The sequence below is a fragment of the Brackiella oedipodis DSM 13743 genome (genome assembly GCF_000621025.1).
In the GTDB taxonomy this organism is placed as follows: Bacteria; Pseudomonadota; Gammaproteobacteria; order Burkholderiales; family Burkholderiaceae_B; genus Oligella; species Oligella oedipodis.
Genome location: NZ_KK211206.1, coordinates 327,498 through 385,168, shown reverse-complemented (window position 1 = coordinate 385,168; position 57,671 = coordinate 327,498). Strand labels below are relative to the sequence as shown.

The 57,671-nt window shown below is 46.9% G+C and carries 48 protein-coding genes (1 of these 48 only partly in view); 38 read left to right on the top strand and 10 right to left on the bottom strand.

The window, feature by feature from the left end:
* From Q335_RS0108245 to Q335_RS0108220, 6 genes are all read left to right on the top strand, one after another.
* Positions 1-2,895 carry the 3' portion of a type I restriction endonuclease subunit R gene (locus Q335_RS0108245; protein ID WP_038369684.1) on the top strand. Its footprint begins 261 nt before the window's first position, so 2,895 of the gene's 3,156 nt are visible here — the last part of the coding sequence; its start codon lies off the left edge, out of view; its stop codon occupies positions 2,893-2,895.
* 178 nt (positions 2,896-3,073) lie between these two features.
* Positions 3,074-4,114, top strand: coding sequence for an NADP-dependent oxidoreductase (locus Q335_RS0108240; RefSeq protein WP_028358211.1), 1,041 nt, complete (start codon positions 3,074-3,076; stop codon positions 4,112-4,114).
* Positions 4,115-4,378: 264 nt separating this feature from the next.
* Entirely contained in the window at positions 4,379-4,861 is a 483-nt protein-coding gene (gene tadA, locus Q335_RS0108235; protein WP_028358210.1) for a tRNA adenosine(34) deaminase TadA, read from the top strand.
* A 65-nt stretch (positions 4,862-4,926) separates the two neighbouring features.
* A complete protein-coding gene (locus tag Q335_RS09845; RefSeq protein WP_245588299.1) occupies positions 4,927-5,922 on the top strand; it encodes a S66 peptidase family protein in 996 nt (331 codons plus the stop codon).
* A gap of 12 nt (positions 5,923-5,934) precedes the next feature.
* Complete coding sequence (locus Q335_RS0108225; protein ID WP_028358209.1) at positions 5,935-7,542, top strand: ABC-F family ATPase; 1,608 nt, start codon at positions 5,935-5,937, stop codon at positions 7,540-7,542.
* A complete protein-coding gene (locus tag Q335_RS0108220; protein WP_028358208.1) occupies positions 7,539-8,138 on the top strand; it encodes an IMPACT family protein in 600 nt (199 codons plus the stop codon). Before Q335_RS0108225 ends, Q335_RS0108220 begins: the two co-directional genes overlap by 4 nt.
* A 198-nt stretch (positions 8,139-8,336) precedes the next feature.
* Here Q335_RS0108220 and trxA read toward each other — a convergent pair whose 3' ends face one another.
* Together trxA and Q335_RS0108210 are read right to left on the bottom strand one after the other, a co-directional pair.
* Complete coding sequence (gene trxA, locus Q335_RS0108215; protein WP_028358207.1) at positions 8,337-8,732, bottom strand: thioredoxin; 396 nt, start codon at positions 8,730-8,732, stop codon at positions 8,337-8,339.
* A gap of 155 nt (positions 8,733-8,887) precedes the next feature.
* The gene (locus Q335_RS0108210; RefSeq protein WP_028358206.1) at positions 8,888-10,177 is read right to left on the bottom strand and encodes an NCS2 family permease; all 1,290 of its coding nucleotides are present in this window, start codon (positions 10,175-10,177) and stop codon (positions 8,888-8,890) included.
* Between the two features lie 197 nt (positions 10,178-10,374).
* On the opposite strand from Q335_RS0108210, the gene tsaD reads away from it, so the two are divergent.
* Positions 10,375-11,412 carry a tRNA (adenosine(37)-N6)-threonylcarbamoyltransferase complex transferase subunit TsaD gene (gene tsaD, locus Q335_RS0108205; RefSeq protein WP_028358205.1) on the top strand — a complete coding sequence of 346 codons (1,038 nt, stop codon included), beginning with the start codon at positions 10,375-10,377 and terminating at the stop codon, positions 11,410-11,412.
* Here the strand turns inward: tsaD and plsY are convergent.
* The gene (gene plsY / locus Q335_RS09840) at positions 11,375-12,040 is read right to left on the bottom strand and encodes a glycerol-3-phosphate 1-O-acyltransferase PlsY (protein ID WP_051532412.1); all 666 of its coding nucleotides are present in this window, start codon (positions 12,038-12,040) and stop codon (positions 11,375-11,377) included. The genes tsaD and plsY overlap by 38 nt on opposite strands.
* A gap of 127 nt (positions 12,041-12,167) precedes the next feature.
* Here plsY and surE point away from each other — a divergent pair, with 127 nt between their 5' ends.
* The 5 genes from surE (at position 12,168) to rlmD (ending at position 16,821) form a co-directional block, all read left to right on the top strand.
* Positions 12,168-12,920, top strand: a complete 753-nt coding sequence (surE, locus tag Q335_RS0108195; protein ID WP_028358204.1) for a 5'/3'-nucleotidase SurE — start codon at positions 12,168-12,170, stop codon at positions 12,918-12,920.
* Positions 12,917-13,768: a protein-L-isoaspartate(D-aspartate) O-methyltransferase gene (locus tag Q335_RS0108190; RefSeq protein WP_028358203.1), complete on the top strand. Its 852-nt coding sequence runs from the start codon at positions 12,917-12,919 to the stop codon at positions 13,766-13,768. The genes surE and Q335_RS0108190 overlap by 4 nt, the downstream gene beginning before the upstream one ends.
* 70 nt (positions 13,769-13,838) lie before the next feature.
* Entirely contained in the window at positions 13,839-14,570 is a 732-nt protein-coding gene (locus tag Q335_RS0108185) for a M23 family metallopeptidase (protein ID WP_028358202.1), read from the top strand.
* 17 nt (positions 14,571-14,587) lie between these two features.
* Positions 14,588-15,382 carry a 3'-5' exonuclease gene (locus Q335_RS0108180; RefSeq protein ID WP_028358201.1) on the top strand — a complete coding sequence of 265 codons (795 nt, stop codon included), beginning with the start codon at positions 14,588-14,590 and terminating at the stop codon, positions 15,380-15,382.
* Between the two features lie 128 nt (positions 15,383-15,510).
* On the top strand, positions 15,511-16,821 hold the full coding sequence (rlmD, locus tag Q335_RS09835) for a 23S rRNA (uracil(1939)-C(5))-methyltransferase RlmD (RefSeq protein ID WP_038369772.1): 1,311 nt from the start codon (positions 15,511-15,513) through the stop codon (positions 16,819-16,821).
* A 221-nt stretch (positions 16,822-17,042) separates the two neighbouring features.
* Here rlmD and cfa read toward each other — a convergent pair whose 3' ends face one another.
* Together cfa and Q335_RS0108165 are read right to left on the bottom strand one after the other, a co-directional pair.
* Positions 17,043-18,194, bottom strand: a complete 1,152-nt coding sequence (cfa, locus tag Q335_RS0108170; protein ID WP_245588298.1) for a cyclopropane fatty acyl phospholipid synthase — start codon at positions 18,192-18,194, stop codon at positions 17,043-17,045.
* A gap of 121 nt (positions 18,195-18,315) precedes the next feature.
* Entirely contained in the window at positions 18,316-19,239 is a 924-nt protein-coding gene (locus Q335_RS0108165) for a LysR family transcriptional regulator (RefSeq protein WP_028358199.1), read from the bottom strand.
* Positions 19,240-19,399: 160 nt separating this feature from the next.
* On the opposite strand from Q335_RS0108165, the gene metE reads away from it, so the two are divergent.
* The 20 genes from metE (at position 19,400) to bioD (ending at position 42,712) form a co-directional block, all read left to right on the top strand.
* Positions 19,400-21,697: a 5-methyltetrahydropteroyltriglutamate--homocysteine S-methyltransferase gene (metE, locus tag Q335_RS0108160; RefSeq protein WP_028358198.1), complete on the top strand. Its 2,298-nt coding sequence runs from the start codon at positions 19,400-19,402 to the stop codon at positions 21,695-21,697.
* Between the two features lie 286 nt (positions 21,698-21,983).
* On the top strand, positions 21,984-23,147 hold the full coding sequence (gene sucC / locus Q335_RS0108155; protein ID WP_028358197.1) for an ADP-forming succinate--CoA ligase subunit beta: 1,164 nt from the start codon (positions 21,984-21,986) through the stop codon (positions 23,145-23,147).
* Between the two features lie 12 nt (positions 23,148-23,159).
* Positions 23,160-24,041 (top strand): succinate--CoA ligase subunit alpha, encoded by an 882-nt coding sequence (gene sucD / locus Q335_RS0108150; RefSeq protein WP_028358196.1) that lies wholly within the window; start codon positions 23,160-23,162, stop codon positions 24,039-24,041.
* Between the two features lie 160 nt (positions 24,042-24,201).
* Positions 24,202-24,909, top strand: a complete 708-nt coding sequence (locus Q335_RS0108145) for a TerC family protein (protein WP_028358195.1) — start codon at positions 24,202-24,204, stop codon at positions 24,907-24,909.
* A gap of 213 nt (positions 24,910-25,122) precedes the next feature.
* Complete coding sequence (gene hemC, locus Q335_RS0108140; protein WP_028358194.1) at positions 25,123-26,076, top strand: hydroxymethylbilane synthase; 954 nt, start codon at positions 25,123-25,125, stop codon at positions 26,074-26,076.
* Positions 26,077-26,095: 19 nt separating this feature from the next.
* Positions 26,096-27,037, top strand: coding sequence for a uroporphyrinogen-III synthase (locus tag Q335_RS0108135; RefSeq protein WP_028358193.1), 942 nt, complete (start codon positions 26,096-26,098; stop codon positions 27,035-27,037).
* 167 nt (positions 27,038-27,204) lie between these two features.
* On the top strand, positions 27,205-28,020 hold the full coding sequence (locus Q335_RS10350; protein ID WP_028358192.1) for a hypothetical protein: 816 nt from the start codon (positions 27,205-27,207) through the stop codon (positions 28,018-28,020).
* A gap of 121 nt (positions 28,021-28,141) precedes the next feature.
* Complete coding sequence (locus tag Q335_RS10440; protein WP_084493593.1) at positions 28,142-28,561, top strand: accessory factor UbiK family protein; 420 nt, start codon at positions 28,142-28,144, stop codon at positions 28,559-28,561.
* A gap of 109 nt (positions 28,562-28,670) precedes the next feature.
* Positions 28,671-29,660 carry a TAXI family TRAP transporter solute-binding subunit gene (locus tag Q335_RS0108120; RefSeq protein ID WP_038369682.1) on the top strand — a complete coding sequence of 330 codons (990 nt, stop codon included), beginning with the start codon at positions 28,671-28,673 and terminating at the stop codon, positions 29,658-29,660.
* An 84-nt stretch (positions 29,661-29,744) separates the two neighbouring features.
* Positions 29,745-32,375 (top strand): TRAP transporter permease, encoded by a 2,631-nt coding sequence (locus tag Q335_RS0108115; RefSeq protein WP_028358190.1) that lies wholly within the window; start codon positions 29,745-29,747, stop codon positions 32,373-32,375.
* 77 nt (positions 32,376-32,452) lie between these two features.
* On the top strand, positions 32,453-33,985 hold the full coding sequence (locus Q335_RS0108110; RefSeq protein WP_028358189.1) for a YifB family Mg chelatase-like AAA ATPase: 1,533 nt from the start codon (positions 32,453-32,455) through the stop codon (positions 33,983-33,985).
* Positions 33,986-34,404: 419 nt separating this feature from the next.
* On the top strand, positions 34,405-34,602 hold the full coding sequence (rpmI, locus tag Q335_RS0108105; RefSeq protein WP_028358188.1) for a 50S ribosomal protein L35: 198 nt from the start codon (positions 34,405-34,407) through the stop codon (positions 34,600-34,602).
* Positions 34,603-34,626: 24 nt separating this feature from the next.
* Positions 34,627-34,986, top strand: a complete 360-nt coding sequence (rplT, locus tag Q335_RS0108100) for a 50S ribosomal protein L20 (RefSeq protein WP_028358187.1) — start codon at positions 34,627-34,629, stop codon at positions 34,984-34,986.
* 85 nt (positions 34,987-35,071) lie between these two features.
* Entirely contained in the window at positions 35,072-36,094 is a 1,023-nt protein-coding gene (pheS, locus tag Q335_RS0108095; RefSeq protein WP_028358186.1) for a phenylalanine--tRNA ligase subunit alpha, read from the top strand.
* An 83-nt stretch (positions 36,095-36,177) separates the two neighbouring features.
* Positions 36,178-38,577, top strand: coding sequence for a phenylalanine--tRNA ligase subunit beta (gene pheT / locus Q335_RS0108090; RefSeq protein WP_028358185.1), 2,400 nt, complete (start codon positions 36,178-36,180; stop codon positions 38,575-38,577).
* Positions 38,578-38,621: 44 nt separating this feature from the next.
* Positions 38,622-38,924 (top strand): integration host factor subunit alpha, encoded by a 303-nt coding sequence (locus Q335_RS0108085; RefSeq protein ID WP_028358184.1) that lies wholly within the window; start codon positions 38,622-38,624, stop codon positions 38,922-38,924.
* Between the two features lie 45 nt (positions 38,925-38,969).
* Complete coding sequence (locus tag Q335_RS0108080) at positions 38,970-39,368, top strand: MerR family transcriptional regulator (protein WP_028358183.1); 399 nt, start codon at positions 38,970-38,972, stop codon at positions 39,366-39,368.
* A 245-nt stretch (positions 39,369-39,613) separates the two neighbouring features.
* Complete coding sequence (gene bioA, locus Q335_RS0108075) at positions 39,614-40,912, top strand: adenosylmethionine--8-amino-7-oxononanoate transaminase (RefSeq protein ID WP_028358182.1); 1,299 nt, start codon at positions 39,614-39,616, stop codon at positions 40,910-40,912.
* On the top strand, positions 40,896-42,056 hold the full coding sequence (locus tag Q335_RS0108070) for an aminotransferase class I/II-fold pyridoxal phosphate-dependent enzyme (protein WP_028358181.1): 1,161 nt from the start codon (positions 40,896-40,898) through the stop codon (positions 42,054-42,056). Before bioA ends, Q335_RS0108070 begins: the two co-directional genes overlap by 17 nt.
* Positions 42,057-42,061: 5 nt before the next feature.
* Positions 42,062-42,712 (top strand): dethiobiotin synthase, encoded by a 651-nt coding sequence (bioD, locus tag Q335_RS0108065; RefSeq protein ID WP_028358180.1) that lies wholly within the window; start codon positions 42,062-42,064, stop codon positions 42,710-42,712.
* Between the two features lie 100 nt (positions 42,713-42,812).
* On the opposite strand, the gene abc-f is transcribed toward bioD, so the two are convergent.
* The 5 genes from abc-f to dapC are packed head-to-tail and all read right to left on the bottom strand — an operon-like array spanning position 42,813 to position 48,890.
* On the bottom strand, positions 42,813-44,732 hold the full coding sequence (gene abc-f / locus Q335_RS0108060) for a ribosomal protection-like ABC-F family protein (protein ID WP_028358179.1): 1,920 nt from the start codon (positions 44,730-44,732) through the stop codon (positions 42,813-42,815).
* Between the two features lie 60 nt (positions 44,733-44,792).
* Positions 44,793-45,692, bottom strand: a complete 900-nt coding sequence (prmB, locus tag Q335_RS0108055; RefSeq protein WP_028358178.1) for a 50S ribosomal protein L3 N(5)-glutamine methyltransferase — start codon at positions 45,690-45,692, stop codon at positions 44,793-44,795.
* Between the two features lie 9 nt (positions 45,693-45,701).
* Positions 45,702-46,841 carry a succinyl-diaminopimelate desuccinylase gene (dapE, locus tag Q335_RS0108050; RefSeq protein ID WP_028358177.1) on the bottom strand — a complete coding sequence of 380 codons (1,140 nt, stop codon included), beginning with the start codon at positions 46,839-46,841 and terminating at the stop codon, positions 45,702-45,704.
* A gap of 7 nt (positions 46,842-46,848) precedes the next feature.
* Entirely contained in the window at positions 46,849-47,670 is an 822-nt protein-coding gene (gene dapD / locus Q335_RS0108045) for a 2,3,4,5-tetrahydropyridine-2,6-dicarboxylate N-succinyltransferase (RefSeq protein ID WP_028358176.1), read from the bottom strand.
* Positions 47,671-47,693: 23 nt separating this feature from the next.
* A complete protein-coding gene (gene dapC / locus Q335_RS0108040; protein WP_028358175.1) occupies positions 47,694-48,890 on the bottom strand; it encodes a succinyldiaminopimelate transaminase in 1,197 nt (398 codons plus the stop codon).
* Between the two features lie 132 nt (positions 48,891-49,022).
* On the opposite strand from dapC, the gene Q335_RS0108035 reads away from it, so the two are divergent.
* The 6 genes from Q335_RS0108035 to cas2 all read left to right on the top strand — a co-directional run bounded on the left by Q335_RS0108035 (position 49,023) and on the right by cas2 (position 57,629).
* Entirely contained in the window at positions 49,023-50,381 is a 1,359-nt protein-coding gene (locus Q335_RS0108035) for a GntP family permease (protein WP_028358174.1), read from the top strand.
* A complete protein-coding gene (locus tag Q335_RS0108030) occupies positions 50,378-51,535 on the top strand; it encodes a glycerate kinase (RefSeq protein ID WP_028358173.1) in 1,158 nt (385 codons plus the stop codon). The genes Q335_RS0108035 and Q335_RS0108030 overlap by 4 nt, the downstream gene beginning before the upstream one ends.
* A gap of 93 nt (positions 51,536-51,628) precedes the next feature.
* The gene (locus Q335_RS0108025; protein ID WP_028358172.1) at positions 51,629-52,459 is read left to right on the top strand and encodes an SDR family NAD(P)-dependent oxidoreductase; all 831 of its coding nucleotides are present in this window, start codon (positions 51,629-51,631) and stop codon (positions 52,457-52,459) included.
* Between the two features lie 459 nt (positions 52,460-52,918).
* Entirely contained in the window at positions 52,919-56,365 is a 3,447-nt protein-coding gene (gene cas9, locus Q335_RS0108020; RefSeq protein ID WP_051532411.1) for a type II CRISPR RNA-guided endonuclease Cas9, read from the top strand.
* Between the two features lie 33 nt (positions 56,366-56,398).
* Positions 56,399-57,313, top strand: coding sequence for a type II CRISPR-associated endonuclease Cas1 (gene cas1, locus Q335_RS0108015; RefSeq protein WP_028358170.1), 915 nt, complete (start codon positions 56,399-56,401; stop codon positions 57,311-57,313).
* Entirely contained in the window at positions 57,306-57,629 is a 324-nt protein-coding gene (gene cas2, locus Q335_RS0108010; protein ID WP_038369680.1) for a CRISPR-associated endonuclease Cas2, read from the top strand. The genes cas1 and cas2 overlap by 8 nt, the downstream gene beginning before the upstream one ends.
* Positions 57,630-57,671: the final 42 nt, after the last annotated feature.

Below are 57,671 nucleotides of genomic sequence, written 5' to 3'. Positions count from 1 at the left end.
TGGCAGCGCTTTAAGGAGAATTACTTACTCAAAAACGGTGAGGATAAGCGCAATAAAACCCGTAAAATCCAAGAAGATGACATCTACGAATTAGAGATGGATGATCACACGCATAAAAATATTTATTTAGTCGATAAGCGCGTCTTGGCAAATAACAAACTCCAAGTGATCCAGCAGTATAAAGATGGCCCCGAAGCTAAGAACCGCTATGATGTCAGCATCCTCGTCAATGGCCTGCCCTTAGTGCACATCGAACTCAAAAAACGCGGCATCCCCATTCGTGAGGCGTTTAATCAAGTCGTCCGTTATGGCAAAGAAAGTCTCAGCGACGCTCACAGCCTGTATCAGTTTGTGCAGCTATTTGTCATCTCTAACGGCACCGATACCCGCTATTTTGCAAATACCGTCAAACGCGAGCAAAACACCTTTAACTTTGCCATGCATTGGGCCGATGCCCATAATACCCTCATCAAAGATCTTAAGTATTTCACCGAGTCGTTTTTTGAGAAACTCAGCCTCCTGAAGGTGCTGTTTTGGTTTTCTATTTTTGATAGTACTGACAATTTACTCATTATGCGCCCCTATCAAATTGCCGCGACTGAGCAAATTTTGCACAAAATTAGAGCCTCTTACAATGCCAGGATTCATAGTCAGCCGGAGGCAGGGGGCTATATCTGGCATGCCACCGGTTCAGGCAAAACCCTCACCAGTTTTAAGGTCGCGCGTTCGGCCACCCAGTTGCCTTTTATTGATAAAGTCATGTTTGTGGTTGACCGTAAGGATTTGGACTATCAGACCATTAAGGAGTACCAAAAGTTTGATTATGACAGTGTCAAGGGTTCCGAAAATACCGAAGCGCTAAGACGCAATCTGCTCGATAGCAGCAAACGAATCGTCGTCACCACTTTACAAAAACTCAATAATCTTCTCAAACGTGAAGAGGCGCTTGATGTCTACAAGAAAAGGGTGGTGATTATTTTTGATGAATGCCATCGCAGTCAATTCGGTGAAGCCCAAAAAAACATCAAAAAACGCTTTAAGTGCTTTTATCAATTTGGCTTTACGGGGACGCCTATTTTTGAGGAGAACGCCTTATATGGTCACACCACGGCCAGCGTTTTTGGCGGGTGTTTGCATTCTTATTTGATTACTGATGCCATTCGCGATGGTAAAGTACTGCCTTTTAAGGTGGACTACAACGCGGTACGCCCACATTTTAGGGAAATTGAATCTGAGCAGGATGAAGAAATTCTTAAGCGTGCCGAAACAAAAGAGTATCTCTTAAATCCCAATCGCATCCAAGAGATTTCGCAGTATGTGCTGGATAACTTTCGGATTAAGACCCATCGTTTGCAAGTCAATGCGCCACGCTTTAATGCCATGTTTGCCGTCAGTAGTGTCGAAGCGGCCAAGCTATATTATGAGCAACTCAATGCCTTGCAAGTCGGCAGTAAGAACCCCCTGAAAATCGCCACCATCTTCTCTTATGCCCCCAATGAAGCGCAAGACGCTATCGGTGATATCAGCGATGAGAGTTTTAATGTCAACGCCATGAATAGCACGGCTAAGGAATTTTTGGCTAAAGCCATTAATGACTACAATGCCATGTTCAACACGAGCTTTGCGGTGGATGGCCAGAGTTTTCAGAATTATTATCGGGATCTGTCGCAACGCGTCAAAAACAAAGACGTTGATTTATTAATTGTGGTCGGCATGTTCTTGACGGGCTTTGATGCGCCGTCGCTCAATACCTTATTTGTCGATAAGAACCTACGCTATCACGGCTTATTGCAAGCGTTTTCGCGCACCAATCGGATTTACGATAGAACCAAGCCCTTTGGTAATATTGTATGTTTTAGGGATTTAGAGCAAGCCGCTCGCGAGGCATTACAACTCTTTGGCCAAGTCCAGGATCTAAGCGCAGACAGTACCCGTATTGCCTTTATCAAAACCTTTAGGGAATATACAGAAGGGGTGATTGACCCCGAGACGGGTGCCAAAACGCGCGGTCTTAAGGACGTGGTGGCGGATTTACGTCAGCGTTTCCCTGAACCCGCACAACTCAGTTCTGAAAAGGACAAAAAAGCCTTCGTCAAATTATTTGGTGAGTATTTGCGTCTGACGAATGATTTGCAAAATTTTGACGAATATACCGCGCTCCAAAAATTGCAGCAAGTGGCGCCTGATGATGTGGCGGCGCATCAGCAAATTCAACATGAGTTTGGCCTGAGTGATGAGCAGTTTTCGTATTTACAGAGTATTGATTTGCCAAGTGAGCGTGAAATTCAAGATGCCTTATCCGCTTACACAGATATTCGTGACTGGTTAAACACTTACAAAGATGACGATTCGACGCCAGAGACACCGATAGATTGGAACGACGTTGAATTTGAAATTGAGCTCCTGAAAACGCTGGAAATTAATGTTGACTACATCATGGAATTGATCTTTCAGCGTCAACAAGAATACAAAGCGCTGGGTATGCAAGAGGCCAGTGCCAAAGAAGCAACGATCGATGAAGCTCGACGATTGGTCAAAAGCAGTCCTCGCTACAAGTACAAAGAGCCGCTTATTGTCGAGTTTATTAATCAGCATCAACTGACCACGATTAAAGATCCGGATCAAATGCGCCAACTCTATGATTCCTATGAGACAGAGGAGGCCAAAAAAGAAATGGCCATGCTCATCGAGTCTGATAATCTTAATGCTGAGGCCGTCATGAAATATATCAAGAAATCATTGCAACAGGATCAGGCCGACAATAAGGGTCAATGGCTGGATGAGTGTATGAAAGATAAAGCCATACCACTAGACCCCGACTATACTAAAAAACGCGAGGGTCTACGTGCGAAAATTCAACGTTTTGTCGATAAATACCGTGGCATCCGCTTCTAGGTTTTTGCTTGATCTGATAAAGGCTGAAGTGACTGTAAGTGAGTCTTAATGACTGTTTTTATGGCTAATATTCATCAACTTACCTATATCTTCGTTCATTAGTTGCTAAAGCCTTTAATTTCAGTAAAATAAAAATATTCGTGATATCGCAACGCTCATTATTTTTAAGGAGTTTTGAATGACAGCATCTATTAAGAATCATCAGTGGCGTCTTAAATCCCGTCCAGAGGGTCGTCCGACCGAAGAGAATTTCGATTGGGTCGAGGAATCTGTACCAGACATCAAAGACAATGAAATCTTGCTTAAGGTGTATTACTTGTCTTTGGATCCTTATATGCGTGGGCGCATGAGCGCGGCCGAATCCTATGCTGATCCTGTCCCTGTAGGTGGGCTGATGAGCGGTGGCACGGTTTGCAAAGTGCTTAAATCCAATCTCGACAAATTCAAAGAGGGTGATTGGGTGCTCTCATACAGTGGTTGGCAAGAGTATGCCGTCTCTGACGGTAAGGGGGTCACCAAGCTGCCAGACGATATCCCTAAACCGTCGTATGCCCTAGGCATTTTAGGGATGCCGGGATTTACCGGTTATATGGGTCTGACCGATATTGGTCAGCCACAAGCGGGTGAGACGGTGGTGGTCGCGGCGGCCACGGGGCCTGTCGGTTCTACCGTGGGTCAAGTCGCCAAGATCAAGGGGGCGCGGGCAATTGGGATTGCCGGTGGTCCAGAGAAATGCCGTTATGCGGTCGAGAAATTTGGGTTTGATGAATGTATTGACCACCATGCCGATGATTTCAAAGAGCAGTTAGCCAAGGTCTGCGATAAGGGTATCGATGTCTACTACGAAAACGTCGGCGGTAAGGTGTTTGAGGCGGTGTTCGATCTGCTCAATCCACGCGCCCGTATCCCATTATGCGGCTTAGTCTCTAGCTACAACAATACTAAGGATTCACCACCGAGCATTCATCTCAATGCCGATCAGCTCATGCGCAAAATCCTCACTAAGCGCTTGACCATCGAGGGCTTTATTGTCTTTAATGAATACCGCGAGCACTACCCAGCGTTTATCAAACAAATGTCACAATGGATCAAAGAAGACAAGATCCATGTGCTCGAACAAGTCGTCGAGGGTGGTCTACAAAAAGCACCTGAAGCCTTCCAAGGGCTTTTAGAGGGCAAGAATTTTGGTAAAATAGTGGTTCAGGTTGCCAAAGACTAAGTCCTTCTTACCTAGTTACCTAGTCTTCACAAGGTCAGAATCCGTGCGGGTTTTGACCTTTTTGTTTGCTAAGTGCAGTGCTGAAGCTTGTCAGCGCTGGTGCGAGAGGCTCACTAGCGGTGCACTAACGGTGTTTTGTGCAGCGATGGCGGGGAGTCAGTCGCGAGCGGTCTGAGGCTGCTTGGCTTCTGACTGTAGTCCTTATAATCTTAATTTACATATTTAATCGTCTATCGATGGCTGAGGTAGGCAAGCGTGCCCCAAATGAGCGATAAGTCTTTTAGCTATGTTGATCACCAACACTTTATGCAGTTGGCCTTGGCACAAGCGCAGTTGGCGCTGGCGCAGGGCGAAGTGCCGGTCGGTGCCGTGATTGTCAATGCTCAGCAGGAGGTAGTGGCTAGCGGTTATAATCGCACTATCACTGACCAGGATCCCAGTGCTCACGCCGAGATGGTGGCTTTGCGTCTGGCGGCGCAGCGACTAGGTAATCATCGTCTCAATGGTTTGCGGCTTTATGTCACGCTCGAGCCCTGTACCATGTGTGCCGGAGCCATTTTGCATAGTCGGATTGAGCATCTTATTATTGCGGCCCCAGACCCCAAAACAGGCGCTTGTGGTGGGCACTACAATGTCCTGGCTAATCGAGCGCTTAATCCTCACTGCCGCGTGACTATGGGGGTGCTGCAAGAACCTTGTCAGCAACTGCTGCAGGATTTTTTCAGAAAAAAACGCTCATCCCTTTAACTCTCGATTTTTATTCCATACCTATGATGTCAGACAATCAACGTGCTACTTCTCAAACAGAGTCTATGAACGCTGACTTTGATGCCTCGCAAACCGAGTTGCTCGGTGACGAGCCGATGATCGGTCCGTATAAGGATAATCTGTCTTTGTATTTAATGTCACCTTCTAGCGGTCTAAAGAACCCTAGTTTGGTCAAAAATGCGGTGCAGACCTTGGAGAGTATGTACTTTACGGTGCAATGCGATCCAGCCCTGACGGCTCAAGACACACGCTTTGCGGGCACGGATGAAGAGCGTCTGCAAGCCTTTACGCGTGCCGCGCAATCCGATGCCGAGGTGGTGATGGCTTCGCGCGGCGGCTATGGCATTAGCCGTTTATTGCACCGTATTGATTGGCAAGCCTTGGCGCGCCAGCCCAAAAAATACATTGGCTATAGTGACTTTACGGCCTTTAACCTGGCTTTGCTCGCGCAAACGGGGATGCCGAGTTTTACAGGACCGAGCATGACGGATTTTGATCATGATGGTTTTGAGCCACTGAATGCGGAGCTATTTGTGGAGTCCATGCGGGGTGAATTAGAAGTGCTTAATTTTGAAGCACCGAATTCTGATGTTGTCGATGTGCGTGGCACTTTGTGGGGCGGTAATTTAGCCATTATTACGTCTTTACTCGGCACGCCGTATTTTCCGGATATTTCGGGTGGGATTTTATTTCTTGAGGATGTGGGTGAACATCCGTATCGCATTGAGCGCATGATGACTTCGCTCATGCACAGTGGTGTGTTAGCCAAACAAAAAGCCATTGTTCTCGGGTCTTTTTCAGCCTATCATCTGCAACCTCAAGACCTTGGCTATACGATTGCGCATGTCTGGCAATGGGTGCAGCAAGCCACGGGTTTACCGATTGTGCGCGGCTTGCCTTATGGACACCTCGAAGTGCGCGCGACCTTACCGATTGGCAGGGAAGTGGGCTTGGCCAGTGATGGCAAAATGGCCTATTTATTACTCGATGAACACGATCACAATCACGCGCATGGCGATACAGATGCGCACCATGACTAATAGAGGTTTGCATTGATTTCTACATCTAATCTAACGATTCAGTTTGGTCCTAAGCCCTTATTCGAAAACGTTAATGTTAAGTTTTCTGATGGTAATCGCTATGGCCTTATCGGGGCTAATGGCGCGGGGAAATCCACTTTCATGAAAATCATTGGTGGCGAACTTGAGCCGACCCAAGGCTCAGTCACGCTCGAGCCTGGCCTGCGCATGGGTAAGTTGCGTCAAGACCAATTCGCTTACGAAGACTATAGCGTGATGGATGTGGTGCTTATGGGGCACCAAGAGATGTACCAAACGATGACTGAGCGCGATGCGATTTATGCCAATCCCGACGCGACCGAAGATGATTATATGCGTGCAGCCGAGCTTGAGGCGAAATTTGCGGAATACGATGGTTATACCGCCGAAGCTCGTGCGGGCGAGTTGCTACTCGGGCTAGAGTTTGCCGTTGATCAGCATCATTTGCCGATGTCAGAGATTGCGCCTGGCTGGAAATTGCGGGTCTTATTGGCGCAAGCCTTGTTTAGTAATCCCGATGTCTTATTGCTCGATGAGCCGACCAATAACTTGGATATTAATACCATTCGTTGGCTCGAGGATGTGCTTAACAACTATCAATGCACCATGATTATCATTAGTCATGATCGTCACTTTTTAAACCAAGTCTGTACCCATATGGCGGACTTGGATTATGGTGAGTTGCGCATTTATCCGGGCAGTTATGATGACTATATGTTGGCCTCTGCCCAAGCCCGCGAAAAAGCCCTGGCGAGCAATGCCAAGGCCAAAGAAAAAATGGCCGAATTGCGCGAGTTTGTGAGTCGGTTTGCGGCCAATAAGTCAAAATCGCGTCAAGCCACGTCACGTCTCAAACAAATTGATCGGATTAAAGCGGAGCAGGTCGAAATCAAACCCTCCTCACGCCAAAACCCTTTTATTCGTTTTGAGGTCGAAAAAGTCTTGCATCGCTTAGCGGTCGAGGTCGAAGGTTTATGTAAGTCTTACGATAAGCCGGTCATTAAGGACTTCTCAGCCATGATTGAAGCAGGTCAAAAGGTCGCGATTGTGGGCGCCAATGGTGTCGGTAAATCCACGCTGTTACGCTTGTTGGCACAAGATATTGCGCCCGATGCGGGCACGATTAAATGGTCTGAAAATGCCAATATCGGCTATATGGCTCAAGATGTCTCGGATCAATTTCAGGCCGATGAGAATCTCTTTGACTGGATGACCGAATATCGCCAGGCCGGTGATGATGATCAGGTGATTCGCGGGATTCTAGGACGTTTATTATTTTCTGCCGACAGTATTGCCAAAAAAGTCAATGTGATTTCCGGGGGCGAAAAAAATCGCATGACCTTTGGTCGTCTGATGCTCGGTAAGCACAACGTCTTGTTGCTTGATGAGCCGACCAACCATTTAGATATGGAGTCTATCGAATCCCTGCAATATGCGCTTGAACTCTATAAAGGCACGTTGATTTTTGTGTCGCACGACCGCCAGTTTGTGACGGGTTTGGCCGATAGGGTGATCGAGATTTTACCGAATGGCAAAATCATTGACTACATGGGTACTTACGAGGAGTACTTAGATAGTCGTGAGCAATATATTGCCGAATGAGTACTGAGTATGAATTAGCGGCGCCGCAACAATTCGAAGAAGAAATCAAAAAAAGTCGTTTTATTGCGCTCGCCGCGCCTGTCACTAGCGCTGAACAAGCACTGGACTTTTTTGCCCAGCAGCATCACGCCGATGCGACTCATAATTGTTGGGCTTATAAACTGGCTCGTGATTATCGTTTTAATGATGACGGTGAGCCCGGTGGTACGGCGGGACGCCCGATTTTGCAGGCGATTGAGGGTAAGGACTTAATCAATACGGCTGTCTTGGTGATTCGTTATTTTGGTGGTACTAAGTTGGGGACGGGCGGCTTGATCCGAGCCTATGGGGGGTGCGCCGCGAAATGCTTACAAACAGCCGAGCGGCGAGCCATTATTCCAAGTACCCAGGTGTTTTGTACCGCGCTTTACAGCGATATGGATTTAATTAAATCCCGTTTAGTCAGTCCTGAGGTACTGATTCTCTCAGAAAATTTCAATAACGAGGGGGTGGAATGGTGGTTGCAGATTCCTAATACCTTGTTAGCCACGGCTCAAGAAAACTATATCAATCTGACACGCGGGCAGGGCATTTGGCGGCCTGCCACAGAGGATTAATGCCTGTTGGTGTGTTGCTGAGCGTCAGCGATCGAATCCTTAGTGCCTAGACGAGCCCTTTGATTGTGAATTGTACGTTTATTTAACCACTCGATCCCGATGACAAAAACCCCCAAGCGATAAACTTGGGGGTTTTTGATTTAGCGTAGGGTGTTACGCTGCAGGCAGTCTGCAGGCCATAATGCACGCAATAGCCCCTTAGTTGGCTTGTTGGCCTTTAGCTTGCGCTTGCTGCTGCTCTTGCTTGGCAATGGCTTCGTGCACTTCTTGCATATTGACTTCCTTGATTTTTTGGATCAATTCTTCGAAGTTTTGTGGGGGTAAGGCACCTGCTTGATTAAAGAGCAGGACGTTTTCACGAAAGGCCATTAGTGTTGGAATTGAGCGGATTTTAAGGGCAGCGGCGAGTTCCTGTTGCTCTTCTGTATTGACTTTAGCAAAGGTAATATCGCTGTGTTTATCAGCGGCCTCTTCAAAAGTGGGAGCAAATTGTTTGCAAGGACCGCACCATGGCGCCCAAAAATCAATAATTAGCGTTTTGGCGTCTTTGACGGTGTCACTGAAATTCTCTTTGGTGAGTTCAATAATGCTCATAAATTAATTCCTATTTTGTTGAAGGCTATAGCCTTACAGTTTAGGGTTAATCAGTATTATTCAAGTCGGTGTAACAAATAGTTGCATTTGTAGGGCGAGTTCTCGCAAAAACAGCCGCGCGAGGCGGCTGTCATCAATGGCGTTAGCGTCTGCGCTTATTCTAAGGTATAGCGCAATACAAATAAGGCCGCCACACAAATCGTGGCCGGGTGAATTTGTTTGAACTTACCCGTGCAAACATTCAAAATCACGTAACTAATAAAGCCAATCCCAATGCCTTCGGCAATCGAGTAGGTAAATGGCATCATGAGCACCGTCAGGACGGCAGGAATGGATTCGGTGGATTCGAGCCAATTGATTTCTACAAATTCTCGTAGCATCAGCGTCGCCACAAACAATAAGGCCGGTGCCGTGGCATAGGGTGGAATAATGCTAGCGATCGGCGCAAAGAATAAGGCCAATAAAAACAGCACCGCAATAACCACGGCGGTTAGCCCCGTGCGGCCACCAGCCTGGGCTCCGGCAATGCTTTCAGTATAGCTAGTGGTGCTACTGGTGCCTAATAAGGAGCCGCCTAAAATGGCAATGCTATCGGCAAATAAGGCCTTGCCGAGACGATTGGGTTGGCCCTCTGGCATCAGGTTAGCGCGTTTGGCAACACCGATGAGTACGCCCGTGGCGTCAAAAACCTCGACGAGCACAAAGACCAAAATCACATTAATAATGCCTTTGTTGAGCACGCCCAACACATCCAATTGCAAGAAGGTAGGGGCAATGGAAGGTGGCATTGAGACAAATTGTGAGGGCATTTCACTTAAACCCAGGAGCGCCGATAGCAGTGTGATGCTGAGGATGCCGATCAAGATGGCAGCCTTGATGCGGTAGTAATCAAGAATGGCGATGAGAAAAAAACCGAGTAGCGCGAGCAAGACAGGATATGAGGTTAAATCCCCAATCGTTACGAGGGTGGCTTTGTTTTCTACGACCAGGCCGCAGGATTCGCCCGCAATCAGTGCCAAAAACATGCCAATGCCCGCCACAATGGCTGAACGCAAGGACACCGGGATCCCTTTGATCAGCCAAGCCCGCACGCCCGTCGCGGTCAAGAGAATAAAGAGTACCCCTGATATAAAGACGGCACCTAAGGCCTGTTGCCAGGAGTAACCCATGTGTGCGACGACGGTAAAGGCAAAATAGGCATTGAGCCCCATGCCGGGTGCCAAACCCACGGGCCAATTGGCCACAAAGGCCATGATTAAACAGCCTAGAGCGGCCGCCAAGCAGGTGGCGACAAAGACAGCATTTTTGTCCATCCCAGTGGTGCCCAGGATTTGTGGATTGACAAAAATAATGTAGGCAATGGTGATAAAAGTCGTCAGGCCGGCTAACAACTCGGTCTTGACAGTGGTATTATGTTGTTTAAGTTTAAATAAAGCTTCCAGCATTTGTACGGCTCCACAGCCATTCGATGTTTGGGGTCAATAAAGTTTTCAAATTGTAACCTTTTTGGCTTGGTAAACCGTTAATACAAGCTAAATTTGCCTGTAATTCTTACAAAATTTCCCGCTAAACCCCTGAATTTGTGGTGAAACGTCTCAGATTTACCACGCTCAGGGGATGTTTATTAAAGATCAAGCAGTATATGTATATTTTAGGCTTTGAGAGTTCCTGTGATGAAACGGGCGTGGCCCTTGTGCACACCGAAAAAGGCTTGATGGCCCATGCCTTGCATAGCCAAATCGACATGCATAAGGCCTACGGTGGCGTGGTGCCCGAGTTGGCTTCGCGCGATCATATTCGGCGCGTGGTGCCACTTACGCGTCAAGTGTTGCAGCAAGCAGGCGTCAGTCTGGCTCAGGTCGATGCCATTGCTTATACCGCAGGGCCGGGTCTTAATGGGGCGTTGTTAGTGGCCGCGAGTGTCGCACAAGCCTTGGCGTGGTCCTTGGATTTGCCCGCCATTGCCGTCCACCATTTAGAGGGGCATTTGTTGTCACCCTTATTAGCAGAACCTGCACCGAGTTTTCCTTTTGTGGCCTTATTAGTCTCGGGCGGGCATACGCAAATTATGAGGGTTGATGGTGTCGGTCAATACGAGCTACTGGGAGAGACATTAGACGATGCTGCCGGTGAAGCCTTTGATAAATCCGCTAAACTCATGGGTTTACCGTATCCGGGGGGTGCGCATCTCGCTAAGTTGGCCCAACAAGGGGACGCCAACCGTTTTCAATTGCCAAGGCCCATGCTGCATAGCAAGGATTTTGATTTTAGTTTTAGTGGTCTCAAGACCGCGGTCTTAACCACTATTCGTAAACTAGAAGCGAGTGACGCGCTCGATCAGCAAGCGCTGGCCGATTTGGCGGCGTCCGTACAAGCGGCGATTGTCGATGTGCTCGGCAAAAAAGCCATTAAGGCTCTACAAGCTACGGGGCTCAAGCGCTTAGTGGTGGCGGGCGGCGTCGGTGCTAATCAACAATTGCGCCAGTATTTGCACGCACAGATGCAAAAATTAAGGGGTGAAGTCTTTTTTCCACCCCTTAATCTTTGTACCGATAATGGCGCCATGATCGCTTTTGCGGCTGCTCAACGTATTCGGGCAGGCCTGATCGATTTACAAGATCCTGCCTTGCGCACGTACCAGTTTAAGGTTCAACCTCGTTGGGATTTAACACAGGTTTAAGGCTTTTTTGACCAATTTTAGACTCTGTGCCATTGCGCAAATTGCGGATATTTTGTTTGTGGTTATAAATTAACCATGAGGTAATAATCAGGAGGGCCACAAAATACTGCGGCACCCAAGTGCCAGTCCAGATGCTCAATACCAAATAACAAATCGGACTGGCGATGGCTGCCACAATCGCCGCCAAGGATGAATAATGAAAAACAATGGCGGTAAATAACCAAATCAGAATCGCCACCATGGCAATTAAAGGATTCATGAGTAAAAGCACGCCCACCGCCGTGGCGACGCCCTTGCCGCCTTTGAAGCGCGTAAAGAGTGGATACACATGGCCAGCAAACACCATAATCGCGGCGAAGGCAATCCACTCCATATCAAAGTCTCGAGTAATCAAGATATAGCGCGCGATATACACAGCGAGCCAACCCTTGAAGGCATCAAACAATAAGGTCAGTGCCGCTGCGCCCTTGTGTCCGGAGCGTAAGACGTTGGTAGCCCCTGGATTGCCAGAACCGTAGGTACGTGGGTCTTGAAGTTTAAAGAGCTTCGAAAAAACAATGGCAAAGGGAATGGAGCCTAGCAAATAGGCAAACACCGCTACCAGAAGGCCAAGGAGGATTGAGTTCATAAAACTGTCCAAATGGTTTATTATGCTATGGATTTTAGCAGATAAAATAGTGCTGTAACCTAGGGATATGTCTGCATAATAGGTACTAGCTAGGCTACAATAAAGAATTACACTAAACCTGATTCTCATGAAAAAGAAAATCCTCCTGACCAATGATGATGGCTACAATGCCAAGGGTTTAGAGCTCCTTGCCAAAGCCCTGGAACCCATTGCTGATGTCACTGTGTTTGCGCCCGAAACTAATCACAGTGGTGCTTCTAACTCTCTAACCTTGGTGCGTCCACTCATGATTCGCCAAGCGGCCAATGGTTTTTATTACGCTAATGGCACGCCCACAGATTGTGTGCATTTAGCACTTACAGGTTTTTTACAAGAACCGCCTGATTTATTAGTCTCGGGCATCAATAATGGCGCCAATCTTGGCGAGGATACCTTGTATTCAGGTACGGTGGCCGCCGCTTCCGAGGGTTACTTATTTGGCGTGCCCTCAATTGCTTTTTCTCTAGTCAAACGCGGTTGGGAGCATATCCAGCCAGCGGTCAGAGCCGCAGTTCACATTATCCAAAAGCAGCTTGAACAACCGCGCCAAAATCCCATGCTCCTCAGTGTCAACATTCCTTCCATTGCCGAGCATTCTTACAAAAAAATCCGTGTCACGCGTCTGGGTCGGCGCCATCCTTCCCAAAAGGTCATCCCGATCCAAAGTCCCAATGGTGAGACCATGTATTGGATTGGTGCCGTCGGCCAAATCAAGGACAAGGCCTTCGAGACAGATTTTGCAGCGATCGAGGATAACTGTATTTCTATCACGCCTTTGCATTTGGATCTGACCAATCATGCAGAGATTGCACTCACCAAAGATTGGCTGAACTCGGCATGAAGAAAAACCCCTTTGTGTATCGGCCGCATTTAGCCAAAGCCAAACAAGCTCAGCAGGAGAGGGCGTCAAGCCCCACTAAGCTCATGTTTGTGCCGCGCAATAGTAGTACACGTATTTTGTCTGTGTCTTCGAATGCCGACTTCAAGAAACCCATTGCGCCATTGCCGCTGCACCAAGCCCCCAAGCCTCTCGAGGCCATAGATCTCGGTCTGACCTCAGCCCGTTCGCGCGATCTCATGGTTGAACGCCTGTATCGTCAGGGTATTCGTGATGAACGCGTCTTACGCGCGATGCAGCAAGTGCCTCGTCATTTATTTGTGAGTCAGGGCTTGGCCAGTCGAGCCTATGATAGCGATGCGTTGCCGATTGGCTTTGGACAGACGATTTCGCAGCCTTGGGTGGTGGCGCGTATGATATCTATGGCGCTCGAGCAGCGGCCAGCGCATCGTGTGCTAGAAATCGGTACGGGCTGTGGGTATCAAGCGGTGGTTCTGAGCAAAATATACAAGCAGGTTTATACGATCGAGCGGATTCAGGGCTTATATCATCAGGCGCAACACAATATTGCACAATTATCGCAACCGCCTAGACTCCATATGAGTCTGGGAGATGGGCGTTTAGGGTGGCCTAAACAGGCGCCCTTTGATGCCATTATCTTAGCGGCGGCTGGCCTAGAAATCCCTCAAGCCTTGCTGGAACAACTGGCTGTTGGTGGCGCCTTGATAGCGCCGCGTGGCGGTGAGACTCAGCATTTGGTACGAATGACGCGCACCTCCACGCATAACTGGCGTGAAGAAATCCTAGAAAAGACGCGCTTTGTGCCGCTATTATCTGGTACACAAACTTAATTTATTTTACAATCACTGTAAATCTCTATCAGTACACAGAGAGTTTATGGTTTAACAACAGGTCGATTCAATGAAAACAAAAGTTTTGTTAACGAGTACGGTGTTAGTGTGCTCACTCTTAACAGCATGCGGTACAAGTAATAAAGCCCCAATTAGTTCGGCGGGTTCGTCTAGCACGGGTACCGCTTCTAGCGGCGGCGCTGTCAGTGCGGGTCAATATGTTGTGCAACGCGGCGATACGCTCTATAGCATTGCTCGTCGTAATGGCATGAATGTGGCACAACTCAAGAGCCTCAATAACCTCACCAGTAACGATATTGAAGTCGGCCAACGTTTACGTATCGGCTCAGGTGCCGCCACCGCCGCACCTGCCCGAGCAACAGCTAGTACCTCACGCACGAGCAGTAGTAGTGCCGCGGTGGCTCGCGCGGCAGATGCCTCCAAGGTCTCTTGGGATTGGCCAGTACGTGGCAACATCATTACGAACTTCTCTAATAGCACGCGCGGTATTGATATCGCTGGCAGCGTAGGCACGCCGATTAAGGCGGCGGCCGATGGTGTGGTCTCCTATACAGGTAATGGCTTGCGCGGCTTGGGTAATTTAGTTTTGATTACCCATAGCAGTAACTTTATTACGGCCTATGCGCACAACAGCAAAATCACCGTAAAAGCCAACCAAAAGGTCAAAAAAGGCGACAAAATTGCTGAATTGGGTCAATCCGATGCCGCGTCTCCACGCTTGCACTTTGAGATCCGTCGCAACGGTACGCCCGTCAATCCAACCGCCTACCTACCTAAATAATTGCTGTCGAGCCTTGCATGTTGCCGTACTTGGTATTTGATCTAGAAACCATTCCCGATGCCCAAGGCTTGAGGCAACTGCATGATTATCCCGCAGAGGCCAGTGATCAAGAGGTTGTGGCGAGTGCTCAGGAGGCTCAACTCGCCAAAACAGGCAGTGATTTTTTGCCCCTACATTTACAAAAAATTATTGCCATTGCCTGTGTTTTTCGGGATCAACATGGGTTTCGGGTTAAATCTCTGGGCGAACCTGATGCCAGTGAGTCGCGCTTGATCCAACAGTTTTTTAAAACGGTTGACCACTACACGCCCATCCTCGTGAGTTGGAACGGATCGGGCTTTGACTTGCCTGTTTTACACTATCGTAGTTTGATTCATGGTGTTTGTTGCATGCGCTACTGGGATCAGGGGGAGGACGACAGAGACTTTAGATATAATAACTACCTTAATCGCTATCATCAGCGCCACATCGATCTGATGGATTTGCTCGCCAAATTCAATGCCCGCGCCAATGCCTCATTAGATCAACTGGCCAAACTATGTGGTTTTCCTGGCAAATTGGGGATGGATGGTTCGCAAGTTTGGCATGCTTACCAAGAGGGGCAACTCCAAGCCATTCGTGACTATTGCGAAACTGATGTTGTCAATACCTGGCTAATGCATTGCCGCTTTTTACTCATCAAAGGCGCGCTGACTGAGCAGGCCTATCAACAAGAAATCGATCTCGTAAAAAGCCACTTGCAGCAATTGTCTGAGTCGCGCCCAGAACCGTGGCAAACTTATCTCAATCAATGGTCGAGTGCGGCTAATTAATTGATTAATTAATTATTGATTGATTAATTGGTTGATTCATAACCGCCGTCCATTGTTAACGACCACAACTTACGCCTACGCCCAAAGGCGTTTTTTTATTATCTATTGCTTTTACATCTTCAACGCTTATGACTGAATTATTGTCCATCGAATCCCTAGACATGGAAGCCCGCGGCATTGCTCGGCGTGACGGTAAGACGATTTTCGTAGAAGGCGCCTTGCCCCATGAGCAGGTGTTGGCGAAAACCTTCAAAAAGAAATCCTCCTACGAAATGGCGCAGACCCAACAAGTGCTCAAGAGTTCAAGTTTGCGAGTGCCCCCGGCCTGTCCTAATTTTGGGGTGTGTGGCGGCTGTGCCATGCAACACTTGGATGCCACTGCTCAGGTGGCTATCAAACAGAGAGTATTGGAAGATAATTTTAAACACATCGGCAAGCTTAAGATCCCCACGGTGATGGCACCGATGTATGGGCCGTTTTGGCATTATCGTTTTCGGGCGCGTCTCTCCGTGCGCTATGTCCGCAAAAAAGACGAAGTGCTGATTGGATTTCGGGAGAAAAAAAGTCATTTTGTGACCAATATGAGCGAATGCCTGGTCTTACCAGAGGCCGTCTCTGATCTATTACCCAAATTGCGTCAGTTATTTACGCAACTGAGCATCAAGGAAGCCATCCCGCAACTTGAAGTCTGTGTGGGCGAAGCCGTGATTGTTTTAGTCATCCGTCATATGCAGCCAATTCCTGAAGAGGATATGCTCAAGCTGCGCCAGTTTGCACAGGCGTACGGGGTATCTTGGTGGTCGCAATCGAAGGGACCTGATAAGGTAAAACCTTTTGAGGCCGCCGATGTCGATAAGCTTTATTATTCTTTGCCGCAATTTGGTCTGAATATGAAGTACTTGCCGACAGATTTTACCCAAGTCAATCCTTATATTAATCGCGCTTTGGTCAGTAAGGCACTGCGTTTATTGCAAGTACAGGCCGAGGATCGTGTGGCGGACTTATTCTGTGGGTTAGGTAATTTTAGTTTGCCACTCGCCACGCAAGTACGCCAAGTCGTGGGCATAGAAGGCTCGGATCGACTCACCACACGCGCCTTGGCGGCTGCCGCTGAGCATGGTTTGGCGCACAAACTGTCTTTTTCCACCCTGAATTTATTTGAAATTGATGTCCAGTGGTTACGTGATCTGGGTTATTTTGATCGTATCTTGATTGATCCCCCTCGGGAAGGGGCACTTGCTGTGTCACAAGCCCTGGCACAACTAGACGCCCACGAGCGACCTAAACGTATTGTCTATGTCTCCTGTAATCCCGCCACCCTGGCGCGCGATGCGGCAGAGCTCGTGCACCAAGGTGGCTATCGATTGCATAGTGCTGGGGTGGTCAATATGTTCCCGCATACTGCGCATGTGGAATCGATTGCTGTGTTTGAATCGTGATTAGCAGTAAGCAGGCGATATATAGGACACAAGACAGAGCGCGGAGCAGGGGATGCTCGTGCCTGTCTGCCCTAAACGTTGGAAAAATATAAGAAAAAGTTCTCTGAACACCTTAGAAAAAATTCAGCAAACCTACGTTAGCAAAAAAGCCTTATCCAAGAGGAATAAGGCCTTTTTAAAATAAATCGTGGCAATCAGTCTATACGAACAGACTCAACGTTCTACACAAACGGTCGTTGATAACCCCCTGGTACGCCATTTTTACTCAAGACAAACTGCCAAAGTTGGGTTTGACGGGTTCTAAAGGTGGCGGCACAAATCAGTAAATAATAACGCCACATACGATAGAAGGTCTCGTCATAATGTGCCTGCAACTGTGGCCAGTGTTCCTCGAAATTGTGGTGCCAAGCCATCAGGGTTTTGTCGTAATCGGCACCAAAATTGTGCATATCCTCAATCACGAATAAATTAGATGTGGCATCGGCAATTTGACTGATATTAGGCAATTCGCCATTGGGGAAAATATATTTATCCAACCATGGATCAGGGTAGTAGTGCTTGCTGAGCACACCGATGCTGTGCAATAAAAATAAACCATGGTTTTTGAGGTTGCGATAGGCGGTCTCAAAATAGCTTTGGTAGTTTTTGTGACCCACATGCTCAAACATGCCAAGACTGACAATGGCATCGAATTGATCGTGTAAGTCACGGTAATCTTGGAGTCTGAACTCAATAGGCAAACCCGCACAGAGGGTTTGACCTAAGTTGACTTGCTCTTGGGAGATGGTGACGCCCACGCATTCGACACCGTAATGCTCGGCCGCATAACGCATAAAGCCTCCCCAACCACAGCCGATATCGAGCACGCGCATACCCGGTTTGAGGGAGAGTTTCTGACAGACAAGATCGAGTTTGTTGATTTGCGCCTGATTGAGGTTATCTGCATCGCGCCAATAGCCGCAGGTATACACCATATATGGATCGAGCATGCATTTAAACAATTCATTGCCTGCATCATAATGCGCCTTACCGACTTCAAAGGCTTTGCTCTTGGTCTGATGATTGCGGATTTTGGCGCGCACACTATACCAGAGGGTTTTGAGATTTTTGACTTCTTCGTCGACGTGCGAACTGAGGATTTTATATAAGAGCACGTCAATTTGTGCGCAATCCCACATCTTGGCCATATAGGATTCACCTAAGCCCAAGCTCCCCGAGGCCAGCACCATATCGGCCATCTTGGGATCATGCACCACGATGTCGTACGGGTGCTCGCCATTGAGGCTGACACCGGCTTTGGCGATGAGATCGTTAAGATGTTGGATAGAGGCTTGATGCTCCGTAGTGGGAGAACTTGAATGAGACACTGACACAATAATTCCTAAGTAATAAGAAGTTACATCGATGTTGCTAAATGTATATAAATTCAAATTACCACTTTGATTTGTCAAATACAAGCATCTACTTTCAATAATTCCCAGGCGTCACAAAATATTACAAATCCACTTTGCGTATACCACTTAAGTTCTTAAAACAGGTGGTATTGGCCATGTGAATAAAGTCTTGTAAATACTCGCTTTGGCTGTCTTCCTCGCGGAAAGCCGCATATAAGGTAATCCAAATGCCAGGAGCCTCTCCAAGATGGCAAGTATGAATCCAGTTTTGTTGAGCCTCTTTGTGTAGAGCCCAGCTCGGTAGCGCAGAGACGCCACGATTGCTATTGACGAGTTGAATAATCATGGGGGTGAGCTCGGTTTGGCGCACCATAGCGGGTTCGACATCGGCGGGATCGAGGAATTTGGTAAAAATATCCATACGATTACGATCCACGGGGTAGGTAATGAGCACTTGATCCTCCAGGTCTTGTGGTTGCACAAAGCGTTTTTGTGCTAAGGGGCTGCTATGCGCCACCGCCAGCACCAACTCATACTTAAATAACGGGACGTATTGCAAACCATTAATGTTTTGGGGATCAGAGGTAAAGACCAAATCCAAATCGCCACGCGCTAGCGCAGGTAAAGGATTAAAGGAAAAAGCCGCGGTTAAATCTAGTGACACCTCATTCCATTGTTGTCGGTATTCGTCAAGCGTTGGCATGAGCCAGTCAAAACAGGAGTGGCAATCAATAGCGATATTCAGACGGCCGCTTTGACCATGAGCTAGTTTACGTAGTTCTCTTTCGGTGAGGGTGATTTGCGGCAAAACGTTTTCGGCCAATTGTACAATCCTTAAGGCCGCCGTCGTTAAACGAGCAGGGCGACGCTTACGATTGAGCAATTGTACGCCCAGGCGTCCTTCCAGTTCTTTGATTTGGTGTGACAGGGCAGACTGGGTAATGGCGAGCCTATCGGCCGCATCTTGTAGGCTGTTTTCTTGATGCAGCACCAGTAGGCTTTGCAAATGACGTATTTCTAGCATAGTGGGCAATTAACTCTCTATTGCAGTGGATTTATTATAAGCAATAATATTAAATTTATTCATATTAATTCCAAAAATATGCAAACAGATTTATGTAATATATGCCATCATAGTGGAGTTAAGTTTTAACAAGATTAACAAAATAAAGAGGTTTTATTAAATGGCAATTGCTCATAACTTAGGTCTGCCACGTATTGGTGCAGACCGCGAACTAAAAAAAGCACTTGAATCTTACTGGAAAGGCGAAAGCTCCAAAGACGCCTTATTGCAAGTTGGCAAAGAACTACGCCAACGTCACTGGAAGGCCCAAAATGACAACGGTAGTCAATGGGTCACGGTCGGCGATTTTGCTTGGTATGATCACATTCTTGAGTGGAGCTGCACGATTGGTGTGGTACCTCACCGTTACACCCAAGAAATCCCACAACCTTTCGATTTGGATTTATTGTTTGCCATGGCGCGCGGTCGCCAAAACGAGCAAGAGTCTGTCCCTGCTTGTGAAATGACCAAATGGTACGATACCAACTACCACTACATCGTGCCAGAACTCAAAAAAGACCAAACCTTCAAACTATCTCGCACCTTCTTGTTTGATCAAGTCAAAGAAGCACAGGGGCAAGGTTATCAAGTCAAAGTCGTTCTCCCTGGTCCAGTCACTTACTTGGCTCTTAGCAAAGGGGAAGACTTTGGTGCCGGTACCGAATTCAATGGCAAACTTGACTTCTTACCGAATTTATTAGCGGTCTACAAAGAAGTACTTAGCAAACTCAAAGAACTCAATGTTGAATGGGTACAACTCGACGAAGCCTTCGCGCTATTGGACATCAATGACACATGGCAGCAAGCCTTCAAAGACGTGTACGCCGAACTCAAGGGCGTGGGTCCAAAAATCCTAGTTGCCACTTACTTCGAGAGCCCAGAGCCTAACCAAGACTTACTCAAAGCCTTACCAGTCGATGGCTTGCATATTGACCTCACTCGTGGCGAAACCGACTTAGTGAAATTTGTCAGCGATTGGGATCTCACTAAAGTGCTTTCTCTTGGTGTAATCGATGGCCGTAATATTTGGCGTGCTGACCTTGACAAAATCACCAAAGAGGTCTCTACCATTGCCCAAAACTTCGGTGACAACCTTTGGTTAGCGCCATCTTGCTCATTATTACACGTGCCTTACGACGTCGAACCAGAGACTAAACTTCACGAAGAAGTTAAGCAATCACTGGCCTTTACGATCCAAAAATTACAAGAACTGAATGTCTTAGCGCATGCCGTCAATAACGACTTGTCCGCCCAAGACAAAGAGTTCCTAGAGCGCCAAAACAAAGCCCTAGAAACCCGTCGTACCTCTGCTCACATTAATAATCAAGCGGTCAAAGACCGTGTCAAAAAAGCCGAGTCTATTGAGTTACATCGTCCAGCCTTTGCGGATCGTGTAGCGGCTCAGCATGACAACTTGAACCTACCTTTATATCCAACCACGACTATCGGTTCTTTCCCACAAACCAAAGAGATCCGTCAATTGCGTAGTGCTTGGAAAAAAGGCAATGTGTCTGATGCCGACTACGAAAACGGCATGAAAAAAGAAATCGAATTGGTTATTCGTGAGCAAGAAAACCTCGGTTTGGACGTGCTTGTCCATGGTGAGCCTGAGCGTAACGACATGGTCGAATACTTTGGTGAGTTGCTCAATGGTTTTGCCTTCACCCAAAATGGTTGGGTTCAAAGCTATGGTTCACGCTGCGTGAAACCACCAATCATCTTCGGTGACGTTAGCCGCTCTGCACCAATGACAGTAGAATGGGCTAAATTTGCCCAATCACTCAGCGACAAACCTGTCAAAGGTATGTTGACTGGTCCAGTGACGATGTTGCAATGGTCTTTTGTACGTGATGATCAACCACGTTCAGAAACTTGCCGTCAATTGGCTTTAGTGCTACGTGACGAGATCCTCGACCTCGAAGCCGCTGGCATCAAAGTCATCCAGATCGATGAACCTGCCATCCGTGAGGGTCTACCACTTCGTCGCGAAAAATGGGATGAATACCTCAAATGGGCGGTGGATGCGTTCTTGTTGTCTACGTCTGGTGTCCGTGACGAGACACAAATCCACACTCATATGTGCTACTCAGAGTTCAATGACATCATCAAAGCCATTGCCGATATGGACGCTGACGTCATCACCATTGAGACCTCACGTTCTAATATGGAATTGTTACAAGCGTTTGAGGACTTCAAATACCCTAACGAAATTGGTCCAGGGGTGTATGACATTCACTCACCAAACGTGCCAGATCTCGATTGGATGGTCAATTTGATTCGTCAAGCTGCCAAACATATCGACAAAAAACAATTATGGGTGAACCCAGACTGCGGCCTCAAAACCCGCGGTTGGCCAGAAACCAAAGCCTCTTTAGACATCATGGTTAAAGCGGCCAAACAGCTGCGCCAAGAAGCCTAATGCAAATGCTTAAGGTTTGCAGGTCTTAATCCAAAGCCCACTATAGCGATATAGTGGGCTTTATTTTTATTTTTTCTTAAGTTTTGGTTCTATATAGCATCACGTTATTAGGAAGACTCGGGACGCTAAATTGTCACAATTTACGTTATACTAGTGCCAAGATATTTTACTGATTAGGGTTTATCTGTATAAGTTTTACTGATTATCAATCCTTTTCTTAAAATACGGTTCTCTTTATGGTCTCGCCAAAAGAGTTTGTTGAATATTAATTTGCAATAGGAAATCTATGAAGATTCATGAATATCAAGCCAAAGAACTGTTGCGCCAGTTCGGGGTAAATGTCCCTAACAGCAAACCCGTTTTCTCTGTTGACGAAGCTGTTAAAGCGGCCGAAGAACTCGGTGGATCTGTTTGGGTCGTCAAGGCTCAAATTCACGCCGGCGGTCGAGGTAAGGGTGGTGGCGTAAAAGTCGCCAAATCTCTAGATGAAGTGCGACAATTGGCTTCTGAAATTCTAGGTATGCAATTAGTCACGCACCAAACGGGCCCAGAAGGCCAAAAAGTACGTCGTCTGCTTATCGAAGAAGGCGCGGACATCAAAAAAGAATACTATGTCGGTATTGTGACTGATCGCCAATCGCAAACCAACTGCGTGATGGCTTCTGCTGAAGGCGGTATGGAGATCGAGGAAGTTGCCAAAGAATCTCCAGAGAAAATCCTCAAAGTCTTTGTGAAACCAGGTGCTGATCTTTCTGAAGAAGACGCACTTAAATTAGCAAAAGGCATCGGTATTCCAGAAGCTTCTCAACACAAAGCCGCGTCTGAATTCCAAAAACTCTACAAAGCCTATTGGGATCTAGATGCCTCATTGGCCGAAATCAACCCATTAATTCTTACGGGTAGTGGCGATATTGTTGCCCTTGACGCCAAATTCAACTTCGACTCTAATGCCTTGTTCCGCGAAGAAAAAATCGCTGAGTTACGTGACTTAGACGAAGAAGATCCAACCGAAATCGAAGCCAGCAAATATGGCTTATCTTATATTGCCCTAGACGGTAATATCGGTTGTATGGTCAACGGTGCAGGTTTAGCGATGGCGACCATGGACACCATCAAACTCTTTGGTGGCGAGCCAGCCAACTTCCTAGACGTGGGTGGTGGCGCTACGGCCGAAAAAGTCACCGTCGCCTTCAAATTAATGCTCCAAAACCCTAAAGTGAAAGCCATTTTAGTCAATATCTTTGGTGGTATTATGCGTTGCGACGTTATCGCTGAAGGTGTGGTCGAGGCGTGCAAAGCCGTTAACCTTCAAGTACCACTCGTGGTTCGCATGAAAGGTACCAACGAAGAACAAGGCAAAAAAATGCTTGCCGATTCTGGTTTACCTATCATTAGCGCAGACACTATGGCTGAAGCTGCCGAAAAAATCGTTGCAGCGGCGAACAAATAAGGAAGGATTACAATGTCAATTTTGATCAATAAAGACACGAAAGTTATCACTCAAGGGATTACTGGTAAAACAGGTAGTTTCCACACAAAAGCTTGCCTCGAATACGCTAATGGCAAAAATTGCTTCGTCGCTGGTGTACACCCTAAACGTGCCGGCGAAGAATTCGACGGTATCCCTATTTATGCCACCGTCAAAGAAGCTAAAGAAGCCACGGGCGCAACCGTTTCTGTGATTTATGTACCACCTGCTGGTGCCGCCGCGGCCATTCTTGAAGCCGTCGAAGCTGAGCTTGATCTTGTGATTTGTATCACTGAAGGTATCCCTATCCGTGACATGCTTGAAGTGCGTCAACGCATGAAAGACATGAATAGCAAAACCTTATTGCTCGGCCCTAACTGCCCAGGTGTGATCACACCAGACGAACTCAAAATCGGTATTATGCCAGGTCACATCCACCGCAAAGGTCGTATCGGTATCGTCAGCCGTTCTGGTACCTTAACGTACGAAGCCGTGGCCCAAGTCACTGAGCTTGGCTTAGGTCAATCCACTGCTGTGGGTATTGGTGGTGACCCAATCAACGGTCTCAAACACATCGATGTCCTCAAAATGTTCAACGATGACCCAGATACCGATGCGGTAATCATGATCGGTGAGATTGGTGGTCCAGACGAAGTCAACGCCGCTCGTTGGGCGAAAGACAATATGAAAAAACCAGTGGTCGGCTTTATTGCCGGTGTGACGGCACCAGCAGGTAAACGTATGGGCCACGCAGGTGCCTTAATTTCTGGTGGTGAAGATACTGCGGATGCCAAACTCAAAATCATGGAAGAGTGCGGTATCAAAACGACGCGTGACCCTTCAGAAATGGGTAAATTACTCAAATCTGTACTGTAATTTTCACAGTCCAGCTTAAGTAATGCAGTAATGCGATCAGCCTGTCTTCGGACAGGCTTTTTTATTTTTTTGTATGGTGCATGGCAACATCGTCGATTAAACTGAAACTTTTAGTACACTTATGCTTTGAATTTTTGCAATTTTCAGCACAGGAAAGTTTATGGACATTACACAAGGCGCTTTTTGGATAGCGTTGCTACAAATCGTCTGGATTGATATTTTGTTGTCGGGCGATAATGCCCTTGTTATTGCCATGGCCGCCCGCGCATTGCCTGCCAAGGACCAAAAAAAAGCCATTGTCTTTGGCGCTGGAGCAGCCATTGTCTTGCGAATTTTACTCACGCTATTGGCGGCACAATTACTGATGTTCCCTTATCTCAAGGTCGTCGGTAGTATCTTATTGCTTTATATTGGGGTGCACTTGTTATTTACCGACGAAGGCAAGGACGATCAACACGAAGCCAAAACGACCTTAGGCGCCGCCATTGGGTCCATACTCGTGGCCGATGTGGTGATGAGTCTTGATAATGTCATCGCGGTGGCCGCCGCTGCCAAAGACCATTTTGGTTTATTAATCTTTGGTCTCGTACTCAGTATTCCTCTTATGATTTGGGGTAGTTCTTTACTATTGCGTCTTATCGAGCGTTTCCCAATTATTGTTTGGTTTGGTGCCGCCTTGCTTGGCTTTATTGCGGGCGAAATGTTCGTCAAAGACGTAGTCATTCATCCATGGGCAATGCAAGTCGCCGAGAGCTGGGGAATTACTTACAGTATCTTCTCCAAAATTACAGGGGCCATTGGCGCGATTATTGTGCTGTTGGTCGGTAAGATCTGGCTTAGCCTCAAAGCCAAAAAAACAACGGCTTAACGATTAAACTTTTCGTTCTATCGTTCTATAGTTTTGTAGTTCAATAGTTCTTTATGCGCTCAGTCGTTTAGTCATTATCTACTAGACAGGCTGCCACGCCAATGCGTTGCAGCCTGTTTGCTTTTGGACGGAGTGCACAAAAAGACCATGCCTAATAAATGCTAAGATAATAAGATTGTTTAAGCATGAAATCTTAGGATATACGGTCTTTTTATGTCTACACCTCAACTCCCTCGCAAAATCACCATTGCAACCCGAGAAAGTCGACTTGCTGTGTGGCAAGCAGAATTTGTCAAACAGCAATTGCAACAACATTATCCAGACCTTGACGTCGAATTGCTTAAAATGAGCACCAAAGGCGATCGAATTTTGGATAAAACCCTCTCTAAGATTGGTGGTAAAGGCTTATTCATTAAAGAACTAGAAAATGCTTTATTAGACGGGCGTGCTGATTGTGCCGTGCACTCCCTCAAAGATGTCCCCGTCGAGATGCCCGAGGGCTTTGAATTATCTACCATTCTAAAGCGCGCCGATCATACCGATGCCTTTGTGTCTAATCACTATGAAGATTTGGCGAGTCTACCTGAGGGCGCAATTGTCGGAACGTCAAGTTTGCGCCGCGAGTCGCAAATTCGCGCCAAATACCCACATCTACAAGTCAAACCCCTACGCGGTAATCTTGACACGCGCTTGCGTAAACTCGATGAGCAGCAATATGACGCGATTGTTTTGGCCAGTGCGGGTCTCAAACGCATGGGCATGGCCCAACGCATTCGTTCTACGCTGAGTATTAGCGACATGCTGCCTGCCGTTGGGCAAGGGGCTTTGGGCATAGAGATTCTGGCTTCCCGCAACGATCTCAAAGACGTGTTTAAGGTGCTAATGTGCCCCGAAACCACACTCACTTGTCAAGCCGAGAGAGCCGTATCAGCCGCTTTAGGCGGTTCTTGCCAGGTGCCTTTAGCCGTCCATGCTTCTTTACAAGAGGACGTCATGAGCTTACAAGCCTTGGTGGCTTTACCCAACGGTCGCCAACTGATTTATGCTCAGGCCAGTGATACTCAACAGCATGCAGCGGCCATCACGCAGTCGGTGATCGACAGTCTCAAAGCGCAGGGCGCCTTAGAGTTGATTGCCGACGTCTTGCAAGAGAATCAAGCGCAATAGCCAGGCTTGGACGTGATGTATGTCTAGTCCCTTGATTGTTCTGACTCGTCCGAGTGCCAAAAATAGTGTGCTCGCCCAGCAATTGCACCATGAGTTACAGGCACAAACGCTGTCGGCAGCGTCTACTCATGAAGCGCGGCAGACTTCAGCGCCATTACAGGTTTATTCATTATCGGCCTTAGAGCTTGAATCCCAAACTTTTGACTGTCCATCCCTTAAAGATGTCGGTCTAGTGTTTTTTGTGAGTAGTTTTGCGGTGCAAACGTTCTTTGCAGGGTTGGATCGAGCCACCCTGCAAGCACTAAGCGCCTTACCTCATCTGTATTTTGGTGCAGTTGGCCAAAGCAGTTGTCAGGCTCTGTTAGACTGGGGCATAGACCCGCAGCGTATTATTCAGCCAGCCGCCGGTGAAAGTGACTCCGAAGGTTTTTTTGCGCAGCTCCAACAGCACAGCGTGATGACTGAACTGCAACAACAGCGCCGCGTCCTGATTGTGCGCGGTCAACAAGGCCGCAACTGGCTCGCCAAGCGTTTATTAGATGCCCTGATTCGGGTTGATTTCTTGGTGGTTTACCAACGGCGCCCACAACACTGGAGTGGTGACGCTATGCAACCGCTATTGCAGGCATTGCAGCACAAACAGCCTATGATTTGGCTTATCACGAGTTCAGAATCGGCACAGGCCATCATCCACAATTGGCGCCAGTACGGTATAGAAGATTACATGTGGCAACAGCAATTTGTGGTGATTCATGAGCGTATTGCTGAATGTTTGCAGCAGCAATACCGCTCTTTTTGTGACCAAAAGTTACAGTTAACTAAGGATAAATGTAACAACGAAATGGTCACCTCATCTCACGACAAGGCACTGCAAATTTCGCTGTGTTTTCCAGAGGATAGGGCGATTTTAGAAGCTATCAAAAAGCTCAGCCGACACGCGCCTAGGGTTATTCCTAGGTAATACTAAATCTTACAAATTCCTAAGCTTTTAACCATTTGATTTAATTCAATTGCTTGCTTATTTTGTGTAACTGATTTATAAATTAATTAAGCCTGCGGCATTTAAGCAGCGCTTTATTTGCCAGATGCCGCATAAAAATAATTCTTTTTAAATATCAGGGGAAACTCATGAAATTTTCTAAATTACCTTTAGCTGTAGCCGTTTCTAGCGCTTTATTGTTCTTAGCCGCTTGCGACAACAATGACCAAGGCCAACAAGAAGGTGCAGCCACCGAACAAACCGCTGGCGACCAAGTCAAAAACGTTGGCGACAAAATCGGTGAAAAAGTCGACGAAGTGACTGCCGCCGCCAAAGAGAAATACGACGAAGTCACGGCTAAAGACGCTGCAGACAAGCGTGAAGATGCAGCGGATCACCAAGATAACGCTGCCGACAAAAAAGAAGACGCTGCTGAAAATCGTAAAGACGCAGCCGAAGACAAACAAGACGCTGCTAAAGCCGCTGCCAAAGGTGATCTAGACAAAGCTGCTGACAAACAGCAAGACGCTGCCGAAAACGCCCAAAAAGCCGCTAAAGATGACGCTGAAGCTAAACAAGAAGCCTCTAAAGCCGCTGCTGACAGCAAAGAAGCTGACCATAAAGCTGCCGCTGGTCACGACCATCACGATCATGATGGCCACGATCACCACGATCACGAGCACCATGACCACGATCACGCTGATCATGACCATGATCACGCCGCTGCAGACGTCAAAGATGGCGCTGCTAAACCAGCTCCAACGGTAGGCGAACTCAAAGCACAAGCTCATGACGCCAAAGTGAAAGCTGAACAAAAAATTGACAACCTCAAAGTTCAAGCGCACGACGCCAAAGTCGACGCTCAACACAAAGTTGATCAAATTGGTTCTATCATCAAAGGTCAAGAACCTGCCCCTAAAGGCACTGAACCTGTAAAAGCTCAAGACGCTGTACCACAAAACTAATCGTTTAAGCATCCAAAATTGCTTATAATCAGTGTAAGCTGAGCCCAAAACGGCCTTCGGGCCGTTTTTTTCATGTTATGGCCTTCGAGCCGTTTCTTCATGTTATTGATAGGAGCTGTCCATGAAAAGCAATTCATTTTTCCAAGATCTACAGCGTAATTTGTCTGATCTGATCCACAAAAGCCCAGCAGGGGATGTCGAAAAAAACGTTAAATCCTTTCTGAGCCAGGGTTTTTCTAAACTCGATTTAGTGACACGCGAGGAGTTTGAAGAACAAGTGTTTTTGGTTAACCGTCTACGTGAGCGCGTCGTCGCTCTAGAAGACAAAGTAGCCAAATTAGTCGGCTCTGCTAGCCAGCAACAATCTACAGCGGCTACGCACAGCGTCTCTCAAAACCCTCAAGTCAATTCAGCCACAGCTAGTGTAGACGCGCCCACCACGGCCAATAGCGCCAATGCCGCCACTACCGCGCAGGGCACTGGTACAAGCCATAACCAGGCCCAGGCCGATCAAGATAATCATTCATCCACTTCTTTATAGGGCTGGTGACAACTGGCTGACACAACGACACTAGGGATTATCTGAATAAATAATTTTTAGTGATCCTCTTATAATTTGTATTTTATAAAACCAATAATAAGGGGACATTATGAAACTGTTCAAAAGCCAAACCATCGCGACAGTTTTAAGCACCGCAGCCTTAAGCGCTGCACTGGCCGCTCCGCAAGTCGCACAAGCGGCTGATAATTTTGTCAGCATTGGTACAGGTGGCGTCACAGGCGTTTATTATTCAGCCGGTGGCGCCATTTGTCGTCTAGTCAACAAGGACAAGTCCGCTCACGGTTTTCGCTGCTCGGTAGAATCTACGGGCGCCTCCGTGTTTAATATCAATGCGATTCAAGCAGGCGAATTAGAATTTGGCTTTGCTCAATCTGACGTGGCTTACAACGCCTACGAGGGCAAGGCTCAATTTGAGGGCAAAGCCTTCAAGGATTTACGCTCTGTCTTTGCTCTGCATCCAGAACCTTTTACCTATGTCACTCGCAAAGAAGCCAATATCAAATCTTTTGCTGACCTCAAAGGCAAACGCTTTAATGCGGGTAATCCAGGTTCAGGAACCTTAGCCTCTATTGAGCAATACCTCAAAGAAGCCAATCTAGATACCAGTTACTTTGGTTTATTGGCCAAACTTAAACCCGACGAACAAAGTGCCGCATTGTGCGACGGCAAGATTGATGGCTTCGTGTTTGGCGTCGGTAGTCCATCGGCCAATATTCAAGACCCAACCACCACTTGCGGCGCGCAGCTCATGTCCATGACAGGACCTGTGGTTGATAAATTAGTCAAAGAGCATTCTTACTACGCTAAAGCCGTCATCCCTGGTGGCATGTACCAAAATAACCCTCAAGACACGCACACTTATGGGGTGGTCGCCACGGTGGTAACCTCCTCAAAAGTCTCTGATGATGCTGTTTATGCTGTCGTCAAATCCGTCTTCGAGAATTTTGACGAATTCAAGAAATTACATCCAGCACTGGCCAATCTCAAAAAAGAAGATATGGTCAAAAACGGTTTAACCGCGCCTTTACATCCAGGTGCCCTTAAATATTACAAAGAAGTTGGTTTGATCAAAGAATAATCCCGCCTTATTCGAAGATCATGGTTAAGCCATTATTGGGTGGCCAAGTGCCACCAGTAATGGCTTTTTCTTGAGAGGTTTGCTATGACGGACGTCAATGCTGTCGATAACGAAAAATTAGAACAATTAGTCGCAGACTCCGATAGGGGAGGTCGCAATGTCAGTGGTATCGCCGCTAGTATTTTGGCGACGTGTGCCATTCTTTGGTCGTGCTTTCAATTATGGATTGCATCCCCTTTGCCTTTTACTTTTGGTTTCGGTATTTTTAACGACACAGAAGCACGTGCGGTGCATTTAGGCTTTGCCATGTTTTTGGGCTATTTAGCCTTTCCCATGCTCAAAAAAAACACTAATAATATCCCCATTTATGATTGGATCTTAGCGCTGGTGGCGGGTTTCTGTGGCGCCTATTTGTGTTTCTTCTATAACGACATTGCGCTACGACCAGGCATGGCGACACAAACCGATGTAGTCGTTGGCGTGCTTGGTTTACTGTTATTACTCGAGATCACCCGCCGAGCGTTGGGTAAGCCGATGGCGGTCTTGGCCTTATTATTTCTACTCTATGCCTATTTTGGGCCTTATATGCCAGACGTCATTGCTCATAGAGGGGCTTCCTTAACCCGCATTATTGACCATATGTGGCTCTCGACAGAGGGTACTTACGGCGTGGCACTTGGGGTTTCAGTCTCCTATATTTTTATCTTTGTGTTGTTTGGATCTTTACTCGATCGTTGCGGTGCGGGTAATTATTTTATGCAAGTCTCCTTTGCCTTTTTAGGTCATTTAAGAGGTGGACCGGCCAAAGTCGCGGTCGTGTCTTCTTGCATGAATGGTATTGTTTCAGGTTCTTCGGTCGCCAATGTGGTCACGGGCGGTGTCTTTACCATCCCACTCATGAAGCGCGCGGGTTATGGTGGTCTCAGAGCGGGCGCGATCGAAACCGCGGCCTCGGTCGATGGTCAAATCATGCCACCCGTCATGGGGGCGGCAGCGTTTTTAATGACCGAGTATGTGGGCATATCCTACCAAGAGGTGATTCGTCACGCCTTATTACCTGCTATTTTGTCCTATATCGGTTTATTTGCCATTGTTCACATTGAAGCCCTCAAATTGGGCTTACAGCCGATGGCTTCGGCGCACGCACCACGCACCCCCTTACAACGCTTATTGCGTTTTGCTATGGGTATTAGTCTGGTGGTGATTGTGGTGGCAGGCATTTATTGGATTGGTGAAGGGGTAAAAATGGTCGCGGGCAAGAACGCGGTCTGGATACTTTTACTCTTGATGTTTGTCCTGTATGTGTATTTACTGAGAGTGGCGGCTAAATATCCAGATTTGCCTACGGATATTACCATCACATCCAAACAGCAACCGCAAGCCTGGCCTACAGTGCGCGCTGGTTTGTTTTATCTCATTCCCGTTGGCGTCTTGATCTGGAGCCTCAGTGTCGAGCGCTTGTCACCTGGATTGTCCGCATTTTATGCCGTACTGAGCATTTTGTTTTTGATGATCACGCAGCAGGCCTTGTTTGCTTGGTTCCGCAAACAAGCGCTTAAACCTGCCCTCGGACAAGGGCTCGTTCAAGTCAAAGAGGGGCTCGAGCAGGGCGCTCGGAATATGATCGGTATTGCCCTCGCTTGCGGTACGGCAGGGATTATCGTTGGGGTGGTGACTCTCACTGGCTTAGGCCTGCGCATGACAGCATTTATTGAATTGATTTCCATGGGGAATCTGTTGTTTATGCTGTTTTTTACTGCCTTTGTCTGCTTGGTATTAGGCCTGGGTATGCCGACCACGGCGAACTATATCTTAATGGCTACGCTAATGGCACCCGTCGTAGTCGAGCTTAGCGCCCAAAACGGTCTGATTATTCCATTAGTGGCGGTGCATATGTTTGTCTTTTATTTTGGTATTATGGCCGACATCACACCACCTGTCGGTCTCGCGACTTTTGCGGCGGCGGCCATCTCCGGTGAAGATCCCATCAAAACCGGCATCAAAGGCGTCGCCTATGCTTTCCGTACCATTATTTTGCCTTTTGTCTTTATTTTCAATCCCTTATTGTTATTGATAGGCATTGAGAACTGGGGCACGCTAGTCATCGTAGTGGCCGCGGCGATTGTGGGGAGTATTGTATTTGCCGCCGCTACGCTGAATTGGTTCCGCACCAAGTGTAATTTGTTTGAGATTTTTTTACTCTTACTCGCGACGGCCTTAATGTATCGCCCAGATTGGTTCATGGATCGTCTTATGCCTGAATTTGTGGATAGGCCTGCCTCTCAAGCCTATCAAATTGCCGCCACCCTACCAGAAAACCATCGTTTTGTGGCACAAATAGAGGGTAGTAATCTCGAAGGCGATCTTATCTCTAAAACAGTGGCGGTTAATTTACAAAGCGCACCTGCCAAAGCGGGCGATGATTTGCAAAGCGTGGGACGCGACCGTTTAACCAAGGCAGGTTTGATGTTCAGTCAGTTAGGCGATCAGGTCAAAATCACGAATGTGCGTTTTGGTAGCTTGGCTAAGCGTAGCAGTTGGGAGTTGGGTTGGGATCTCACGGCTGTCAAGATCGATAATCCACAGCGACCAACGCCGTTGTTTTTCTTTTTACCGGGCTTATTGGTAATTTACTTAGTCTGGCGTTTACAGGGTAGACGCCAAGTCAAGCTTGAGCGTCAGCGCCGTACAGAGATGACAGCCTCAAAAGACTAAGACAAAAAACGCACACGGCTTTTTACAAAGCGGCAAGTTTTTGCATACTAAAGTATTACTTAAATACAGAGGTTATGTTGGAACTTGCCGTTTTAAATACCTGCGCCTTATCAGGGCTTAGCGCGCCTTTAGTCCGTTGTGAAGTCCATATAGCGCCCGGTTTACCCGCCTTTACTATTGTCGGTTTGCCCGATACCGGCATCCGCGAGAGTAGGGAGCGCGTGCGCGCGGCCATACTCAGTAGTGGTTATAGTTTTCCAGCTGGGCGCATCACCGCTAATTTATCACCGGCCGATTTACCCAAGGAGTCGAGCCGTTTTGATTTACCCATCGCTCTGGGGATTTTATTGGCGACGGCACAGATTCAAATGCCCGAGCGCGACTTGGAGACTCTGCTGCCGCATTTGTATTTTGTCGGTGAGCTTTCCCTGACAGGCGCCCTGATTCCGGTGCGCGCGCCGCTCGTGCTAGCGCTAGCGATTTATCAACAAGACCCGCGGGCTGTCCTGATCGTGCCCGAGGCCAATGGCGCGGCTGCCGCTTGTGTCCCCGGCCTAACCGTCTATAAGGCCAACACCCTCGGTCAAATTGTGGCTTATCTCAACCAAAGCCAAACGCTCAAACGCGCCAGTCAGAGTGATTTGGCCATCCAAGAAGATGCAGCATTGCCTTGTATGTCAGATATTAAGGGGCAGGCCCAGGCCTGCTATGCCCTAGAAATTGCCGCCAGTGGTGGTCATGGTCTGCTCATGCAAGGACCACCCGGGGTGGGCAAGTCCATGCTGGCGCAGCGGCTACCAGGGATTCTGCCCGATCTGACACAAGCCCAACGGTTGCAGGTCATGGCGATTTATAGTCTGACCCAGTCCACTGCCCATGCTAAGCCCGTGTATATGACCAGACCTTTTCGCAGCCCTCATCATTCTTCTTCAGTGGCTGCTATTGTAGGGGGTGGGGCCATCCCTAAGCCAGGAGAGATCTCTTTAGCGCACCATGGGATTTTGTTTTTGGATGAATTGCCCGAATTCGATCGCCGCGTCTTAGAGGCCTTACGCGAGCCCCTGGAGACGGGTGAAATTTGCATTTCTCGCGCCAGAAGCCGTCAAGTCTTTCCAGCCAAATTCCAATTGATTGCCGCCGCCAACCCTTGTCCTTGTGGTTATTTGGGGCACCTTAGCAAGCCTTGTCGTTGTCCTCCAGAAAAGGTCCAAAAATATCAAAGTAAACTCTCTGGGCCTTTGTTAGATCGCATAGATATCCATCTGACACTGCAGCCATTGAGTGCCGATTGGATGTCAGCTCCCGCGGCCGAATCTTCAGCGATTATCAAAGAACGCGTCATCGCTTGTCGACAGCGTCAATACCAACGCCAAGCGAAACTCAATGCGCATTTAACGGTTGCTGACTTAAGAACGTATGCTCCTCTGGAAGACGCCGCACAAAGCCTGTTAAATAAAGCCATTAAACGCTTTGCCTGGTCAGGTCGGGTGTCGCACCGCGCTATACGGGTGGCCCGCACAGTCGCCGACATGCAACAGCATGAGTGCATTCAAGTGGCCGACATGGCACAGGCGATTACCTTAAGTACCCGTAGCAGTGATCAAGCGTAGCTCTCTAGGGGATCGACCATTGCTGTTATAAGTCGTTACAATCTAAGTAATTGTCTTGTAAATCAATGCATTAAATCAGAAATTTCTAGACAAATTTGAGATCTATCGTTATAATATCAGGCTTATTTTGCAGTCTAGGTCATGATGCATGATCATGGTTCATTGAGTTATTGAGTGTAAGCGCCTTTATGCTTTATGCCGATAGCTAATTGACTATGATCCTCTGGATCTGATTCGAACACTGTCAGAGTAACTATACAGATAGCTGTATATGTCTAGGCTTGTGCTGCATTTAGTCATGTAAAGCGCAGATCTGTTGCATGTAGAGTTGTCCTGTGTAGTCATTAGGATTAACCGTGGTCATAAAAGTTTTGCCACAATGGGCAAACACCTTGGGTTAACATTTTGGAAAAATAATCATGCCTAAAATGAAAACAAAACGAGGCGCAGCTAAGCGTTTCATCGTCCGCGGTAGCGGTTCTATTAAGCGTGGTCACGCGTTTAAACGTCACATTCTTACCAAAAGAACGACCAAAAATAAACGTCAATTACGTGGCACCACAGAGATCCACAAATCAGATGTTGCAGCAGCCAAAACGCTGTTGCCATATGCGTAACTTTAAAAGCTTAAGGAGAATCATATGCCTCGCGTAAAACGTGGTGTAACCGCACGTGCTCGTCACAAAAAAGTAATTTCAGCCGCTAAGGGTTATCGCGGTCGTCGTGGCAACGTCTTTAGAGTTGCCAAACAAGCCGTCATGAAAGCAGGTCAATATGCTTATCGTGACCGTCGTAACAAAAAACGCACTTTCCGTGCACTTTGGATTGCTCGTATCAACGCCGCTGTTCGTCAACACGGTGTGACTTACAGTGCTTTTATTGCTGGTTTGCGTAAAGCCTCTATCGATCTTGATCGTAAAGTCTTAGCAGATATGGCAGTCAACGACAAAGCTGGCTTTGAGGCGATTGTAAAACAAGTTAAATCAGCCCTAAGCGCTTAAATTTCAAGCTATTCGTTAGTCAGTTAGTCATTAACGGGGCTCTACAATGAGGTATGAGTCCCGTTTAATTTTTTATGGTATGGTCATGAGTGAATCTTTCGACGATTTAATCGCACAAGCACAACAAAAATTCGCGCAAGCGCCCGATCTCGCAACGCTCGAAAACGAAAAAGCCAAATTTTTGGGTAAAAAGGGCGCCGTCACAGAACTCATGAAGGGCTTAGCCCAGCTTGAACCCGAGCAAAAACGCCAACGCGGTCAACAAATCAACCAGGTCAAAAAACAAATTGAGGAATGCCTCAACCAACGTCGCCATGAGTTCGCCCAAGCCGAACTCAATCAGCGTCTGGCGGCCGAAACCATTGATGTCAGCCTGCCTGGTCGCGGTCGTGGCATGGGCGGTATTCACCCTGTAATGCAATCGTGGCAACGCATCGAAGAAATCTTTCGTTCGATTGGCTTTGCTGTGGCCGATGGTCCCGAAATTGAAACCGATTGGTTTAACTTTACGGCGCTAAATAATCCACTCAATCACCCTGCACGATCTATGCAAGATACGTTCTACACAGAAATGCAGGATGATGATCAACTACCTTTATTGCTCAGAACCCATACCAGTCCGATGCAAGTGCGTTATGCACAACAGCATACGCCACCAATTAAAGTCATCGCGCCAGGGCGGACGTACCGTGTCGATAGCGATGCTACCCATAGTCCCATGTTTCACCAAGTCGAAGGTTTATGGGTCGCTAAGGATATTTCCTTTGCCGATCTAAAAGGCGTCTATAGCCTGTTTCTGAAGGCTTTTTTTGAAACTGACGATTTACAAATTCGCTTCCGTCCGTCTTTCTTTCCATTTACAGAACCTTCTGCCGAAATTGATATGATGTTCAGCACAGGGCCTAACAAAGGCCGCTGGCTTGAGATTTCAGGCTCAGGCCAGGTGCATCCAACGGTGATCCGTAATTTTGGTTTGGATCCTGAGGAGTATATTGGTTTTGCCTTCGGTTCAGGCATTGAGCGCCTCACCATGCTGCGTTATGGTGTCAATGATTTGCGCCAATTTTATGAGGGTGATTTACGCTTTTTGCAGCAATTTAATCGTTAAACAAACGCTAGCGTTTGTCTCTAGACACGACACCCCACCAGCCCAGCAATTTGCTGTATAACAACGATTTTTAATGGTTCATTATGTTAATTCCTGAATCTTGGTTACGTTCTTATATTAATCCCGATTTAAGCACCGAAGACTTGGCGCATACCTTGACCATGGCGGGGCTAGAAGTTGAAGATGTGCACGCGGTGGCTCCTGCGTTTTCTGGTATTGTGGTGGCACAAATCAAAACCATCAGTAGCCATCCTAATGCCGATAAGTTGCGGATTTGTCAGGTTGACGATGGCTCGGGTGAGCTTTTACAAATTGTTTGTGGTGCCCCCAATGCCGCCGCTGGCCTCAAAGTACCTCTTGCCAAAATCGGTGCCAAGTTACCCGGTGACTTTAAAATCAAAAAAGCCAAAATGCGAGGCGAAGAGTCTTTTGGGATGTTGTGTTCCGCCAAGGAATTGGGCATTACCCAAGATCATGCAGGCTTGATGGAATTATCTCAAGATCTTGAAGTGGGGATGGATATTCGTCAGGCGCTCAATCTAGACGAAGCCGTTTTTGAAATCAAATTAACTCCTAATCGTGGCGACTGTTTATCGGTGCTGGGTGTCGCGCGTGAGGTGCAAGCCTTAACGGCGGCACCATTGGCTCAACCCGATTGTACTGCCGTACCCGTCAGTATCCAAGAGACGCTACCAGTACAGGTCGATGCTGCCGATCTTTGTGGTCGTTTTGCTGGTCGTATTATCAAAAACATCAATGCCAAGGCTAGCACGCCCGCGTACATTCAAGAGCGCCTAATTCGCGCTGGTCAACGTCCCGTCAATGTCTTAGTGGACCTTTCTAATTACGTGATGTTGGAGCTGGGCCGTCCTACCCATGTGTTTGATCTTGATAAACTCTCACCACAAGGGCTTACTGTACGTTGGGCGCTCGCTGGCGAAACCTTGCACTTGCTCAACGATAGTCAGATCGAACTCGATGAAAAATGTGGTGTCATTTGTAGTCACAATAAACCCGAGAGCCTTGCCGGTGTGATGGGGGGCAACGACTCTGCCGTGACACTTGATACTCAACATATCTTTATTGAGGCGGCGTTCTGGTATCCCGAAGCCGTGGCCGGTTTAACACGTCGTTTCAAATTGAGTTCGGAAGCCGCCCACCGTTTTGAGCGTGGTGTGGACTTTTTACAGGTGACTGAGCACCTGGAGTATTTAAGTCGTCTGATCATTGAGGTCTGCGGGGGGCAAGCCGGTCCTATTGAAGATCAACGTATCAAGCTCCCTGCACGCGAGCCGGTACGCATGCGTTTGGCACGTTGCCAAAAAATTCTTGGCATTCCATTAGATGCGGCCACAGTCAGTGGGATTTTTGATCGTTTAGGATTTACCTATCAACAATCAGCAGACGATGTCTATACCATCACGCCGCCGAGCTTTAGGTTTGACCTTAGCCTCGAAGAGGACTTTATCGAGGAAGTGGCTCGCATTCATGGTTATGACAATATCCCAAGTCAAGCACCGGTGGCAACGGCCAATGTTTTGTCGACCGATGAATTGCACTTAAGTCCGCAGCAATTACGTGCCTTCACCGCAGCACAAGACTACCAAGAAGTGGTGAATTACAGCTTTGTCGAAGAAGCTTGGGAGCGCGATCTCCTGGCCAATCATGATCCTATTCGTCTCCTCAATCCTATTGCGAGTCAATTGGCCGTCATGCGCTCGAGCCTGATTGGTGGCTTGTTAGCTAATATTGCTCATAATGCTCGCCGCAAACAAAGCCGTGTGCGTGTGTTCGAACTCGGCAAAGTGTTCTACAAAGACGCTCAAGTGAGCACTTCTAAGCAAAGCGTTAAGGGGGTACAACAACCTCTACGTTTAGCCGCGGCCGCTTGGGGCAGTGCCGAACCCGAGCAGTGGGGTATTCAGCAGCGTGCTGTGGACTTCTTTGATGTCAAACAGGACTTACTCAATATCTGCGGTCAGTTGGCGCAGCAATTGCGTTTTGAAGCGCATCCTCATCCCGCTTTGCACCCAGGTCGTTGTGCACGGATTTTACGTCATGAGCAAGTGATTGGTTATATTGGTGAATTGCACCCACAATGGGTGCAAAAACTCGCGCTTAACCAAGCGCCTATTGTGTTTGAAATTGATGCTCAAGCCATTAGCGATAGATCCTTGGTGGTCTATAAAGAGCTTTCTAATCAACCTGTGGTGATTCGCGATTTGGCGATTTGGTTACCAAGCCAAGTCAGCTACCAGGATTTACTCGACACCCTGGCCCAAACGAAATCGCTAGAACTGATCCAAGCCGTTAATTTATTTGACGTCTGGAAGGACAAGCAAAGCCAAAGCGAGGAGCGCAGTTTAGCTTTACGCTTTACTCTACAAGATGCTCACAATACACTCAACGATGAACAAGTTGAGCAGTGTATGAATCATATTCTTAAATGCTTGCAAGACAAGCTATCCGCCCGTTTACGTTAAGGTGGTTTTTATATCTGCATCACGAAGTTATAAAAGGACGATAAATGGATACCAAAAAAGCAACCTTGACTAAGGCTGAGTTGGCTGAACTTTTATTTGACCGCGTAGGTCTTAACAAACGTGAAGCCAAGGATATTGTTGAAGCGTTTTTTAATGAAATCAGTAAATCGTTGGTAGAAGGGGATACGGTCAAAATCTCAGGTTTTGGCAATTTTCAGGTGCGTGACAAAAACGCACGCCCGGGTCGCAACCCTAAAACAGGCGAAATGATACCGATAGCGGCGCGCCGTGTAGTGACCTTTCATGCCAGCCAAAAACTCAAAGAGCTTGCTGAAAACGCTAGATAATGTGCTAAACTTTACTAACACTGACCGTATCAACTATTAAAAGTCATGGAACAAGCCGATTTGCAAGCCTCTGATAGCATTGAGTTAATGCCAATCCCAGCCAAACGCTACTTTACGATTGGAGAAGTCTCTGAGCTTTGCCACGTCAAGCCTCATGTGTTGCGCTACTGGGAACAAGAGTTTACACAGCTAAGTCCCGTCAAACGTCGTGGTAATCGCCGCTATTACCAACATCACGAGTTATTATTGATTCGTAAGATTCGTCATTTACTGTATGACGAGGGTTTCACCATTAATGGCGCTCGTAACCGCTTAGGTGATCCTCGCGAAGCGAGCGCCAGCACCAGCGCAGACAATGCTGTGCGACTCAGTGGCAAGGATTTACGGATTATTCGTCAGGACTTACAAGACGTACTGCACACGCTCGATCAATTACTTGATTAACTTGATTAATTTGACTAATTTGTGATGTATTTGAGTCATTGGCTTGACTCAATACAAGCGATGATTGATTAGATGCTGAGCCGTATTTATAACCCCTAAGTATTTTCGTTATACTTAGGGGTTATTTATTTGCAGGCGCCTGGCGCGGTTGATTAGCGCAATAGATCAGGTAGCTTGATGGTTTTTAGTAAAGATAACTTCACGCAGTCTGTGTATGAGTGGCTTAAGTTAAAAGAGAATTAACAATGTTTGATAGCTTCGATCGAGAGCATTTGTGGCATCCCTATACCTCCATGCGTCAACCCTTACCCGCTTATGTGGTAGAGCGAGCCCAAGGTTGTCAAATACAATTAGCGCAAGGTCCCAGCCTGATTGATGGCGTCTCGTCGTGGTGGTGTGCGATCCATGGCTATAACCATCCCGTGCTGAACCAAGCGATCGAGCATCAGCTGCGCAAAATGTCGCATATGATGTTTGCCGGTTTGACGCATGAACCAGCCATTGCCCTAGGTAAAATCCTACTTCAGATGGTGCCTGCATCACTGCAAAAAATCTTTTATGCGGATTCGGGGTCGGTGGCGGTCGAAGTTGCGCTTAAAATGGCCTTGCAATACTGGCAAGCCCGCGGCCAAACACAAAAGACCAATATCATTACCACGCGCTCGGGTTACCATGGCGATACCTGGAATGCCATGTCCGTATGTGATCCCCAACAGGGCATGCATCATATTTTTGTGAAGGATTTACCACGGCGTATTTTTGTGCCGGCCCCCCAAAGCCGCTTTGAGGACGATGGCCAGGAGCCAAGCTTGGCGCAGTTAGCAACGATTATCCAAACGCATCATCAAGAAAGTGCCGCGTTTATCCTCGAACCCATTGTTCAAGGGGCGGGCGGCATGCGCATTTATCATCCCAACTATTTGCGTGAAGTCGAACGCTTATGCCGAGCATACGACTTACTACTGATTGTCGATGAAATTGCCACGGGCTTTGGTCGCACTGGGCGCTTATTTGCTAGTGAGTACAGCGACTGCCAGCCAGATATTATGTGCCTTGGCAAAGGTTTGACAGGCGGTTATATGACCTTGGCGGCGACCCTATGTAGTGATCATGTCGCCGATACCATTAGTCAAAGTGAGGTCGGGGTATTTATGCATGGTCCAACCTTTATGGCCAATCCGCTCGCCTGCAGTGTTGGTCATGCGAGCTGCCAATTATTACTCGAGCAAGATTGGCAACAACGCATTCAAACCATAGAAAAAGGTCTCAAAAATGGCTTAGCCTCTTTGCGTGAATTACCTTATATCAAGGATGTTCGTGTTTTAGGGGCTATCGGCGTAGTAGAACTCAATACGGCCTTTGATAGCGTCTATATGCAACAACAATTGATCGCACATGGAATTTGGTTGCGCCCCTTTGGCTCTATTATTTATCTGATGCCGCCCTATATTATGACTGAAGAAGAGCTGGCTTTCTTATTGCATCAATTAGCGACTATCCTACAATCCGAGGACTTTATTAAGCACCATGCGCTCAAGTCTTGAATATTATCGCCAGCAGTTGCAAGACCTCAAGCAGCAACAGCAGTGGCGCTCTTTTCCTGAGATCCAAAAAGACGGTCTCTATGTGCGCATCGCTGAGCAACGATTGTTGAACCTTAGCAGTAATGACTACCTAGGCCTTGCCGCTAATACCGCCCTTGTACAGGATTTTTTAGCGCAGTCAGAAACCACGGCGTTGAGTCTGGGCTCGACGTCTTCGCGGTTACTCACCGGCAATGAAGGCAGCGCCAAGACGCTCGAACAGTATTTGAGTCACGCCTTTGGTGGCCGAGCCGTGTTATTGTTCAATAGTGGCTATCATATGAATACTGGCCTGATCCCAGCGTTGGCAAGATATAAGACCCTGATTTTATCGGATCAGTATAATCATGCCAGTATGATTGATGGCATTCGACTGGCTAAGGCTGACTGCCTACGCTTTGCCCACAATGATATGCAAGCGCTCGAGGCGCTGTTAGTGCAATATCATGATCGGCCTGAGTACGAGCGGCTGTTGATTGTCACTGAGAGTATTTTTAGTATGGACGGCGACGAAGCCGATTTACCAGCACTGGTGGCTCTCAAACGACGTTTTCCAAAAGTGCTACTGTATGTGGATGAGGCTCATGCCTTTGGGGTTCGCGGTCCAAAGGGGTTGGGTTGCGTTGAAGAACAGCAACTCCTGCCTGAAATTGACTTCATTTGTGGTACCTTTGGTAAGGCCTGTGCCTCCTATGGTGGTTATGTGGTGTGCGAGTCCTTTATGAAGGACTATTTCATTAATACCGTCAGATCGCTGATTTTTAGTACCGCCTTGCCGGCGATGAATTGGGCGTGGACCTTGTATATTTGTCAGCAGCTACCGCAGTTAGCCGCTCAACGCCAACATTTAAGCGCCATTAGTCAGCGCTTTCGGCAATTAATCACACAAGCGGGCTACGCGTGCCCCTCGAGTAGCCATATTGTGCCCGCGATTATCGGTGACAATCCGCGTACCATTGCTCGAGCGCAAGCACTACAAGCCGCTGGCTTTTATGTCTTACCGATACGTGTGCCTACCGTGCCTGCAGGCACGGCACGATTGCGGTTTTCATTGCATGCAGGCTTGGATGCCGACTGTTTATCGACCATTGCGAATTATTTATAACCCTTATGGCAAAACAAACTTTTTTTGTAAGTGGCATTGATACCGATATTGGTAAAACTTATGCCACGGCTTATATCGCCAAACAATTGGCGCAAGCACATCCCACACAGACTGTGATTACCCAAAAATTGATTCAAACAGGCAATCAAGATTTTTCTGAAGACATTCAAACACATCGGCAATTAATGGGCACAGGCCTGCTAGCACAGGATAGAAGTCGACTGACTATGCCCGCTATTTTTTCTTATCCAGCCTCACCACATTTGGCGGCAGAAATCGATCAAAAAACCATTGATTTTGCGCATATTCAACGCTGTACACAGGCCTTGCAAGCACAGTTTGATTACCTCTTGATCGAAGGGGCGGGGGGCTTGATGGTGCCGCTCACCCGGGAATTACTGACGATTGATTATGTCAAACAGCAAGCGTGGCCGGTGATTTTGGTTACCAACGGACGTCTGGGCAGTTTGAACCATACGCTATTGAGTTTGGCCGCCCTTAAAAGCTATGGCATCGAGCTCTATGCCTTGGCTTACAATGGCCATTTTGACGTCGCTGATGAACGGATTGCAGCCGATACCCAACAATTTATTCGTGACAGAGCAGAACACATGTTTCCTCAGACGCGTTGGCTAGAAATACCGTCTTTGGCCTAGTCTAACGGCGCAACCGTGATGGCGACCATCCTGTGCTAACTCCCGGAAAGAGGGCAGATAAAACAGGCAACACGACCAAACAGGCATTGGCGCTTGACATTTACCTTAGGTTTTCAAGTTCCTCACTCAGTACTAACCATTCTTCTTCGAGGGCATTTTTGCGAGCACTGAGTTGGCCATGCTGACTCAAGACCTCTACGGTTTGCTCCTTATTATCGTCTTGATAAAAAACAGGGTCGGCGATCAAGGCATCCATGTTTTGTAATTCTTGATTCAGGCGTTGCAACTGTTGCTCAATCTTATCGAGCTTGGTTTGCAAGGGTTTACGCAATTGCGATAAACGTTGACGCTCCTCAGCCTCAAGGCGTTTTTGAGTTTTTCTATCGACAGAACTGGCTTGAGCATCGTCTGAGTCCGTTTGTACTTGACCACTTGTTTGTTGTTTATAATTGAAAAGCCACTGTTTATAGTCATCTAAATCGCCATCAAAATCCTGCAACTTACCATCGGCCACAATCCAAAAATTATCGACAGTGGTTTTTAGTAAGTGCCGATCGTGCGAGACCAATAAGAGACTGCCCTCAAACACCGCCAAAGCTTCTGCGAGGGCTTCGCGTGTTTCGACGTCAAGGTGGTTACTCGGCTCATCCAGTAACAGTAAATTAGGCTTTTGCCATACTAAAAGCGCCAAAGCCAAGCGTGCTTTTTCTCCCCCAGAAAAAGGCCTCACGGCATCAGTCGCTTTATCCCCCTGAAAACCAAAACTGCCTAGGTAATTGCGTAATTCTTGTTCGCGACTCTCTGGAGCGAGTCGCTGTAAATGCAAAAGGGGACTGGCATCCAGGTCGAGCATATCCAATTGTTGCTGTGCAAAATAGGCAATTTTGACGCCTTTAGAAAAATGCAATTGGCCCGCAAGCGCAGGTAATTCACCCGCGAGGGTTTTGACAAGGGTCGATTTACCCGCGCCATTGACCCCTAAAATGCCAATTCGCGCACCGCCACGTACCATAAAATTCACATCAGTGAGAATCACTTTGGGCTGATCGGCCCCTGCATAACCCGTTTGCAAGTGCTCGGCGGTGATCAAGGGATCGGGCATGGCTTGTGGCTGAGGCAACTGAATATAAATTTGACGCTCGGTTTGCAAGGGCGCGAGCTGTTGCATGCGTGCCAGCGCCTTGACCCGACTTTGCGCTTGTTTTGCCTTGGTGGCCTTAGCTTTAAAGCGATCAATAAAACTCTGCATATGCGCGATTTCGCGCTGTTGCTTTTCGTGAGCAAGTTGTGTTTGTCGCGTATGTTCAGCTTTTTGTTCTATAAAGGCATCATAATTGCCTTTATAGCGAATAAGTTTTTGGTGATCAAAATTAAGAATATGCTGCGCCACATTGTTCAGAAATTCCGTATCATGCGAAATCAACAGCACTGTGCCTTTATAGGCACTTAACCATTTTTCGAGCCATAGCATGGCATCGAGGTCCAAGTGATTGGTGGGTTCATCCAGAAGTAGTAAATCTGACGGTTTCATGAGGGCGCGTGCCAGGGCCAAGCGCATTTGCCAGCCACCCGAAAAATAGCGCACAGATTGTTGCCATAGTTCGGGTTGGAAACCCAGACCGGCAAGCAATTGCTCAGCCCGAGACTGGGCCGTCCAGACGCCGGCTTCTTCAAGCGCTAATTCCAACTCAGCGATGCGATGGCCATCACTATCAGGCGTTTCTTGACGTCGTCGCTGTAACTCACGCAGATGCTGATCACCATCAATTACAAATTCGGTAGCACGTTTATCCTGGTCGTCAATCACCTGTTTGACACTAGCGATTTGCCAAGCGACAGGAATGTGCAGATCGCCCGCATCAGCGTCTATTTGACCTTGCAACAGAGCAAATAAAGTGGTTTTGCCAGAGCCATTACGACCAACAATGCCGAGACGTTCACCTGGATTCACCACAAAACTAGCGTCTTCGAGTAAAACTTTAGTACCGCGTTGCAGCGTTATGCCATTTGCCTTAATCAATGTATCCCTTTTTATATTGATTGCTGTTAAGTGCTGTTAACTGCTTTTAAATGCTATTGGTTAGGCAAAAGCTTCAAGCAAGTGCGAACGTTGTAGCAGCATGATTTGATCATCACTATTGGCGGTTTCGAGCCAGATAGGTTGTAATTGCGGAAAAACTTCTGTGAAAAAATCTATCTCGTGACCAATTTCTAAGACTAAAAAGCCATCATCCGTGAGATGCTTTGGCGCTTGCTGCAGGATTTTTTGGACGAGATCCATGCCCTTAGTACCGCCATGCAAGGCCAGCGCCGGTTCATGCTGATACTCAGGGGGTAAATTCTGCATGCTTTGGGCATTGACATAGGGTGGATTACAAATAATGATGTCATAGACTTTATTGGCTAACTGCTCAAATAAATCACTTTGAATAAGCGTTATATCGTCTTGCAATTCATACTCAGCGATATTTTGTTGAGCTAGCGCGATAGCCGCTTCATTAATGTCAACCGCATCGACCTGCGCATTCGGAAACTCCATGGCGGCAATAATCGCCAAACAGGCTGAACCCGTGCACATATCCAGAATCCGCATATCGCTATAGGGATCAGCGACCCAGGGCTGTAATTTCTCAACAAGAAGTTCGGCGATTGGCGAACGCGGCACAATCACATCATTTGAGGTAATAAAACGGTAGCCCTGGAGCCAAGCTTCGCCGGTCAAATAGGGTAGGGGTTGGCGTGTGGCAATGCGTTTTTCAATCAGACCCAGAACCTGCATTTTTTCTTCTTGAACTAAACGACAATTTAAAAACGGTTGCAATTGATCTAAGGGTAAAGACAAACGGTTTAGGACGAGATTGACCGCCTCGTCCCACGCATTGCTATTGCCGTGACCAAAGCTCAATTGCGCTTGATTAAAACGTGAATAGGCGTAGCGAATCCAATCGTTGACGGTATGCAAATCCTGACATTGATTCATGTTGTACTCTTAGGCAGTCACTAATAGTTTTTTGAGAATAGAAAAATAAATATTCTTGAGCGGTTCAAGACTATCGACAGGGATATGTTCATCGACCTGATGAATTGTGGCATTGAGCGGACCGAGTTCAATCACCTCGGGACAAAGCTTAGCGATAAAACGACCATCGGAAGTCCCACCGGTCGTTGACAGCTCTGTTTGGGTGCCTGTTTGTTCATAAATCGCCGCACTGGCCGCCTCACTTAAACGCCCTTTAGGGGTTAAAAACGGCTCGCCGCTCAGCGTCCAATCGATTGTATAATCTAGCGCGTGCTGCTCAAGCACCGACGCCACCCGTTGTTGTAATTGCTCGGCGCTCACTTCAGAAGAAAATCTAAAATTAAAAAGCAATTCTAGAGAGCCTGGTACCACATTGGTTGCCCCCGTACCTGCGTGGATATTAGAGATTTGTAACGTCGTTGCAGGAAAATACTGATTGCCTTGATCCCATTCAGTGTGCACCAACTCATCTAACGCTTTGAGTGCTAGATGGATCGGGTTTTTGGCAAGGTGCGGGTAGGCGACATGGCCTTGTACCCCTTGAATCGTTAATTTGCCATTTAAAGAACCACGGCGGCCGTTTTTGACCACATCGCCTAAGGTTTGACTTGAGGTCGGTTCACCAACAATACAAAAATCCAGTGTTTCTCCGCGCGCCTGCAGCGTTTCACAGACCTTGACCGTCCCATGCGTGGCCGGTCCTTCTTCGTCAGAGGTGAGCAGCATTGCAATCGAACCTTGATGCTCTGGAAATTGCTGCACAAATTCTTGTGCGGCTACCGCAAACGCCGCGACAGAACTCTTCATATCGGCAGCGCCACGTCCATATAATTGGCCATTGGCAATAGTCGGTGTAAACGGTGGGTGCGTCCAAGCCTGGGGATCGCCCGTAGGAACAACATCAGTATGACCGGCAAAGACCAGCACGGGGCTGGTTTGACCTCGACGGAGCCAGAGATTTTTGGTATCGGCAAAAAGCATGGACTCGGCTTGAAAACCTTGTGGCGCGAGGAAGTTCGCAATCAAGTCTTGGCAGCCCGCATCCTCAGGCGTTACTGAGGCGCGAGCAATAAGTTGGCAGGCTAAATCTACAACCGCTGACATGGTGATTGACCTACTAAGCTCGTAATAAATCGTTAATACTGGTTTTGGAGCGTGTTTGGGCATCGACACGCTTGACAATCACCGCACAATTAAGGTTATGCGTACCATCTTCTGACGGTAGAGACCCTGGCACCACTACAGAACCAGAGGGAATACGACCATACGTGATTTCTTTGGTCTCACGATTGTAGATCTTGGTGCTTTGCGACAAAAACACGCCCATGGCCAAGACAGAGTTTTCTTCGACGATAACGCCTTCTACCACCTCGGAGCGGGCGCCAATAAAGCAATTATCCTCAATAATGGTGGGATTGGCTTGTAAGGGTTCGAGGACACCGCCAATGCCAACACCGCCCGATAAATGCACATTTTTTCCAATTTGCGCGCAAGAGCCCACCGTCGCCCAGGTATCGACCATGGTGCCTTGATCCACAAAGGCACCGATATTGACATAAGACGGCATGAGTACAACATTTTTGCCAATAAAAGCACCACGACGCACGACTGCATTGGGGACTACCCGGAAACCACCTCTTTCAAAGTCCTCCTGACGATAGTCTTGGAATTTGAGGGGGACTTTGTCGAAGTATTGGAGAGGAGGTTGGTCAATAATCGCATTTTCATGCAAACGAAACGACAATAAGACGGCTTTTTTGAGCCACTGATGAACCACCCATTCGTGCTCAATTTTTTCGGCGACACGTAATTGACCTTGGTCTAAGCCGTGTAAAGCCGTTTGGACCGCGTCTTTGAGTTCAGCAGCGGGATCCGCAAAATTAATTTGGTTGCGGTTATCCCAAGCGTTTTCAATCGTGTTTTGTAAACATTGGCTCATAATATATCCTTCAATAAAATAAATTAGTCAATTCTTTGCTTTACAAAATCGGCTAGGCGTTGTGCGCCCTCTATGCATTCCTCAAGCGAGGCCACCAAGGCAATGCGTACGCGCTGATGTCCAGGATTGACCCCATGTGCAGTACGGGCTAAATAACTCCCCGGTAAGACGGTCACCTTGCACTGTTGGTACAAATCGCGTACGAATGATTCATCATCATACGGGGTCCCCGCCCAAAGATAAAAAGAGGCATCGGGTAAGCGTACATCTAGATAGGGTTGTAGAATCGGCAATACTGCCTTGAACTTTTCTTGGTAAAGACGACGATTATCACGCACATGCGCTTCGTCCTGCCAGGCGGCTATACTGGCTTTGGCAAAAACGCCACTCATGGCACTGCCATGATAGGTTCGATACAACAAAAACTGCTCTAATAACTGGGCATCACCCGCCACAAAACCAGATCGCATACCCGGTAGATTAGAGCGCTTCGATAAACTAGAAAAACTGACAATATTCTTATAGTCCGTGCGACCGCATGCATGGGCAGCTTGCAGAGCCCCGATAGGCGCTTGCTCAAAATAAATCTCAGAATAGCACTCATCACTTGCAATCACAAAACCATACTGATCGGATAATGCAAATAATTGCTGCCATTGCGCTTGGTCGATCACATTGCCTGCGGGGTTACCGGGAGAGCAAATAAAGAGTAAATCGGTTTTTTGCCACACTTCTGCGGGTACCGACTGCCAATCCGGTGCAAAATTGCGATTGCTGTCCGCATTGACATAATATGGTTTTGCGCCCGCCAGCAGCGCGGCCCCTTCATAAATTTGATAAAAGGGATTAGGGCAAACCACCCAGCGATCGCCAGATTGACCATTGACCATGGCTTGCGCAAAAGCAAACAAGGCTTCACGCGAACCGAGACAAGGCAGGACTTGACGCTCAGCATCTGGGGTAGGGATGTGGTAGCGTTGAGCGATCCAGTGGGCAATCACTTGCCGTAACTCATCGCTACCCTTGGTGGGTGGATAATGACTGAGCTGATTGAGATGCTCAGCAATGGCGTGTTTGACCAGCGCGGGCGCAGGGTGTTTGGGTTCACCTATCGATAAATCAATAAACGAATCATAGTGCTCAGCACAACGAACCTCGCCCAGGAGCGATTTGAGTCTGGCAAAAGGGTAAGGATTGAGCAATTGCAAATTCGGGTTCATAACGTTCCAATTTTGTGGCACAGCACAGGCATATATGAATACAATAAGTGTTACATTTTACATGATGCAAGACTCGCCTGTCTTATGAGTGCATTCGCACGGCGTAGTCTCATAACATTACGGTATCCCTTTATGATTTTAATCGGTCTTATCCTCTTAATCGCCTTTATTGTAGTGGCGACCTCCTTCTTAAAATGGCATCCCTTTTTAGTGCTATTGCTCGCGTCTTTATTTGCAGCCCTTTATTATCAAATTCCCTTGACCGACATCCCCAAAACCATAGGGACCGGGTTTGGTGGCTTACTCGGTAATATTGGCATTGTTATCGTACTGGGCACTATTATCGGCGTGATCCTAGAAAAAACGGGGGCGGCCATTGTGATGGCTGATATGGTCGTGAAACTCATGGGTAAGCGCTACCCAACCCTAGCCATGGCCATCGTGGGTGCCATTGTTTCGATTCCGGTTTTTTGCGACTCAGGTTTTGTGATTCTCAATTCCCTCAAAAACGGCCTGAGCAAACGGCTTGGCGTCTCGGCCTTAGCCCTGAGTACAGCGCTTGCGGGTGGCTTATATGTGACGCATAATCTGGTGCCGCCAACACCGGGCCCGATCGCCGCTGCCGGTACGCTAGGACTGACCAGTCAAATGGGCTTGGTGATTGGCGTAGGTCTATTAATTTCGGTGCCCGGCGTGCTCGTCGCCTGGCTCTGGTCGCAACGCTTTTTAAAAGAGACACCCGATTTAGAAGAAACCGTCACGGAGCCAGAGGATATTGAAGAAGAATTAGCCCATCCAGCCGCTCATCACTTGCCAAGCCCTTTTATGGCTGGTTTACCCATTTTATTACCGATTATCTTAATCGCTGTTGCCTCTGTGGCGGCGTATCCCAGCCATCCATTGGGACAAGGGTCATTGGCTAATGTGGTGGCATTTTTGGGTCAACCCTTGATCGCTTTATTAATTGGTTTATTTGTTGCGCTTTTATTGTTGCGCAATGGTACAGACCCCGTCATGCAACGCCTTAATGAAGCCATTGTCAAAGGTCTAACTGTGAGCGCGCCGATTATTCTGATTTCAGGCGCGGGCGGTGCGCTTGGGGCCGTCCTCAAAAACAGTCCTTTGGGTGATTATTTAGGGACGACGCTCAGTAGCATGGGATTAGGGATATTTATGCCATTTGTCGTCTCTTCTGCCCTTAAAACCGCGCAAGGTTCCTCCACCGTAGCAATGGTTACCGCCGCGGTCATTGTAGAACCCTTACTCAATGACCTAGGAATGGGTTCAGACATGGCTCGAGTCCTCGTCACCATGGCGATTGCTTCCGGTGCCTTAACAATTTCCCATGCAAACGATAGTTTCTTTTGGGCGGTCACCCAATTAAGTAAAATGAGCGCACCCCAATGCTTTCGGACCATAACTGTGGTCACCGCCTTGCAAGGCGTCATCATGATGTTTTTTATCTGGCTCCTTAGCCTTATGTTTTTATGAAAATAGTCATCGCCCCTGATTCCTTCAAAGAAAGCCTCGATGCGCTCAGCGTGGCGCGTGCCATCCAAAGAGGTTTTGCCAAGATTTATCCCGAGGCAGAGTACTGCTGCTTGGGCATGGCCGATGGTGGTGAAGGCACCATGCAAGTATTAGTACATGCCCTGAACGGCACCTGGCAACAGGTGACCGTAGAAGACCCCTGTGGCAGACCGATTAGCGCACACTATGGACTGCTGCCAGATCACACCGCTGTGATGGAAATGGCGCAAGCCGCTGGCCTACACCTCATACACGGTGCACACAGAAATCCACTCATTACCTCGACCTATGGTGTGGGGCAAATGATCCAGGATGCTGTCAACAAAGGCGTACGCCGTATCGTCTTGGGCATTGGTGGATCGGCCACCAATGATGCAGGCGCCGGCATGTTACAAGCCCTCGGCTGGCGCTTACAAGATGCCGAGCAGCGAGACTTAGCCAGAGGTGGTGCCGCGCTTAGTCAAGTCCACCAGATTTTGCCTGAGCGCCGTGAACTCGAACACTATGCACCACTTCAGACGTTACAAGATCTTGAATTGACCGTGCTCTGCGATGTGGTCAATCCTCTATGTGGTCCCCAAGGCGCCAGCGCTATTTTTGGTCCACAAAAAGGCGCTACAGCAGAGATGGTGCAGCGTCTAGATAGCGCATTAGGTCATTTTGCCGACTGCGCCAGTGCCCATGGCTATGAGGATGTCCGCCACCACGCCGGTGCCGGTGCAGCGGGTGGACTGGGCTTTGCGCTGCAGGCCTTTTTGGGTGCAAAACTCGAAGCAGGTGCGCAACACATCATGCATCTCATCAATATTGAAGCACAACTGCAAACAGCAGATTTACTCATTACGGGCGAGGGCAGAATGGACAAGCAGTCGGGCATGGGTAAGGTGCCTTTTGAACTCATGCGCTTGGCACAACGCTATCAGGTACCGACGATTGCCATTACCGGTAGCGTGGGGCAAGACGTAGGGGATTTGCTCGCCGCTGGATTTAGTGCCGTGATTCCCAGTATTGATCAACTCTGCGAGAGCGAACAATTATTCGCCAATACGGCCAGCAATCTTGAACGCAGCGCCGAACACATTGCCGCCCTTATAAAATTGCAACTAAACACATAAAGCACTGGCAGGATGAGGGTAGCTGCTAGTTGACTAAATGACCGCTATCCTTGATGCTCATTGGATATGTTTTTTAGAAAAGGAGACAAAGCAATGAGCAAATTACAGGACAAAGTTGCGATTATCAGCGGTTCGGGGCGTGGCATCGGCCGAGCCATCGCCCTAAAACTTGCGAGCGAAGGCGCTAAAGTCGTGGTCAATGATCTCGATCCAGACTATGCCAACCAAGTCTTACAAGAAATTCGCGAGGCCGGTGGGCAAGCGGTGGCTTGCAATGGCGATGTGACGGCCGCCGATTTTGCAGAGCGTTTTGTGCAAACCGCCATGGACGAATACGGTGCCTTGGACATTATCATCAATAATGCCGGCTACACCTGGGACAATGTCATCCAGAAGATGAGCGATGAGCAATGGTATGCCATCATTGATTGCCACCTGACCGCACCCTTTAGAATCCTGCGCGCCGCGCAACCGATTTTCAAGCAACAAGCCCTCGCCGACGCCCAAGCGGGCAAACATATCCAAAGAAAAGTCGTCAATATCTCCTCGACTTCAGGAGTGTTTGGGAATGCGGGTCAAGTCAACTACGCCGCCGCCAAAGCCGGCATCCTAGGCCTCACCAAAACCCTCGCCAAAGAATGGGGCCGCTATCACGTCAATGTCAATGCCGTAGCCTTCGGCCTGATTAAAACCCGCCTAACGGGCGATTTAAATGCTGGCGAAACCGCCAACATCGATGGCAAAGAAATTAAATTAGGTGTCAGATCCAATACTTTAGCGATGTACGAAACCGTGATCCCACTTGGCCGCGGCGGTAGCGCTGAAGAAGCCGCCAATGCGGTGTATTTGATGTGTATTCCAGAGTCGGATTATGTGAGTGGCCATACCGTGCTGTGTACGGGCGGGTTAACAGGAGGGATGTAGGGGGACTTTGACGTAAGAAATTAGGCAGTAGAAAAGAAGATGCCCCTAATAGCAGATGCTAATAGGGGCAGGGCTTCACAAGTAATTCTTTTATTGTAGTAACGGATTCCACTCTGTAGTGCTACAACTAAGAATAAGTACTCATTATAGTCTTTACTTATAAATTAAGCAAGTGTTTTTGAGTAAGTCAATTAAATAAAATAAAAACAATGATTAGCTTCTGCAATCATTAAACAAAAGGATATATCTAACATAAGCATGAAATGCTGTTGATAAATATAAATTTCTTTTAAATATTAATAGCTTAATCAAGGTCAATATTTCAATAATTAGTATCAATTTATGTAATAATAGGACTGTATAGCATGGTGTTTTAAATTAGCAGCTGCTAATGATTAATCTTCTATCCTAATTTTTCCTTCCGCTAGCCATATTAACCATTCAAATGGAACTTATAAAATGAACAATAATGACATCCCCCAAGCTACAGATACTTTTTCACAAACGCCTGATTTTGTCCCTCATGATCCTAAGATTCTAAAAAAAGAGATTGATTATGTGATTGGTTTAGACATTGGCATAGCGAGTATTGGGTGGGCGGTGCTAGCACTAGATGAGGAAGATAAACCGATAGCGCTTATTGATCGTGGAGTGAGATTATTTGATAAGGCGGAAACTAAAAAAGGTGACTCTCTCTCTTTGGCCAGACGTACGGCTAGGGGGCAGCGGCGTCGGATTGGTAGACGTGTCAAGCGACTTGACTTAGCTCGGCAGACTTTAATTGAGCACGGGGTCTTGCAACCAAATGACCTTAATAATAATCCGGATGGTAATGATTTTGTGGCCAATAGGCCTGATAATGCTCCTGGTAATACGGTATGGGACTTACGTGTCAAAGGTCTAGACCATAAGCTAAAATCTCATGAATGGGCGGCGGTACTTTTACATTTAATTAAGCGAAGAGGGTATCTGTCACAAGGCAAAAGCGAGGCGAAAGCAGATGAGGAGACTGGTAAACTTTTAGCAGGTACAGCAGAAAACCATAAAAAACTAGCTAATGGTAACTACAGAACACCCGCAGAGTTAGCTGTCAACACCTTTGCTAAGGAGTCTGGTCGAATAAGAAACCAAGCAGGTAGCTATCAGCATACATTTCTTAGGGAAGACCTACAAAAAGAACTTCAGTCACTCTTTGAAAACCAACGTAATTCTAAAAACCCATACGCAAATGAAACACTTGAAAAGGCCTTTGATGACTACTTAACGTGGCAAAAACCTGCATTGTCAGATGATGCATTACTTAAAATGGTGGGGCCTTGTACCTTCGAAGACGGAGAAAAACGTGCAGCCAAAGCCACCTATACGGCAGAAAGATTTACCTGGCTTACTAAGCTGGCTAATCTTAAAATCATCACAAACGGTGTATCTCGAGAGTTAACACCTGAAGAGCGAGACAAACTAAAAGAGTTACCTTTTGAGTTGACAAGCCTTACATTTTCTCAAGTACGTAAAACCTTAGGTTTGGATGAAAATAGTCGCTTTAATTTAGCGAGTTACAAAAGCAAGAAAAAAAGCAAGAAAAACAAGCAAGATACACAAAAAGAAAAAACGAAGACTGTAATTAAAGACGCTGAAAAAGAAACCTTCATGGAGTGTAAGTCCTATCATGCTATACGTAAGGCGCTAGGAAAGACATTAGATTCAGAGTGGGAGGCAATCAAAAACAATCCAGACTTACTTGATTTGATTGGTACGACGTTTACGATTTATAAAACTGATAAAGCTATCCGTAAAGAACTAAAAAGTCATCTATCTCCTGAAGCCATTAATGCCCTTCAGAAAAATTTAAGTTTTACTAAGTTTTTACATGTTTCTCTCAAAATGATTAAGAAAATCATGCCGTATCTTGAAGAAGGCATGAGATATGATGAGGCCTGCAAAGAGGTTTATGGTAGTCATTATGGCAATAGCACTCAAAGGCTTCTAAAACAATTTTTGCCGCCTATGGATAGCGAAGAAAATGTATTAAATGATGTAATTCGCAACCCGGTGGTGGCACGTGCCGTTAGTCAAACGCGCAAAGTAATCAATGCCATTATTAGACGCTATGGTAGTCCGACCAAAGTTATTATCGAAACGGGACGAGATTTAGGTAAATCATTTCAAGAAAGAAAAGAAATTAAAGATCATCAAAAGGAAAATCGCAATCAAAAACTAGCTGCTCAAGAGGAATTCGAAAAACGATTTGGTGTATCACCAAATGGTGGTGATCTGCTTAAAATGCGTCTTTACGAGCAGCAACAAGGCAAATGCTTGTATAGCGGAACGACTATAGAGTTGAATCAACTCTTAGACAAAGGCTATGTTGAGATTGACCATGCACTGCCATTTAGTCGTACGTGGGATGACAGTTTTAACAACAAAGTACTTGTAATGGGATCTGAAAATCAGAATAAAGGTAATAGAACCCCTTATGAATACTTAGACGGAGAGCATGATAGTGCGCGCTGGCAAACATATGTAGCGTTAGTTAATGGTTCAAATATGTCTTATTTAAAGAAACAGCGCTTGTTGACTAAAGAGATTAAAGAAGATGAATGGAAAGCGCGAAATCTTAATGATACTCGCTATATTGCGATTTATTTGCGTGACTTTATTAAGGCAAATTTACTATTAAAAAGCAGCAAAGAGAATAACGTGCTCACTACGAATGGTCGAGTGACTTCACTATTGAGAGGCCGCTGGGGATTAGCTAAAGATCGTGAAGCTAACGCTCGTCATCATGCTATGGATGCCGTAGTCGTGGCGTGTACTACGCCTTCATTTATTCAGCGCATCACCAACTATATGAAACGTAAAGAGGCTAACGAGCGTCTTGAGACCACCGATCCAGTCACGGGTGAAGTTAAACGAGTGCATTTTCCTAAACCATGGGACGGTTTTAGATCAGAGGTATTAGCGAGTATTTTTAGAGAAAATCCTCAGGAGGAGATCCCCGCCTACAGAAAATTAGTTTTAGATCAATATTTGGATGTAGATTCTATTAAACCATTATTCGTCTCGCGAATGCCTAGAAGAGTGGTAACCGGTGAGGGGCATGAAGCAACTATTCGATCTGCTAAAAGACTCAAAGAGGGACTCAGCACAGTTAAAAAATCAATTAATGATTTGTCTAAGTCTGATCTTGAGAGGTTCGTTAATAAAGATCGGGAACCAAAATTTTACCAAATTTTGAAGGATCGTCTTGAAACTATTGAAAATTTAGTTAATGCTCTAAATGAGTCTAAAAATACGGATGAAGAAGCTCAAATAAAAAATAAACTTAATGAAGTTAAAGAAGCACCCGTGCATAAATTGAATAATCATGGTATGCCTACAGGTCCAATAGTAAAGTCCATTCGGTTGTTAGTTACTCCAAAATCAGGAGTAGGTATTAGAAAAGGGGTAGCTAATAATGGTAAGATGGTCAGGGTGGACATCTTTAAAAAAGGTGAGTCCTTTTATGGTGTTCCTATTTATGCGTGGCAGGTAGCTAAGGGGATATTGCCTAATAAAGGTGTCAATAGTAAAAAGTCGGAAAATGATTGGGAGCTTATGGATGAATCAGCTGAGTTTCAATTTTCTTGTTTTAAAAATGATTTGATTAAAATTGTGCCCAAAACTGGTGATCACATCTTCGGTTATTACGTAGGCTTTGATAGAGATAGACGAAGTTTTACACTGGCAAAACATGATAAGGGTTCTACGAATGGAGAGGGAGATAAATCTGGTACGTTTCGATTCAGTATCACAACAATGGCAAAGGAAATTATCAAGTGCGAGATTGACGTCCTCGGCCATACAATAACTGAAGTAAAACATGAAAAAAGGTTGGATTTTAGTAAATCGAGCAAGAAAAAAGATTGATTCACTTTTTTATTGAGTCTCATAGGAGCAGGTATGAGTTGGAGAACTCTACTCATCACTCAAAAAGCGTATTTATGCTTGCGCAATCAACAACTAAGGATTGAGCAAGAGTTAGAGACGTTTCATGTTCCGATTGAAGATATAGCCGTTATCGTCATAGAAAATAATTGTGTGACATTATCTGTCGCTTTGCTAAGTGCCTTAGCTAAAAATAATGTCACACTACTCACTTGTGATGAAAATTTCTTACCCTGTGGGCAATGGTTAGCGTTCCAGCAGTATCATCGCCCACTAAAAATACTTAAACTTCAAATAGAAGCCACTGCCCCCACAAAAAAACGTATATGGCAACAAATTGTGCAATCGAAGATTAAAAATCAAGCACAAGTACTGGTCTATGCTGAGCAAGTAGATAAAGCTAAATATCTATTTGCCATGGCAAATCAAGTCAAATCTGGTGATAAAGAAAATATAGAAGCAAGAGCTGCAGCGATTTATTTTAAATCGCTTTTTTTTCGAGAGTTTACTAGAAAACTCGATCACGTGATTAACGCTTATTTAAATTACGGTTACTCTATACTACGCTCTGCAGTAGCTAGATCCCTGGTTAGCTATGGCTATCATCCTAGCTTAGGGTTAAATCATAGTAATGAATTAAATGGTTTTAATTTAGCCGATGACATGATTGAGCCATTTAGACCTTTAGTAGATTTATATGTTTGGTCGTTATGTGTAAAAGAAAAAATAGATGAGGAATTAACTGTTGTTGCTAAGCAAAGACTCATCCAATTATTACACTACCAACTGAGCTGGGATAATAAAACCACAAGTGTGCTTAATGCCATTGATAAAACCATATCCCATTTGCAACAAGCGTATATAAGTAAAACGCAGGCCAAGTTAACCCTCCCTGAAATCCTTTATCTAAAAGAACACAGCTATGAGTGAGCCATTTATGCGTATTATCGTTTTCTTCGACTTGCCCGTAAAGTCAAAAGCACAAGTCAAGGCAGCTAATCAGTTCAGAAAGTTCTTAATTAAAGACGGTTATCAAATGCTGCAGCTATCCGTATACTCCAGATTAACGAAGGGACGTGAAGCTACACGTAAGCACCATAATCGATTAAGGCAGAACTTACCCAAGGAAGGATCAGTTCGTTGTTTAGAAGTCACAGAAAAACAATATGCTTCTATGGAAATTCTGGTTGGTACATTAAGTACTGACGAAAAAAAGGTCAATTCAGATCAGTTTTTGCTTTTTTAAATCGATTTTTATACAAACGAAAATCCCCAAAAGCCTTATGTA

Coding starts and splice junctions, on each gene's coding strand:
- sucD (WP_028358196.1), top strand. CDS start 23,160: ATGTCAATTTTGATCAATAAAGACACGAAAGTTATCACTCAAGGGATT.
- dapD (WP_028358176.1), bottom strand. CDS start 47,670: ATGAGCCAATGTTTACAAAACACGATTGAAAACGCTTGGGATAACCGC.
- Q335_RS10440 (WP_084493593.1), top strand. CDS start 28,142: ATGAAAAGCAATTCATTTTTCCAAGATCTACAGCGTAATTTGTCTGAT.
- prmB (WP_028358178.1), bottom strand. CDS start 45,692: ATGAATCAATGTCAGGATTTGCATACCGTCAACGATTGGATTCGCTAC.
- hemC (WP_028358194.1), top strand. CDS start 25,123: ATGTCTACACCTCAACTCCCTCGCAAAATCACCATTGCAACCCGAGAA.
- pheS (WP_028358186.1), top strand. CDS start 35,072: ATGAGTGAATCTTTCGACGATTTAATCGCACAAGCACAACAAAAATTC.
- Q335_RS0108080 (WP_028358183.1), top strand. CDS start 38,970: ATGGAACAAGCCGATTTGCAAGCCTCTGATAGCATTGAGTTAATGCCA.
- bioD (WP_028358180.1), top strand. CDS start 42,062: ATGGCAAAACAAACTTTTTTTGTAAGTGGCATTGATACCGATATTGGT.
- Q335_RS0108190 (WP_028358203.1), top strand. CDS start 12,917: ATGAAGAAAAACCCCTTTGTGTATCGGCCGCATTTAGCCAAAGCCAAA.
- Q335_RS0108030 (WP_028358173.1), top strand. CDS start 50,378: ATGAAAATAGTCATCGCCCCTGATTCCTTCAAAGAAAGCCTCGATGCG.
- cas1 (WP_028358170.1), top strand. CDS start 56,399: ATGAGTTGGAGAACTCTACTCATCACTCAAAAAGCGTATTTATGCTTG.
- rpmI (WP_028358188.1), top strand. CDS start 34,405: ATGCCTAAAATGAAAACAAAACGAGGCGCAGCTAAGCGTTTCATCGTC.
- tsaD (WP_028358205.1), top strand. CDS start 10,375: ATGTATATTTTAGGCTTTGAGAGTTCCTGTGATGAAACGGGCGTGGCC.
- trxA (WP_028358207.1), bottom strand. CDS start 8,732: ATGAGCATTATTGAACTCACCAAAGAGAATTTCAGTGACACCGTCAAA.
- metE (WP_028358198.1), top strand. CDS start 19,400: ATGGCAATTGCTCATAACTTAGGTCTGCCACGTATTGGTGCAGACCGC.
- Q335_RS0108185 (WP_028358202.1), top strand. CDS start 13,839: ATGAAAACAAAAGTTTTGTTAACGAGTACGGTGTTAGTGTGCTCACTC.
- pheT (WP_028358185.1), top strand. CDS start 36,178: ATGTTAATTCCTGAATCTTGGTTACGTTCTTATATTAATCCCGATTTA.
- Q335_RS0108070 (WP_028358181.1), top strand. CDS start 40,896: ATGCGCTCAAGTCTTGAATATTATCGCCAGCAGTTGCAAGACCTCAAG.
- cas9 (WP_051532411.1), top strand. CDS start 52,919: ATGAACAATAATGACATCCCCCAAGCTACAGATACTTTTTCACAAACG.
- Q335_RS10350 (WP_028358192.1), top strand. CDS start 27,205: ATGAAATTTTCTAAATTACCTTTAGCTGTAGCCGTTTCTAGCGCTTTA.
- bioA (WP_028358182.1), top strand. CDS start 39,614: ATGTTTGATAGCTTCGATCGAGAGCATTTGTGGCATCCCTATACCTCC.
- rplT (WP_028358187.1), top strand. CDS start 34,627: ATGCCTCGCGTAAAACGTGGTGTAACCGCACGTGCTCGTCACAAAAAA.
- sucC (WP_028358197.1), top strand. CDS start 21,984: ATGAAGATTCATGAATATCAAGCCAAAGAACTGTTGCGCCAGTTCGGG.
- Q335_RS0108115 (WP_028358190.1), top strand. CDS start 29,745: ATGACGGACGTCAATGCTGTCGATAACGAAAAATTAGAACAATTAGTC.
- Q335_RS0108240 (WP_028358211.1), top strand. CDS start 3,074: ATGACAGCATCTATTAAGAATCATCAGTGGCGTCTTAAATCCCGTCCA.
- Q335_RS0108120 (WP_038369682.1), top strand. CDS start 28,671: ATGAAACTGTTCAAAAGCCAAACCATCGCGACAGTTTTAAGCACCGCA.
- Q335_RS0108025 (WP_028358172.1), top strand. CDS start 51,629: ATGAGCAAATTACAGGACAAAGTTGCGATTATCAGCGGTTCGGGGCGT.
- Q335_RS0108085 (WP_028358184.1), top strand. CDS start 38,622: ATGGATACCAAAAAAGCAACCTTGACTAAGGCTGAGTTGGCTGAACTT.
- rlmD (WP_038369772.1), top strand. CDS start 15,511: ATGACTGAATTATTGTCCATCGAATCCCTAGACATGGAAGCCCGCGGC.
- dapC (WP_028358175.1), bottom strand. CDS start 48,890: ATGAACCCGAATTTGCAATTGCTCAATCCTTACCCTTTTGCCAGACTC.
- tadA (WP_028358210.1), top strand. CDS start 4,379: ATGAGCGATAAGTCTTTTAGCTATGTTGATCACCAACACTTTATGCAG.
- Q335_RS0108220 (WP_028358208.1), top strand. CDS start 7,539: ATGAGTACTGAGTATGAATTAGCGGCGCCGCAACAATTCGAAGAAGAA.
- Q335_RS0108145 (WP_028358195.1), top strand. CDS start 24,202: ATGGACATTACACAAGGCGCTTTTTGGATAGCGTTGCTACAAATCGTC.
- Q335_RS0108135 (WP_028358193.1), top strand. CDS start 26,096: ATGTCTAGTCCCTTGATTGTTCTGACTCGTCCGAGTGCCAAAAATAGT.
- cas2 (WP_038369680.1), top strand. CDS start 57,306: ATGAGTGAGCCATTTATGCGTATTATCGTTTTCTTCGACTTGCCCGTA.
- Q335_RS09845 (WP_245588299.1), top strand. CDS start 4,927: ATGAACGCTGACTTTGATGCCTCGCAAACCGAGTTGCTCGGTGACGAG.
- Q335_RS0108165 (WP_028358199.1), bottom strand. CDS start 19,239: ATGCTAGAAATACGTCATTTGCAAAGCCTACTGGTGCTGCATCAAGAA.
- Q335_RS0108210 (WP_028358206.1), bottom strand. CDS start 10,177: ATGCTGGAAGCTTTATTTAAACTTAAACAACATAATACCACTGTCAAG.
- plsY (WP_051532412.1), bottom strand. CDS start 12,040: ATGAACTCAATCCTCCTTGGCCTTCTGGTAGCGGTGTTTGCCTATTTG.
- Q335_RS0108180 (WP_028358201.1), top strand. CDS start 14,588: ATGTTGCCGTACTTGGTATTTGATCTAGAAACCATTCCCGATGCCCAA.
- surE (WP_028358204.1), top strand. CDS start 12,168: ATGAAAAAGAAAATCCTCCTGACCAATGATGATGGCTACAATGCCAAG.
- Q335_RS0108035 (WP_028358174.1), top strand. CDS start 49,023: ATGATTTTAATCGGTCTTATCCTCTTAATCGCCTTTATTGTAGTGGCG.